A 57,671-nucleotide genomic window follows, 5' to 3' on the forward strand; every position below is an offset into this window, starting at 1 on the left:
GAGCTTCCGATCGACGGCCTCCTCTTCGAAGAACCGGCGGTAGCTCCGGCAGGACCTCACGGTATCGCGCAGCATGGCTTCCTCCTCGCGTCGGTCGTGCGCGGCGCGGCCCCGTTGCCGGAGACGGACGGCGCGCTCCTTCTTCTAGCATTATAATGGTGCGGCCGGACCGAGGGCGACCCGAGCCGCCGAACGCCGCAGACGGCAAGGCCGCCGGTGCTGCGCCCCAGGTCCCAGAACCGAAACCGCGATGAGAAGGAAGCCATTCATGAACCCCACCCGCTTGCTCGACCTGTTCTGCGATATCGTCCGCATCGAAAGCCCCTCGCGCCACGAGGCCGCCATGGCCGCGCGCTGCGCCGACGAGCTGCGGGCTTTGGGCTTCTCCGTGCGTTTTGACGATTCGGCCGCGCAGACGGAGTCGGACACGGGCAACCTCGTCGCGCACCTGCCGGGCACGGCACCGGGGCATATCGTGCTGTCGGCGCACATGGACACGGTCCGGCCGTGCGCGGGCATCGAGCCCGTGGTGAAAGACGGCGTGGTTCGCTCGGCCGGCGACACCATCCTGTCCGCCGACGACAAGGCGGGCGTGGCGGCCATCCTCGAGGGCGTGCGCTCGGTGGTGGAGGAAGGGGCCGCGCGCCCCGACGTCACGGTGCTGTTCACCACCTGCGAGGAGCTGCACCTGCTGGGCTCCGGCGCGCTCGCCGAGGGCGAGCTGCCCGCCGGCGCCCCATGCTACGTGCTGGACGCCGACGGCGCCCCCGGTACCGTGGTCACGGGCGCGCCGTGCCACTGGGGCCTCGAGGCGTCGTTCGTCGGCCGCGCGTCGCACGCCGGCGTGGTGCCGGAAGAGGGCATCTCGGCCATCTGCATGGCGGCCGCGGCCATCGAGGCCATGCCGCTCGGTCGCATCGACGAGGCCACCACGGGCAACATCGGCGTGATTTCCGGCGGCCGGGAGACGAACGTCGTGCCCGACTCCTGCACGCTGGCGGGGGAGTGCCGCTCGCTGTACACCGATCGGGTCGAGGCGCAGAAGGCCGCCATGACGGCCGCGCTCGAGCAGGCCGCAGCGCGCTTCGGCGGCTCGGTGGACGTGACGTGGACGAAGAGCTACGACGCCGTGCTGTACGACGAGGACGACCCGGTGGTGCAGGCCGCCGCCCGCGCCGCGCGCGCCGCCGGCCTCGAGCCCCGTTTCCGCCACGACGGCGGCGGGGCGGACGCCAACATCCTGGCCGCGCGGGGCGTGCGCGCCGTCACGCTGGGCGTGGGCATGACGGCCTTCCACTCCCCGGACGAGCACATCTCCGTGGCCGACCTCGAGGGCACCGCCCGCTTGGTGGAGTCCCTAGTGAAAGAAGGCGTCGAAGCTTAGGCGCAGAAAGGCTCCGGCCAGCGGATTCATCCGCCGGGGCGGCCTGCAGGCCGCCCCGGCGCGCTCGGTTCGGCATGTATCGCACCATGCGGCGAGCGCATCGAGGGCTTCCCGTTTCGACCGGCGCGAGCCTTCGCTTTTCGCGCCGGGCGGGTTGCTGCTCGCCCTTATGAGGCTTCGCCCTTATGAGGCTTCGCCCTTATGAGGCTTCGCCCTTATGAGGCTTCGCCCTTATGAGGCTTCGCCCTTGTTGCCCTCATATGCTATACTATATAGCATCAATAGTTCGACCGAACAGGAGGCGCTATGGCGGCCGTGCAGATGAACGTGCGCATCGACGAGGAAACGAAGGCGCGCGGCGACGAGGTGTTCGCCCGCTGGGGGCTCACGCCCTCGCAGGTGGTGCGCGCGGTATGGGAGTATGCCGAGGAGAAGGGCGAGCCCCCCGCGTTCATGCGCCCCGCGCGCGACGCCGCGGACGACGCCGAGGTGCAGCGTCGCCTGGCCCTGGTGGAGGAGGGCGCCAGCATCTGGAGGAACTTCTTCATCGACAACGGCCTGCCCGTACCGGCGCCGCGCAAGATCGATTGGCACGACCTGCAAGAGGAATTCTACGATGGCAAGCGCCGAGAGGACCTCGACGAAGACGAGCTGCTTGCGGCCTACTACGACGATCTGCGCTACGAAGCGTACTGCGAGAAGGCTGCCGAAAGGGGACTGCTGTGAGTTTGCCGCAGAAGCTGCTCGTCGACACGAATGTTTGGATCGACTACTTCCTTGAGCGCAATCCGGAAAATCATGAAAAGGCGATGCGCTTCGTGGCGGCGGCGACGGCTGCCGGCGCTGCGCTGTACACGTCGTCGGCGACGATGCCCGACCTGTTCTTCCTCCTTTGCCAAGAGACGAAAAGGTGCCTGCGCGCGCGAGGCAAGGTCGTCGACGAGGGCATGGCCGCCGCCGTGCGCGAATCGGCTTGGTCGAGCATGCGCAGCATCATGGAGCTGTCGATGGTCGTGCCGGTGGGTCGGAACGAGGCCCTGCGCGCCCTGACGTACCGCGACCTCCACGACGACTTCGGGGACGACCTGATCCTTGCCGCGGCCGCGCGCGTCGACGCCGACTACCTCGTCACGTCGGACAAGGCCCTCATGCGCCACGCGCCCGTCGCCTGCCTCTGCCCGGCGGACATGATCGTGCTCCTGCGCGCCCGCGCCCAGGCGTCCGAAGAGGCGGAATAAATTCGAGATTCCGTGGAGGCGCGGCGCCCCTCGGCCCCGCCTCCCATCCTTCATCAGGTAAAATGTGATGAAAGGGTATAGATACTCCCGGGTGCGTGGCGTTTGACAAGCTGCGGGGCCGATGATAGAGTTCTCGTTCGCGTCCCCGAAGGACGTATGTTTTCGTGTGCGAATCAGCTGAGCGCACAGGAAAGCGATGCTGATATCTTTCGTTTCTTTCAGCAAAGGTAAGGACAGGGTTTCCCTGGCGAGTCGGATAGCCGTGAAAAGCCCGACCGCCTGAGCGAGCGGCCTTCGCGCCGTGAGCGAGAGGCGAGCGGGCTTTGAGCGGCTAGACGGCCGCCAGGGAAAGCCGTCAGGTAGCAAAAGGAGAATTGATTTGCCTACTATCAACCAGCTGGTCCGCAAGGGCCGCAAGAAGACGGTCGAGAAGAAGAAGACCCCGGCCCTGAAGGGCAACCCGCAGAAGCGCGGCGTGTGCACCCGCGTGTTCACCACCACGCCGAAAAAGCCGAACTCGGCCCTGCGCAAGGTCTGCCGTGTGCGCCTCGTCAACGGCATGGAGGTCACGGCCTACATCCCGGGCATCGGCCACAACTTGCAGGAGCACTCCATGGTGCTGCTGCGCGGCGGCCGTGTGAAGGACCTCCCCGGCGTGCGCTACAAGGTCATCCGCGCCGCGCTCGACTGCGCCGCCGTGGACAACCGCAAGCAGGCTCGCAGCCGTTACGGCGCCAAGCGCCCCAAGTAAGCAACCGCTAAGTCGCGCGGGCCGAAAAGTCGCATCTGCCCAAAGGGGGCGGAGGGCGGCGGCCTAATGGGCGGGGAGAAAGCCGCCTCGAAGCGCGCAGGACCAAGAAGGAGAAAACATGCCGCGTCGTGCAGCAGCAGTCCGTCGTGAAGTTCAGCCGGACGCACAGTACAACAACCGTTTGGTCACGCAGCTGATCAACAAGGTTCTTTTGGATGGCAAGAAGGCCACCGCCGAGGGCATCGTCTACGGTGCGTTCGAGATCATCGAGCAGAAGACCGGCGGCGACCCGCTGGCCGTGTTCAAGAAGGCCATGGACAACGTGCGCCCCACGCTCGAAGTGAAGCCCAAGCGCGTGGGCGGCGCCACCTACCAGGTGCCCATGGAGGTCAACTCCCGTCGTTCCACCACGCTCGCCATCCGCTGGATCGTGGACTTCTCGCGCAAGCGCAAGGAGCACACGATGAAAGAGCGCCTGGCCGCCGAGATCATGGACGCCTCCGAGAACACGGGCGCGTCGGTGAAGAAGCGCGAGGACCTGTACAAGATGGCCGAGTCCAACCGCGCGTTCTCGCACTACCGCTTCTAAGGAGGACTCAGTCTATGGCTAAAAACAACCTACAAGACACGCGCAACATCGGCATCATGGCCCACATCGACGCGGGCAAGACGACGACGACCGAGCGCATCCTCTACTACACCGGCAAGACCCACAAGATCGGCGAGGTGCACGACGGCGCCGCGACGATGGACTGGATGGTGCAGGAGCAGGAGCGCGGCGTGACCATCACGGCCGCCGCCACCACGTGCTTCTGGAAGTACCCCGGCGGTGCCGAGGACGGCAAGGAGTACCGTTTCCAGATTATCGACACGCCCGGCCACGTTGACTTCACGGCCGAGGTCGAGCGCTCGCTTCGCGTGCTCGACGGCGCGGTCGCGGTGTTCGACGCCGTCGCCGGCGTGCAGCCGCAGTCCGAGACGGTGTGGCGCCAGGCCAGCCGCTACGGCGTGCCCCGCATCGCCTACATCAACAAGTACGACCGCGTGGGCGCCGACTTCTTCCACGCCATCGACACCATGAAGGACCGCCTGGGCGCGCCGGCCATCGCCGCGCAGATGCCCATGGGCGCCGAGGACAACTTCTGGGGCGTCATCGACCTCGTGACCATGACCGCATGGGACTTCAAGGCTGACGACAAGGGCATGACCTGGCCCGAGCCCATGGACGCCATCCCGGCCGAGTTCGCCGAGGAGGCCGAGCTGCGTCACCAGGAGCTGGTGGAAGCCGCCGCCGACTGCGACGACGACCTCATGGAGAAGGTCCTCATGGAAGAGGACTTCACGGTCGACGAGCTGAAGGCCGCCATCCGCAAGGGCACCATCGCCTGCCAGATCCACCCGGTGTTCGTGGGTTCGTCCTACAAGAACAAGGGCGTGCAGGAGCTGCTCGACGCCGTGGTCGACTACATGCCGTCGCCGGTCGACGTGCCCGCCATCAAGGGCACGAACCCCGACACGGGCGAGGAAGACGAGCGTCCCTCCGACGTGAAGGCGCCGTTCTCGGCCCTGGCGTTCAAGATCATGACCGACCCGTTCGTGGGCAAGCTCACCTACCTGCGCGTGTACTCGGGCCAGCTCGACTCCGGCTCGTACGTCATGAACGCGTCCAAGGACAAGAAGGAGCGCATCGGCCGTCTGCTGCAGATGCACTCCAACCAGCGCGTCGACATCGACGGCTGCGCCGCCGGCGACATCGTGGCGGTCGTGGGCCTGAAGGACACGTCCACGGGCGACACGCTCTGCGACGAGAAGCACCCCATCATCCTGGAGTCCATGGAGTTCGCCGAGCCGGTTATCGACATCGCCGTCGAGCCGAAGACGAAGGCCGAGCAGGACAAGATGGGCGTGGCGCTGCAGAAGCTGGCCGAGGAGGACCCGACGTTCCGCGTGTCCACCAACCAGGAGACCGGCCAGACCATCATCGCCGGCATGGGCGAGCTGCACCTCGAAATCATTGTCGACCGCTTGCTGCGCGAGTTCAAGGTCGAGGCGAACGTCGGCAAGCCGCAGGTCGCCTACCGCGAGACGGCCACGAAGGAGGCCCTGAACGTCGAGGGCAAGTTCGTGCGCCAGTCCGGCGGTCGCGGCCAGTACGGCCACGCGGTCATCAACATGTTCCCGCAGGAAGCCGGCAAGGGCTACGAGTTCGAGAACAAGATCGTGGGCGGCGTCGTGCCGAAGGAGTACATCACGCCTATCGACAAGGGCATCCAGGAGGCGCTGAACTCCGGTGTGCTCGCGGGCTATCCCGTCGTGGACGTGCGCGTCGAGCTGGTGGACGGCTCCTACCACGAGGTCGACTCGTCCGAGGCGGCGTTCAAGGTGGCCGGTTCCATGGCCATCAAGGCGGCGCTGAAGAAGGGCGCCTCCGTCATCCTCGAGCCGATGATGGCCGTGGAGGTCGAGACCCCCGAGGAGTACATGGGCGACGTCATGGGCAACCTGTCCAGCCGTCGCGGCCAGATCCAGGGCATGGGCGACCGCGGCAACGCCAAGACCGTCAAGGCGAAGGTTCCGCTGTCCGAGATGTTCGGCTACGCCACCGACCTGCGTTCGACGACGCAGGGCCGCGCTTCGTACACGATGCAGTTCGATTCGTACGAGGCAGTGCCGAAGAACGTGGCGGAGGAAATTATCAGCAAGGCCGGCGGGAACGCGTAAGCGCGCGCGACCTGAAGCATAACGGAGGTAAGGTAAGTGGCTAATCAGAAGATTCGCATCCGCTTGAAGGGGTACGACCATGAGATCGTGGACCAGTCCACGAAGCTCATCGTCGACACCGCGCAGAAGACGGGTGCCAAAGTGTCCGGTCCCATCCCGCTGCCGACGGAGCGCAACCTGTACTGCGTCGTCCGCGGTCCGCACGTCGACAAGGATTCCCGCGAGCAGTTCGAGATGCGCACGCACAAGCGCCTCATCGACATCCTCGAGCCCACCCCGAACACGGTGGACTCCCTGATGCGTCTCGATCTCCCCGCCGGCGTCGACATCGAAATCAAGCTGTAAAGGGGGTCAGGCGATAATGATCAACGCAATCTACGGTAAGAAGATCGGCATGACCCAGATCTTCGGCGAGGACGACCGCGTCATCCCGGTGACGGTCATCCAGGCCGAGCCCAACAAGGTCTGCCAGGTGAAGACGAAGGCCACCGACGGCTACGAGGCCGTGCAGATGGGCTTCGGCGAGGTGCGCAAGTACAAGAAGAGCGGCGAGTACCGCGTGAACAAGCCCATGAAGGGCCACTTCGAGAAGCAGGGCACGGATCCCGTGCGCTACCTGCGCGAGGTTCGCGTGGAGAACGCCAGCGAGTACAGCGTGGGCGACGAGCAGACGGTGGCCGCCTTCGCCGAGACGAAGAAGGTCGACGTGACCGGAACGTCGAAGGGCAAGGGCTTCGCCGGCGTCATGAAGCGCTACGGCTTCCGCGGCGGCCCGGGCGGCCACGGCGCGCACTTCCATCGCGCTCCCGGCTCGGTGGGCCAGTGCGCCACCCCGTCCCGCGTGTTCAAGGGGCTCAAGCTCCCCGGCCACATGGGCGTGGACACGGTGACGGTGAAGAACCTGGAGGTCGTGCGCATCGACGAGGATCAGAACCTCATCCTGGTGAAGGGCGCCGTCCCCGGCGGCAAGAATGGCATCGTTCGCGTCCGCATGGCGTAAACGTGGGATTTGATACAAAAGGAGTTATACACCTATGACCACGATTGAGATCAAAGACGCGAGCGGGAAGAAGGCCGGTTCCGCCGACCTCGCCGCTTCCGTTTTCGGCATCGAGCCGAACGTGCCGGTCATGCACACGGTCGTGCGCTCCCAGCGCGCGGCGTGGCGTCAGGGCACGCATGACACGAAGACGCGCGGCCAGGTCCGCGGCGGCGGCAAGAAGCCGTGGCGCCAGAAGGGCACCGGCCGTGCCCGTCAGGGCACCATCCGCGCCCCTCAGTGGGCCGGCGGCGGCACCGTGTTCGGTCCGCATCCGCGTTCCTACGCGTTCCGTGTGAACAACAAGGAGGTCAAGCTGGCCATGCGTTCCGCGCTGTCCGCCAAGCTGGCCGACGACGAGCTGGTGATCGTCGAGGGCTTCAAGTTCGAGAAGCCGTCCACGAAGTCCGCCGTCGCCGCATGCAAGGCGCTCGGCCTGGAAGGCCGCGTGACGCTGGTCATCGCCGACGACGACGTGAACACCTACCTGTCGTTCCGCAACATCCCGAAGGTGAACATCATCCCGGTGTCCGAGATCAACACCTACGAGCTCATCGACAACAAGAAGCTCGTGGTGACGGCCGACGCCCTCAAGCACATCGAGGAGGTGCTCGCATAATGAAGGATCCCCGCGAGGTTATCATCCGCCCCATCATCACGGAGCATAGCTACGACATGATGGAGCACAACACGTACACGTTCGAGGTGGCGAAGGACTCCAACAAGGTGGAGATCGCCCAGGCCGTCGAGGCCATCTTCGACGTGAAGGTCGTCAAGGTGAACACGCTGAACGTGAAGCCGAAGCCCAAGCGCGTCCGCTACCAACTGGGCAAGACCCGCACCTGGAAGAAGGCCATGGTCACGCTCAAGGAAGGCGACACGATCGAGCTGTTCGCCAGCTAGGCCGTTTCGGCTTGCATCATCGCGCAACCGAAAGCGCCCCGCAGATTCCTGCGGGGCGCTTCTCTTTTTTGTTGGTGGACGTGCGCGAGAGAAGGCGTTGGTGTATGGTGGTTCGAGCGTAACCGAAGGGAAGAGAGAGGTCGACCGGTGGCATTCGTCGAGTTCCGCGATGTGCGCAAAGTGTATACGATGGGCGAGGTCGAGGTGGCGGCCGTCGACGGCATGACGTTCGACATCGAACGCGGGGAACTCGTGGTGGTGGTGGGCCCCTCGGGCGCCGGCAAGACCACGCTTTTGAACATGCTGGGCGGCATGGACGGGTGCTCGTCGGGCACCATCATGCTGGACGGACGCGACATCAGCGCGTTCGGGCAGAAGGAGCTCACGTACTACCGCCGCTACGACATAGGGTTCGTGTTCCAGTTCTACAACCTCGTGCAGAACCTCACGGCGCTGGAGAACGTGGAGCTGGCCAGCCAGATATGCAAGGATCCCCTCGATGCGGCCGACGTGTTGACCCAAGTGGGGCTGGGGCATCGGCTGGACAACTTCCCGGCCCAACTCTCAGGCGGCGAGCAGCAGCGCGTGGCCATCGCCCGTGCGCTGGCGAAGAACCCGAAGCTTCTGCTGTGCGACGAGCCCACCGGCGCGCTGGACTACCAAACGGGCAAGGCCATCTTGAAGCTGCTGCAGGACACCTGCTACGAGACCGGCAAGACCGTCGTGCTCATCACGCACAACTCCGCGTTCACGGCTATCGCCGACCGCGTCATCCATATCCGCGAGGGACGCGTGGCCGGCGTCGAGGTCAACGACGCGCCGTTGTCGGCCGAAACGCTGGAATGGTAGGAAGCCGCCTGCCGTGAGAAGCGCGTTCAACAAAGAGGTCGCCCGTTCCATCACCCATTCGCTCGGGCGCTTCCTGGCCATCGCCGCCATCGTGGCGCTGGGCACCGGTTTCTACGCCGGGTTGCGCATGACGGCACCCGACATGAAGCTGGCGGCCGACGCGTTCTACGACGGAACGCACCTCATGGACGTGCGCGTGCTCTCGACGCTCGGGCTCACGGACGACGATCTGCAGGCGCTGCGCGGCGTGGAGGGCGTGCAGGCGGTCATGGGCGCCTACGAGACCGACGTCATGGCCGACGTGGGCGGCGAGCAGTACGCGGTGCGCGTGCATTCGCTGCCCGCCGCAGCGCTCTCGTCGAACACCTCCGACGGGGTGAACGCCCGCTCGGACGACGCGGACTACCTCAACCGGCCCATCCTGACGCAGGGGGCGTGGCCGACGAAGAAGGGCGAATGCGTGCTGTCGTCCGACCTCGTGGTGGCCGAGAACGCGCGCATCGGCGACACGGTGCGCATCACCGAGACGACCGAGGGCATGGAAGACGCGCTGGCCGCCGACGCGTACATGGTCGTCGGGTTCGTGAGCTCGTCCTACTACGCGACCTCTTCGAACCTGGGATCCACGTCGCTCGGCAGCGGGTCCATCCAGCAATACCTGTACGTGCTCGAGAGCGACTTCTCCGACGACCTGCCCTACACCGAGGCGTTCCTCACGGTTGCGGGCGCGGCCGACGAGCGCTCCTCGAGCGCCGCGTACGACGACCGCGTGGCGGAGGTGACGGAGCGCATCGAGGCGCTGGCGCCCGCGCGCGAGCGGCTGCGCCTCGAGGGCCTGCGCGCCGACGCTCAGGAAGAGCTCGACGAGAAGCGCGCCGACTACGAGCGGCAGAAGGCCGACGCCGAGACGCAGCTTGCCGATGCGAAAGGGCAGCTTGACGACGCCGCGGCCGCCATTGCCGACAACGAGCAGAAGCTGGCCGACGGGCAGGCGAGCTACGACAATGGCGTCGCGGAGCTGGCGAACCAGCGCGCGAGCGCGCAGCAGCAGCTTGGCGAGAACGAGGCGCGTCTCGATTCGGTGCAAGCCGGACTCGACGAGGCGTTGCCGCAGCTCCAAGCGGCGGCAACTCAGCTCGAATCCGCCTGGGCCCAGGCTGGCTTGACGTACGATCAGGCGAAAGCGCTTTCAGGACAGTTGTCCCAGCAGATCGGCGTCGACCAAGGATCGCTTGCGGCTCTGCAAGAGCAGCTGAAAGGACTCGATCCGGAAAGCGACGAATACAAAGAGGTAAGCAAGCAGATTGCGCTTATGCAGGGTAAGATCGACGCGGAGCGCGGTCAGCTGGCGCAGCTACAAGCTCTCATTCAAAACCAGGACGCATATCAAGAGCAGAAGGGCCAGTATGACGCAGGTGTGGCCCAAGTGGCCCAAGGCTGTGTCGACCTTGCCGCAGCCCGCCAGCAGGCCGACTCGCAGCTGGCGGCGGCCCAGCAGCAGCTCGACGCGGCCGCTGCGCAGCTGGCGAGCGGGCGCGACCAGCTCGCGCAGGGCAAGGCCGACTACGAGAGCGGCCTGGCGGAGTACGAGAGCAAGAAGGCCGAGGCCGATTCCCAGCTGGCCGATGCCGAGCGCCAGCTGAACGACGCTCAAAAGCAGATCGACGACTTGGAGAATCCGACCTGGTACGTCATGGACCGCACGGCAAACTACGGCGTGGCCAGCTTCAACGCCGACGCCGACCGGGTGGACAGCATAGCGCAGGTGTTCCCGTTCATCTTCTTCCTCGTGGCGGCGCTCGTGGCGCTCACCACCATGACGCGCATGGTGGAAGAGGAGCGCATGCTCATCGGCACCTACAAGGCGCTCGGGTACAGCCGCGCCCGCATCACGGCGAAGTACCTGGTGTACGCTTCCATCGCCAGCGTGGCGGGCAGCGCCGTGGGCATCGCCGTTCTGTCGCAGGTGCTGCCCGCGGTCATCATGCAGGCGTACGGCATCATCTACTTCGTGCCGTCGCAGCCGCTTCCCCTGGCCATCGACGCGGGCTTGGCGGCGTTGGCGGCCGGCCTCGGGGTGGGCGTCACCCTTGCTGCCACGTGGGCGGCGGCGACGGCCACGCTGCGCGAGCGTCCGGCGACGCTTATGCTGCCGCGTGCTCCCAAGTCGGGCAAGCGCATCTTGCTGGAGCGGGCGGCGCCCCTGTGGCGGCACCTCTCGTTCTCGTGGAAGGTGACGTTCCGCAACCTGTTCCGCTACAAGAAGCGCTTCGTCATGACGGTCATCGGCATCGCGGGCTGCACGGCGCTGCTGCTCACGGGGCTGGGACTGTCCGACGCCATCAACGACATCATCGACAACCAGTTCGGCAAGATCACCAAGTACAACGCCATGGTGTCCCTTGAAGACGACCTGACGGGCCAGGAGCAGGGGGAGCTCGACGGGGTGCTGGGCGACTCGCAGCTGGTGAGCGACCATGCGCGCGTGCAGCGCGAGAACATGCTAGCCACCGGGCCGGACGATGCCGACCAGCACGTGCAGGTGATCGTGCCGCAGGACGCGGCCGACATCGACCGCTTCGTGATGATGCGCACGCGCCTGGGGCACGACCCGATCGAGCTCGGCGACGAGGGCGTCGTGCTGAGCGAGAAGCTCGCCACGCAGCTTGGCGTGGGCGTGGGGGACGCGGTCTCCTTGACCGAGCAGGACGCCATCGGCAACGCCACGGGATCGCCGCACGAGGCCACGGTCACGGGCGTCATGGAGAACTACATCTACAACTACGTGTTCATCGGGCCCGAGCGCTACGAGCGGTTGATGGGGGAGGAGCCGCCGTACTCCACCGTGCTGGCCATCGCGACCTCCGACGCGGATCGGCGCGCCGAGCTCAGCCGGGAGTTGGGGGGCATGGACGGCGTGAAGACCGTTGCGTACAACGACGAGACCATCGACGCCTACCGCGACATGCTCTCGAGCGTGAACATGATCGTGGTGGTGCTGGTGGTCGCCGCTGCGGCGCTCGCGTTCATCGTGCTGTACAACCTCACGAACATCAACATCACCGAACGCGTGCGCGAGATAGCCACGCTCAAGGTGCTCGGCTTCACGCCGCGCGAGGTGGACGCCTACATCTACCGCGAGACCGCGCTGCTGTCGATCATCGGCAGCTTGGTGGGGTTGGTGCTGGGCGTGTGGATGGAGAGCTTCGTCGTGGTGACGGCCGAGGTCGACCAAGTGATGTTCGGCCGCGTTATCCATCCCGCCAGCTTCTTGATAGCCTTCGCGCTCACCATGCTGTTCACGGTGTTCGTCATGGTGGCTATGCGTCGCAAGCTGGCAGGCGTCGACATGGTTGAGAGCCTGAAGTCCAACGAGTGACGCCCTTCGCCTCCCGCCTCCGGCGGGGGCTCGCTGCTCGGGCAGTCCTGGGCTCGCACGAAGCGTCCGCTGGACGCTTCGGCTCGTGCGGAACTCGCATCGAGCCCCCGCCGGAGGCGGGAGGCGAAGGGCTGGCCCTTGCTTGACGTTCGGCGGGGTGGGGAAATTCGACCTGCGGGGTCTTCGGCTCGTGCGGAATCTTCCGCCGGCCCCCTTCCCTCGGTGGTGGAGGCGGATTGCCGCTTGATGGTCGACGGACGGGGAATTCTTTCTGATCGATTTATTCTTGTCTGCAAAACACCAGGTCGAGTATGTAAATCAGACCATAGGTATTACGCTTTTTCAACCATTTAAGCGCTTATAGGGGATGCAGAAGGGCGGAGCTGATTGTTAGAGTACCCTGCGAGAGGTCGAATTCGTTTCGTGTGATCGGCTCGGTTCTGTCGGGCTGGATGAAGGTGCGCAAGCCCCCCGCGCGCCGAACGCGATCCTCGCGGGCCCGCGAGACCAAGCACCTGGCGGGCCCGGCAGCACTCGGTCTTATCGTAAAAGAGAAAGGATCTCCTCATGTGCTTCAGACCAGCAGCTATTGATGCGGGCGGCCCCGTGAAGTGCCCCAAGTGCGGCGCGGAAGTTGCCGCAAACCTTGACGCATGCCCGAACTGCGGTGCCAAGGCTACCCCTGCTCCCGGCTTCCCCGGAGCCCCCGGCGCCCCTGGCGTGCCCGGCGCTCCCGGCGCTCCGAAGCCTCCCGGCGCCCCGGGAGCCCCCAGCGCTCCGAAGGCTCCCGGTGCCCCCGGCACCCCCGGAAAGTAGCAACCCCTTTCGTCGACCTCCTCTTTCAACGGCGAACGCAAGACCCTCGGTTTTCTCTCTGGCCGAGGGTCTTGCCGTTTTCGGGGTGGCGTGCGGGGCTCGCCGGCGGTTCCCTCCCTTCGTCGCGGCGCGGGCATGGTCGGCGGATCCGAGGACTTCGTCATTCGGCTTTCTGCGGCTTCGGCGCGCGCCGTCAACCCCCTGTTTCGGCGTTTGCCCGGTCGATGACGGGAAAGTGGTACGTGCGGTATGAGGCCTTCGCGTCAAAATAAGCCCCTTGGTGTAATGCGTGAAGCGCGCTGATTCCGTATAGTACGTCCTGTGCTGCACGGTACGCACCGCGCGGGTGCCAAGGTCGAACCCCCTGAATAGGCCTTCCGCACCTTGTTCGCCTTTCAAGGCTTCGCGGAACGCTTGCCGTGCAGCCTCTTTTTTGCCGGGACGCGGCCTTGGTCATCGTCCTATATTTGCCCGCATCTCGTCGCGACGAGCGTCGATGTGCGTTACAATTGCTAGCTAGCAAGGATCGGAGGGGGAACGCTCGTGTGCTATCCCTGCACGCATTGCGGTCGCTGCCGCGAGGCGGTGAAGCCCGGAACGTGCGCCGCATGCGGATACGTCAACGGCACGGGGGCTGAACGATGCGCGAAATGCGGCACGCCGTTTCCGCCTCCGCCCGGCGTCAAGCGCCGCAATGCTCGTATGAAGGAGACGGAACCAAGATGAAAGTCACGCAGAAGAAACTCGACGACGGCACGCTGTTTATCGACGCCGTCGCCTCGACGGCCGAAGTGAGCAACGCGCTCAACAACGCGCATCTCGCGTTCGCCCAGCAGATGGGCATGCGCCCGGAGAAAGACAAGACGGTGGCCCAGGCCGCCGAGGAGCGCATGGGCATCAAGGACCTCGATTCGGTCGTTATGAACCAGGCGGTGGAGGCCCTCGTGCCGTTCGCCATCGACAAGACCGGCGTCATCCCCGCGTTCCCGCCGCAACCCGAGCCCAAGACGGCTCTCAAGCGCGGCCAGACGTTCCAATTCGCCCTGCACCTCACGCCGAAGCCGGACTACGAGCTCACGTCCTACGAGCCGGTGTCCATCACCGTCCAGGAGGTGTCCGTCGACGAGAGCCAGGTCGACGCGCAGATCAGCCAAGTGGCCGAGCGCTACGCCGAGTTCGTGGCCGACGACCCGCACCCGGTGCGCAAGGGCGACAGCTGCCTTCTGGCCATGGAGTCCTACGAGAACGGCGAAAAGCTCCCCGGTCTCACCACCGACGCGCGCACCTACACCACCGGCGCGGGCCTCATGCCCGACGGCTTCGACGAGAACATCGTCGGCATGAACGTGGGCGAGACCAAGACGTTCACGTTCGAGGGCCCCGGCATCGACGACGAAGGCAACGAGATCGTCGAGACCATCGAGTGCACGGCCACCGTCAAGGAGATCCAGAAGAAGGTCGCCCCCGTCATCGACGACGCGTGGGTGGCCAAGTACATGCCCATGTACAAGGATCTGGCCGCCATGCGCGACGACATCCGCAACGGCCTGAACCGCCAGCTGTCGGGCGAGTACGAGAACTACAAGCGCAACCTCGCTGCCGGCGAGCTGGCAAAGCGCTTCAAGGGCAGCATTGCGGACGAGGTGTACGAGTCCATGTCGCGCAACCTCATGAACAACCTGCGCGCCGAGGTGGAGCAGCAGAACATGACGTGGGACCAGTTCGTCGAGCAGCAGGGCGGCGAGCAGCAGTTCAACATGATGATGATGATGCAGACGCGCCAGATGCTCGTGCAGGGCTACGCCCTGGACGCGGTGTTCCGCCACGAGGGCCTCGTCGTGAGCGACGAGGACGTGCAGGAGGCGTGCGCGTCCATGAACCCGCAGAACCCGCAGGGCGTCCGTCGCCAGATGGAGGAGTCGGGCCGCGGTTTCGCGCTGCGCGAGGCCGCCGAGCGCATCAAAGCGAACAAGTGGCTCCTCGACCACGCGGAGATCACCGTGAAGGACCCGAACGAGGCTCCGGCTGCAGAATAGCGGAAGCTTTCGAAGGCTAAAGAGAACCGGCTACGGCCGGTTCTCTTGCATTCCGGGGCCTTTACGTGGTGGTCAGGTCGCCTTCCCTGTCGTCTTCGATGTCCGAGAAGAGGTCCTTCGGCGAGATGCCGAGCGCATCGGCTATGTGGAAGAGCTTGTTGACGCTGATGTTGCTGATGCCGTTCTCGATCTCGGAGAGATACCCCTTGTTGATGTCGGACATGAGGGCAAGCTGCTTCTGCGAGATGTTTTGGGCCCTGCGCACCTTGGCGATGCGTTGCCCTAATTGCCTTCTTTTGTTGAAATAATCCATACCGTGAAGGCTAACGAAGCTTATTGGTCATTAATCGGATATATCCGAATATTGAAAAAAAGAAGTTACCAAAATCGGTTGTTTCCCCAACTTGCCGCTCATAGCGGGCGAAAGTTCGGATTCTCGGCTACGGCATCACCGTAGCGCCTCTTCGCCGTTCCGCATTGGCGTTCAGAGGTGGGAGCGCTCTTTCTTGCCTTGCATCGCTTCGATGCGAAAAGGACCGTAGCATCGAGAACCTTTCAACTCAAGATTGTGGCGACGCGGCAGCTCGACAGAGCGGTGGTTGCCGGCACTGAGAAAAGAGGGACGAGGGGGGTAGCTAGGAATCGGTTTGATCGTTTGACCCGCTCTCGTATTCGGATATAATCGAAGCTCTCTCGCAGCGCGATGGCGCGAGAGATGTCAAAGTCTAGACGAGAAAGCGTAAGCACTAAGACCTTACGCTCGTTTACAAGCCTAATGCGCCATGCCTGAAACTTGAGAGATCGCTGTCATCTCAGAATAAAGTCCCTGCTGCACGTACTATTATTCAGGGTATGGCGGTGGCGAAGGCATCGTCAAGCGAGTGGATGAAACCGTCAACGGGGGTGACTGTTTCCATGGTTCGTACAAACTCATCAGAGGCCTTACCGAAAAGCAAGAGACTCGAAAAAAAGAACGAATGGCTTTTCGTCAATCCCTATCTCATTGCCGGGGTTCTGGGGGCGTCGTTTTGCTTCACCTGGTTTTTCGCGATCCTGACGACGAGTGATTTTGTAACAGGGGAGGGGCATTCGCCGTCGGCCGTCGGCATGCTGCATTTTGTATTCGTCGCCGCACTTTTGCTGACGTACTTTGTCGAATGGCTGTTGTCCAATTGGCTCCAAACCCATCGTATCGTACTTGCGGTGACGGCTCTTGTTTGCGGGGTGACCCATTCTTTAGGCGCGTTTTCCGGTTTTCAGCCAGTTTGGGGTTATGCGGTCGCGGCTTTGGCCGGTGTTGGCGTCGCTGCCTTAACGACACTGTGGATCGAGTTCGTGTGCGTGCTTATGAAAGCCCAGATACGGGCGGCGGTTGCCGCGATGCTGGCACTCTCGTTTCTGTGGTACGTGGGGACGGTTTTTTTGGACAATCGCCTGGTCCCTTACATCATCGCGCTCTACGCTCTGCTATCGGGGCTGACGTACTTGTTCTTGCATATGCGTTTCTCGCTCATGGACGACCTTCCCGCTATACCGGCTAAAGAGTCCGACCAAAGGCTGCAGATCACCTGGAAACCCTCCCTTCTTACCGTTATGGGCTCGGCGGCTCAGGGATTCGCTTTGTACTGGTTGCTGGCGCCGGAGGTGCACACCTTCGGCGTGTCCGCGATCATCCAGGGCGGTTCTCTGATCGTTTTCGCTTTGCTCCTCGTTGATTCCCGGAAGGCATTCTTCCTCAAAGAGTCCTTTATTCGGAAGATGTTTCTCCCCGTGCTTGCTGCATGCATCCTCCCCTTGTTCTTCTTGCCGCAGGAACTCTGGGTGTGGCCTTGCGTTTTCGCGTTTCTGTTCTCGTTGCTGCCCTATGCCAGCGCCATTTTTGCGACGTGCGAGCATATCGCACGATGCGATTTATCATCGATAAGGACGTTCGGATGGGGCAGGCTGTTTTCGTCGTCGGGATTGCTGCTCGGGTTGGCGGCGGGCTGGGTTGCGTTCTCCACTCAGGCGTTCGGCTCCGTTACGCTTCCGGTGATGGTGACGATCGTTGTTATGTTCTTCATTCTGGTTTCGACGACGATGAGCAAGCAAAGCTATTATCCCGGTGAGGAGCAAAAGCGGGAACCGCGTGTCGCATTAGGTCCGCACGGGGAAGTAGTGGTTGATTCAGGATACGGAAACGCGGATTCGGGCGTGAGGTTCTTCCACCTGAGATGCGATGCGGTTGCCGAAAAGTACGGTTTGTCCAAGCGTCAAACCGAAGTGCTCCATTTGCTTGCCAAAGGGCGCAATGCCGAGTACATCCAGAAACAGCTTGTTATCTCGCCCCACACCGCCAAGGCCCATATCTACAACATTTATCAAAAAACGGGGTCGCATTCGCGTCAAGATTTGATGGATCTGGTCGAAAACGAGAGCATCGACGAAAGCTCTCTTGGGGAATCCTTGTAGCTTGTCGGACTGAGTTCCAGAATGAAGGTTGGGGATATGGCGCACGAATCCAAGGGGATGTCGCGTATGGGGTCGATGAAGCTCGATCTCGATACGTTGATAGGGTTTGTAGGCTTCGCATCGCTTGTCTCAACGGTCTTAGCCCTGTTTCTCATCGTTCCCGAATTCGCTTCGGTGGAAAGGCATGCGGCCGCCATGCGCATTGGCTGCGCACTCGCCTTGGCCTTGGCCTTTTCTTTGGTTCATTTCGCTTCGCATGCGTTGGCTACTGGCCGCTGTGGGATTCTCGTCATCGGCGCGTTCGTGGGCTTGGTTTCTTTGGTTCTCGTCTTGTTGGCTCCATCCGGTCCATCGCAAGTTCTGATCGTTGCGGGCGTTGCGGCGGCTTTTGGCTTGGGCGCTCTCTGCTCTCTCTGGTTCTGCTTCGTATGCGCTCGGCCTCACAAGATCATTCCCTTGTTCGCTTCGGCGGCGGTCGGCGCGGGGATCCTCGTTTGCATGGTGGAAAGCTGCTTGGTGGACGAGGCGTCCCGTATCGCCATCGTGTTCACCTGGGCAGCCTCTTTGGCGTGTTTGCTCGTGCTGATCAAGTCGAGGGTTGAGAGCGTCTTTCCCGAATCGATTGAGAATCGAGAGTCGGATAAGCGGTCGAAGATACTGTGGACATCGGCTCTCATGCTTTCGATCAGCAATTTCGAGTTCGGCTACGTGCTCGGCTCGGCGGCGGAGGGGTCGGAGCGCATGCTTTGCCTGGCCACCGCTGCGGTTGTCGCCCTTCTTTTGGCGGTGAACTTTGCTCGAAAAGGCATGGTGAACGAGCGAAGCCTGTCTCCGCTCACGCCTCCTCTGACCATGTTCGCATTCCTGTCATCGTATTTGTTCGGTGATGTTTTTCGCCTGCTTGCGCTTTGCATCCTATCGGCCCTATTCACGGTTTACACCTTGTTCGGAACGGTTGCCGTGGCAGAACACGTGCGCATTTCCCATCTTTCGGCTCTACGCGTTTATGGGAAGGCCCGTGCGCTCGATTATGTGGGTGTGGCCGTTGGGCTCGTGAGCGGATACGGCATTGCCTGGATGGCTTCTGCGAATATGCTGTTCGCCATACAGGCGTCTGCGGCGATAGCCGTCGCTTACGGTTTTATCGCATCGTATTGCCACAAAGCGCGCTTTCCTGAAGCCAGCATGGAAGAGGGAAGCGCGATGCCGGAAACGAAAGGCCTCTGGAAGAAACGGTGCCGAGTGGTGGGCGAGCAATGCGATCTTTCCGAGCGACAGTTCGAGGTTCTGGTTCTTGTGGCTCAGGGAAGGAATGCCAAGTACATCGAAGAAGCCTTGTCGATCTCTTTAAGCACAGCGCAAACCCATATACGCAATATCTACCGCAAGACGGGCGTGCACTCCCGCCAAGAGCTGCTCAACCTAATTGAAGACACGAAGCTGTACGGAGAAGAATAAAGACTTTTCGGTTTGCAGAATGCCGCTTCGTGTCCCAGATACTAGATAAAACGGGTCTCATGTCTCTCTACCTATAAGCGCTGCCTCCAAGGCTAATTTTCCTGCATTTCCCCAGATGGGCTATCGTCAAGTATGGGGTATCGAGGCAAACACCAAGAACGCCACGATGACAGTCCCCTTCGCGCCACGTATTCTCCCTCGCAACGGTGCCCTGAGGCACGGTAGACGAGAAGGAGAAAGGACGTGACCATGAGCGAAGACGAATTCTATAAAAGAGCCGAAGTAGTCAAGCTCGATACGCTTTCGGACGTCAACGACATTGGCAAGCCGTGGCGCTACGAGGAGAACGGCCTCACCGTTACCCGCACGAGTCCGTGGTCTCCTCCGGGGTGCCACCCCGTAGGATGCGGTCTCAAGCTGTACGTGGACGGCGAGGGCAAACTCGTGCGAGTCGAGGGGGACGAGAACAACCCGGTGACCCAGGGGCGCCTGTGCCCCCGGTGCATCGCGCTCAAGGATTACATTTACAATCCGGCACGTCTTCTGCATCCTATGAAGCGCGATCCCAAGGATCGTGGCAACGCCGATGCGTGGGAGCAGATCACCTGGGACGAGGCGTTCGATATCATCAAAGGAGAGTACGACCGCATCACTGCCGCTTATGGCCGAGAATCCATCGTGGTGTTTGCGGGCACCGGTCGCGAGGGGGGCACGTTCGCCCCGTACGGCACCATGTGCTTCGGCACGCCGAACTTCTGCTACACGCAGTCGGGCTACGCCTGTTACACGCCGCGCTTGGCGGCTATCGCCTATATCGCGGGCACGACGTATCCCGAATGGGATTACGCAGGCGCCTTGCCGAACCGATGGGACGACGAGCGCTACGAGCTTACCGAGTGCCTGGTGGTTTGGGGCAAGGCTCCGCTCGAGTCGAATCCCGACGGCTTTTTCGGACATGCGGTCATCGACACGCTGCGCCGCGGTACGCGCCTTATCGTCATCGATCCGCGTGTGAACTGGCTCGCCACCCGCGCCGACATCCATTTGCAGCTGCGCGCCGGCACCGACACGGCCATGGGCATGGCCTGGCTCAACATCATCATCAACGAGGACCTTTACGATCACGACTTCGTGGAGTACTGGTGCTACGGCTTCGAGCAGTTGGCCGAGCGCGTGCAGGAGATGCCGCCGGAGAAGGCTGCCGAGATATGCGACGTGCCGGTCGAGGACATCTACGCCGCCGCGCGCATGTACGCGCAAGCCAAGCCGGCCGCCATCCAATGGGGGCTCGCCGCCGACCAGAAAACCGACGGCATGCAGAACGGGCAGGTGACCGTCGACCTCATGGCCATCACGGGCAACCTGGACGTTCCGGGCGGGCAGATCCTGCCGGGTACGGGCGCGGGTCACAACGAATCCGGTTTCGGCTTCGAGAAAGGCGTGGGCGAGGAGCTGCAGAAGAAGATGATCGGCCTCGAGCAGTATCCCGCCTACTGCATGATTATTTTGAACGCGCATGCCGACTTGATGCTGCACGCGCTGGAGACGGGCGACCCTTACCCCATAAAGATGGGATTCTATGCGGGGAACAACCTCATGAGCTGCACGTCCATGGAGCCTCAGCGCTGGCACGATGCCATCGTGAAGTCGCTTGAGTTCTGCATCGGCTTCGACACGTTCATGAACCCGTCCATCGAGGCGTCCTGCGATATCTTCCTGCCGCTGTCCACGGTGGCCGAACGTGAGGGCACGGTGTTCACGCACTACGCGCCCTGCACGGTCACGGCCGGATTCATGCACAAGGCCATCGAAGTGGGGGAGACCATGACCGACTTCGAGCTGTGCTACGAGCTGGGGCGTCGCCTTCGCCCGGAAGTGTGGGAGGATTTCGCAAGCGCAAAGGAGTTCATGGAGGCCTTGCGCCTGGGCAAGAAGGAAGGCGGCAAGTATTTCGACGAGGTCTCTCAGAACGTGGTGTGCCAGATTCCCGTGGACTACTACAAGTACGAGCGCGGGGAGATGCGCCAAGACGGCCAGCCCGGCTTCGCGACGCCCACCGGCCGCGTTGAGCTATGGTCGACGGCGTTCAACCAGTTCGGCGACGATCCGCTGCCGTACTTCTTGGAGCCGGAGTTCGGCCCTGCCAATCCCGAGCTCATGAAGGAGTACCCGTTCATCCTCACCACCGGTGCGCGCACGACCGCGTTCTTCCATTCGGAGCATCGCCAGATAGCCTACCTGCGCGAGTTGAACCCCGACCCCATCGTGGAGGTCAACCCGAAGGTCGCCAAGGACCTGGGCATCACCGACGGTCAGTGGGTGCGCCTGTGGAGCCCCTTCGGCGAATGCGTGGAAAAGGCGCGCATCACGGAAACCGTCGATGCGAAAACGATCCACGCGCAGCATGCGTGGTGGTTTCCGGAGGAGGATGGCAACGAGCCGAACCTCTACGGCAACTTCCGTTCGAATATCAACAACCTCCTTCCCAACGACCACTTCGGCAAGCTCGGGTTCGGGGCTCCGAACAAGTGCCTCGTGTGCAACATCGAGCCCATTGCCGAGAACTACGACACCGACATGAATCTGATCTGGGAAAAATTCGGAAAGCTGGTGTAACCATGGCGACGTACGGACTTCTGATCGACTACGAATACTGCACGAACTGCGGATCTTGCCAGGTTACGTGCAAGGAAGAGCATGGCTACCCGGTTGGCAAGACGGGCATCAAGGTGCTCTCCGACGGACCTTGGAAGATCGATGAGACGCATTGGAACTGGAACTACTTTCCGGTGCTCACCGACCTATGCGACCTGTGCGCCGAGCGCACGGAGAAGGGGCGCGAGCCCATGTGCGTGCATCACTGCCTGTCCAACATCATCGCCTACGGTACGGTCGAGGAGCTTTCCAAACAGCTTGAAGACAAGCCGAAGCAGTTCCTGATGGTGCCCCAGTACAACCCCATCGAAGCCAAGGGAGCGTTCGTGCCCAGCAGCAAGAGCACGCACCGTGCGGCCCATATCGAGGTTCAGGGAACCGGCAAAGCGTCCTACGCCGTACACCGCCACGACACCAAGGTCGGCGAAATCGACGAGACCGAGGGGCTCGAGGGAGCATAGGCGGCCATTGCGGCCGATCGCACGAGGGAAATGCTGGAGGAGACTATGGGACAGGCAAACAGGGTTGGAAAAACCGCTTTCATCCGGTATCGGGGCGGCGTGTTGGGCGAGGAGCCGATCGACGATCGCTCGACGGGCGAGCCGCTTGCCGTCACGATCGGGACCTTGCAGCTTCCGCGGGGCGTGGAGGATGCGATCGTCGACATGGAGGTGGGGGAGAACCGAACCATCGAAATACCCTGCGCGCTCGGATACGGCGAGTATCAGGAGAAGCTCGCATCGTGGCATCTCAAGACCATGGTGGAGAACGGATACGGCTTGAAAGTCGGCGATGTGATCTTTTGGACCAACCCCGACGATGGAAGAAAGATGCCCGTCTGGGTGACGGAGGCGACTGCCGACATGGTGAAGCTTGATTTCAACCATCCGTTCGCCGGCAAAACGCTCGAGTACTGGGTCGAGCTGGTCGACCTGAAATAGAAGGAGGGGCTGTGTGCTATCCGTGCACGCAATGCGGCAGGTGCGGCAAGTACTGCGAGGACAGCCCGTATTACACCCCTCCCGCCCAGATACCGTGTTTCGCCTGCGGCGGCGTGGTGGACCCTGCGACAGGGCGGTGCCCGTCGTGCGGCGCCGTTGCGTTCGCCCCGGGTGGAACGCGGATGGTTGCGGGGAGTAAACAGCCCGACCCTAGGCGACGCGAGGCTTAGCAGAGCCTACCTATTGCGTTTTCGAAAAGGCTTATTTTTTTGCGTTTCCCAAGGTGGGGCATCGTCAAGTATGAGGTACGGCGCGGAACACCAAGAACGGTACGATGACAGCCGTTTTTCAGCTCCGTATCCTCCGGTCTTATGACGACGTCCCGCGTCAGAACGATTAAGGAGGCAAGTCCATGGCTGACTACAAAGGATTCTTGGACGGCATTGATCGCAAAGCGTATCACGAAGGGGAAGTGGTTTGGGAAGAGGACGGCTATACCGTCACGCGTACCTACAATTACAGCGCTCCCGGCTGCCACGATTCCTGCGGCGTTTTGCTGTACACCAAAGATGGCAAGCTGGAAAAGGTGGAGGGCGATCCTCTCGACCCCTATGCGAACGGCAAACTGTGCATGCGCTGTTTGGACTTGGAAGAGATGGTCAATCACCCCCAGCGCTTGAAGTACCCTATGAAACGCGCCGGCGAGCGGGGCGAGAACAAATGGGAGCGCATCTCATGGGAAGAGGCGCTCGACACGATCGAGACCTACATCAAGGAAGAGATCGACGACAAGGGCCTCGGCCGCGAGGCGATTCTCGTGGGGCACGGCACGGGCCGCAACATCAACTGGCAAGTCCCCTTCATCGCCGGAGCGTGTTTCCGCACCGCCAACGTGGGCGGCATCTACTTCTCCGGATGGTGGTGCTACATGCCACGTGTGTGCGGCGCGGCAGGTCCGCTGGGCGATTACCCCATCGTGGACGCGTCCGAGACGCTTCCCGACCGCTATGCGAACGACGAGTGGGCCCGTCCCGACGTGTTGGTGGTATGGGGCAACGAGCCGTTGAAGTCGAACGGCGACGGCTACCTGGGCCACTGGTTGAACGTATGCGTGCAGATGGGCACGAAGATCGTTTCGATCGACCCCGTGCTCACCTGGTGGGGCGCCCGGGCCGAGTATTGGCTGCAACCCCATCCCGGCACTGATTGCTGCATCGCGCTCGCGTGGCTCAACGTCATCATGAACGAGGATCTGATCGATCACGAGTTCGTCGAGAACTGGTGCGCCTATTACGACGAGCTTAAAGAGCACGTGCAGCAGTTCTCTCCCGAATGGGCCGCGTCCATAACCGGCGTTCCGGCCGACCTCATCGTATCCTCCGCCCGCCTTTACGCCCAAGCGGACCGAGGGGCCATTCAGTGGGGCCTCGTTTTCGATGCCGGAACCAGTTCGTCCATGCATTGGGTCGAAGCGGTATGCGATCTTATGGCCATCTGCGGCAATATCGAAAAACCCGGTACGCATGTGCTCGTGCACAACTCCTTCGACATCAACGCCGGCTACTCGTCGGTAGACCTTTACGCCGACCCGGGCGCGCTGGAGCGGAAGTTCCGCAAGTGGATGGTGGGCGACGAGGGCCTCGATTTCGTGGGCATGTCCAACTGCGACTCCATGGCTTCGGTTCTCGAAGCAGGGAAGATACCCGTGACGGGTGAGGATTATCCGATCAAGATGCTGTGGGCCCAGAGCTGCAACGCGTTCGCCGGACACGAAGGCCAGGTTCCCCGCGCTTACAAGTACATGTCGAAGATACCCTTTATCGTGTACGCCGATCCCTTCATCACGCCGACGATGGTCGCCTTGGCGGATATCATCTTGCCGGTATCAATGTCGGTGGAACGCGATTCCGCCCGTACCTGGTGGACGCCGTTGCGCGCCATGAAAAAAGTGACGAGCTTCTACGAGGCGAAGTCCGACGAGGAGATCGCGCTTTGGCTGGGCAAGCGTTTGAATCCCGAGCTGTTCGTGCGTTGGGATACCGCCGAAGACTTCATCAACGATTACCTGTTGACCGATCTTGCCGTTGTCGGTCCCGACGGCAAGGTGAAGAAGGCCAATTTCTCTGCGGCGACCGACGACGAGTGGGGACACACGTCGGTTACCGACGACAGCGGTCCTTCCATCACCACGAAATGTCCCTACACGTTCGATCAGTTGGTTGCGGCGGGCGGCCACGCCTACGATGAGTGGAACGCCACGTACAACAAGCACGAGAAGGGCATGCTGCGCCCCGACGGCCAGGTCGGCTTCAACACGCCGTCCGGCCGCATCGAGCTGGTGCCGACCATTTTCCAGTCGTGGGGCATTCCGCCGTATCCGGTGTACACGCCCGCTCCCGAAACGTGGGAGACCACGCCGGAGGTCATGGAAGAGCTGCCGTTCTACATGATCAACGGCGCCCGTTCTTACGAGTTCTTCCATACCGAGCATCGCCAGGCTCCCACCATGCGCGAGTTCCATCCCGAGCCGCGCGTGAAAGTGTCGCCGAAGACGGCCGCCGATTACGACTTGCAGGACGGCGATTGGATTTGGATGGAGAACAACGAGGGGCGCTGCAAGCAGATGGTCCAGGTGTTCGAGGGCATTCCCGATGATTGCATCTCGGCCGAGCACGGTTGGTGGAAGCCCGAGGAGGAAGCCGCCGCACCGCACCTGAACGGATGCTTCGACTACAACGTGAACAACCTCACACGCAACTTCCAATCGGGTCCGGGCGGCATCGGCTCCCCCATCAAGTGCACGCGCTGCCGCATCTACAAGGTGCGGGAAGGCGACGTCATGCCCGGCAAACAGATCACCCAGCTCGGTGGCTGGCGCGACGACTACCAGCCCATGCAGGCGTAAGGAGGAGTTTCATCATGACCAAGGCGATCCTTATCAACTACGAGTACTGCACGGGCTGCCACAGCTGCGAGGTGGCCTGCAAGAAGGAGCTCGGCCTGCCCAAGGGCGAGTTCGGCATCAAGCTCACCGAGACCGGCCCCTGGGAGCGCGAGGGCGAGGAGGGCCCCCAGCGCTGGGAGTGGACGTGGCTGCCGGTGCTCACCAAGGCGTGCGACCTGTGCGCGTCGCGCACGCAGGCCGGCAAGATGCCCATGTGCGTGCAGCACTGCCAGGCCTGGTGCATGTACTACGGCGAGGCCGAGGAGCTGGCCAAGAAGATGGACGGCGGCGGCCGCTGGGCGCTGTACGCGAAGTAGGGGCATAGCTCGAAGGCGGCTTTCGCATCGGATCGAAAGCCGCCGCGCGGGGCTTTCCGTCTGCGGCGTTGAGGCCGACGGCACGTTGAAAACCGCGTTCGTTTCATAAAAGTTGCGATCGGTACGGGCCTTTCGGGAGGTGCGCGGCGAAAGGGGGTGATTACGCGCTGTCGTGCCGAAGGGCAACCCAAAAGGGGAATATCAGATTTAAGGAGGATTACATTATGTCTACCGATATTGATGCGCGCAGCAAGAAAAGAGCCATGCTCGTGTTCGTGGGCTGTTGCGTCATGCAGGCGTTCGGCTTGGGAACTGTGCTGAACTCCTCGTCTGCGTTTTTCGCCATCGTTCCCGCCGCGGTTGGCGTGGACATGGGCGTGTTCGCCATGTGGATCACCTGCTACGGTATCGCCGCATTGTTCGGTACGTTCTTCGCGGGAATACTTATACCCAAGTTTGGCGCGAAGATCGTCATTTCTTTCGACGTTGTCGTCACCGCCCTTTGCGTCGTTGCGTTCACGTTCGCCGATGCAACCTGGACTTGGCAGTTCATGGTCATCGGGGCGATCATGGGCCTCACGGGCGGCATGTACTTTTTGTATGCCACGCCGCTGCTCATGGGCGCATGGTTCGGCAAGAAGGTGCTCGGACGCTACCTGGGCATCGCTCAGCTAATGTCCGGTGTTGGCGGAGCGCTCTTTCCGCTGGTGTTCACGTCGCTTTCCACGGTCATGGGGTGGCAGAGCGCCTATTATCTGAACGCGGTCCTGCTGCTGTGCATCCTCATTTTCTCGCTCACGGTGTTCTGCGAGGACCCGGCGAAAATCGGCTTGCATGCCTTCGGCGCGGAAGAGGACGAGATGGGCGAATCCAAGAGCCTCCCGGGCGTTCCGTTGAAGTTCGCGTTGCCAACGCTCGCCTTCGTTCTGCTGTTCTTGGGCTGCACGTTGTCGGCTTTTCCTGGCAGCTTCAACTCCTTCGTTCAGGCGAACGCCGTCGAGGTGCTGGGTCCCGAGGCCCTCATCTTCTCATCGACGCTCATGATCGCCCTGCAGGTTGGTTACATCATCGCTTCCCTGGTCGGAGGCATACTGGTCGACAAGATCGGCGTGCGCTGGCTCACGGTCATCCTGTACGCCATTTTGATCGTCTGCTATATCAGCTTCTCCATGGCCTCCACCGAAATGGCCCTTATGGTAACGGCGTTCTTCTTCGGTATGAACAACGCTATCGTCACCATTTCCGTACCGATGCTCGCTCGCGAGCACTTCGGCATGAAGGCTTACGATAAGATCCTGTCCTACTGCATGATGGGCGTTGGTTTGTGCGGCTCCATGGGCGCTCCGGTCATCGGCATCATCTTCGATATGACGAAAACGTACAGCGGCTCGTTTTTGGTCGGCGCCGTTATCGCGGCTGTTGCCATCGTTATTATCCTGCTGTCGTTCGTCCCCGCCAAGAAAGTCAAAGAAGCCCATTGGGAAGCTTGATAAACGCGAGCTTCGAGAGCAAAGAACGTTTTATGAGAGGCTTGATCGTATGAGTGCAAAAAGACCGATCGTCCTGGGTGGTCTTCCCTGGAACTCGGGGCTGCATATGCCGGGACGTATGTGGTTCATGCCTAACTAGCGACTGTTGATTGCTCGACCTCTCCCGCCCTTGGCCGGGCAGGGGGAGGTCGTTTCAAGGAGGTGTTTTCCGTGTCGGAGAAAACGCATAGCATCCACTACGCATGGTGGGTGATGATCGGATGCTTCTTTCTTCAGGCCGGGGCTCTGGGGGCTATCATGAACTCGGGTGGCATTTTCTTCGTGCCCGTTTGCAACGAGCTCGGCTTCGACCGCGGAGCGTTGGCGCTCTACCTTACGTTCTACTTCATCGCCACCACGTTCACGTATCCGCTGGTGGCGAAATATCTTCCAAAATGGAATTTCCGCGTGTTCCTGACCGTGTGCTTTCTCGTTCTTGCGGCGACTGAGGCCGCCATGGGCTTTATGAGCGAGCTTTGGCAGTGGTACGTGGCGGGCGTCGTCTTGGGGGTGGCGGGTGCGCTCGTGTTCGTGGTGGCGTCGACGGTGCTCATCGAGAATTGGTTCATCGCCAAGCGCGGAACGGCTTTGGGCATCGCCATGTGCGGGTCGGGCATCGGCGGGTTTTTCTTTCCGATGTTTGGCAATTACCTCATCGAGGTTATTGGCTGGCGCATGGCGTATCCGAGCATAGCCCTCGTCATGTGCGTCATCGTCCTTCCGTTCACGATGTTCGTTTTCCGCCTTCATCCTTCGGACCTGGGGCTCAAGCCTTATGGGGCGGAGCGCGCCGAGGAGATGGCGGCGACTGGGGCGGCGGCGAAGGGCGTGCCGGCCAAGAAGGCCATCGTCACGCTCGCTTTCGTGTGCATCTTCTTTTATGCGGGCATCGAGGCCCTGTTCAGTGGGTACAACAATCATTTGCCGGGGTTCGCTGAGTCGATCGGTTACTCGGCGGCGTTCGGCGCGGGCATTCTGTCGCTGGCCCAATTAGGTTACAGCGTGGCGACGCTCGTGATGGGATGGGTCACCGACAAGATAGGCGTGGCCGCGTCCACGTACATCACCCTCGGCGTGACGGCGGCCTCGCTGCTTGGTTTCTCGTTTTTGCAGGCGGAGGTGCCCCTCATGGTATGCGCTTTCGTGTTCGGCATGAACTCGGTCATCATCACCATCTCGGTTCCGACGCTCATATCGGAACTGTTCGGGAAAAAGTATTTCGCGCAGATCCTGTCGTATTCGCGCATGTCTGGCGTTATCGGATGTTTCGGTGCTGCCGCAGTGGGGGCTTGCTATGATTTCACGGGAAGCTACGTCGGGTCGTTCTTCGCCGGCATCGTCATCCTGGTCATATGCGCGGTGCTGGTAGGCGTCGCCCTTACGCAAAAGAAAAAGCTGCGAGCGCAGTGGGAGTGAGGAATGCGCGAGGACGACGGCCGGCTCCTTCCTGTTCGAAATGCTATACCCGCAAAAACGCCGGTCAGCCTCTAAGGTCTGGGGCCTTATCCCGGCTGGTGGTTCCTCGGGCGGGGGAGCCTGCCGGCACCGCACGAAAATAAGCATCCAAAACACCCCGTTTTAGCCTTGGCGAGCAATGCGCGCGAGCGCATAAGGCAGCTACTATGCGTCCGATCCGACGGGCACCGGTCGGCGTCGGATCGTTTCCGGGACTGTTGCCGGAAGACGGCAGTTCAACGCATTTGGACGGCGTGCGGTCGCACTTTGCCCGAATGCGCACGACGAGGAGAGAAAGGAGAGAGCATGGCTGACTATCAGGAATTCCTTGACGGCATCGATCGCGCGGCCTATCACGATAGGGAGTGGCAGTGGGAGGAGGACGGTTACACCGTCACGCGCACGTATCACTACTCGCCCCCGGGATGCCACACGTCCTGCGGCATTTTGCTGTACGAGAAAGACGGAAAGGTGGAGCGTGTCGAAGGCGACCCGCTCGACCCGTGCACGAACGGCAAGCTGTGCATCAAGTGCCTGACGCTCGACGAATCGCTCAACCACCCCGATCGCCTGAAGTATCCCATGAAACGCGCGGGGGAACGCGGCGAGAACAAATGGGAGCGCATCTCGTGGGACGAGGCGTACGACGAGATCGAAGCGAGAGTTAAGGACATTTGGGAAACGGACGGCGGGAACGCCATCATTTGCGTGCACGGCACGGGCCGCAACATCAACTGGCAGGTTCCGTTCTTCGGCCAAGCCGGCTTGAAGACGCCGAACATCTCCACGTTCGGGTTCACGGGGTTCTCGTGCTACATGCCGCGCATCTGCGGCAGCATCGCGCCCTTCGGCGATTTTCCCATCGTGGATGCGTCGGAGACGCATGCGGATCGCTACAACAACCCCGAATGGGTTCCGCCCGAGGTGCTCGTCGTGTGGGGCAACGAGCCGCTGGCGTCGAACGCGGACGGCTACGTGGGCCACTGGCTGGTGCAATGCGTGCAGATGGGAACGAAGATCATTTCCATCGACCCGCGTCTGACGTGGTGGGGCGTTCGTGCCGAGTACTGGTTGCAGATTCGCCCCGGCACCGATGCCGCCTTGGGCTGCGCATGGCTGAACGTCATTATCGAGGAGGGGCTCTTCGACCGGGAGTACGTGGATTGCTGGTGCTCCGGTTTCGACGAGCTGGCTGCGTCGGTAAAAGAAACCACGCCGGAGTGGGCTGCCGAGATATGCGACCTTGACGCCGAAGACATCCGCGCATCCGCGCGCCTGTACGCACAGGCCAAACCCGGCGCCATCCAGTGGGGCCTTGCGTTCGACCAGCAGCTTTCCGCCATGGCTTTGTGCCTTGCCGGGTGCGACCTCATGGCTATTTGCGGCAACGTGGACGTACCGGGTGGCAATATCCTGGTGCACAACGCGTTCGAAATCAACGCCGGTTACGCTTCGGGCGAGAACCTGACACCGGCCGAATGGCGGGCCAAGAAGCTCAACAACAACTTCGCCCTGTCCATCGAAGGCGGCGACTTCGTGGCGCATGCAAGCTCAGACGGTCTGCTCCAGGCCATCGAAGAGGGCTTCCCGTATCCGATTAAAATGATGTGGATACAATCCTCCAACACGTTGTCCTGTCCGAGCCAAGACTCTCCGCGCGTGTTGCAGGCTATGCGAAACATCCCGTTTATCGTCAACGCCGATCCCTACCTGACGCCCACGTCGGTGGCTCTGGCCGACATCGTCTTGCCGGTGGCCATGAGCGCCGAGCGCAACTCGGCGCGCACCTGGTGGTCTCCCTGCCGCGCTATGGTGAAGGTTGTCGACTTCTACGAGGCCAAGTCCGACGAGCAGATTATCCTCGATTTGGGCAAGCGTTTGAACCCGGAGGTGTTCGGCCAGTGGGAGACCGATATCGACTGGTTGAATTGGTATCTGCACGACGGCACCGGTTCGTTCTCTGCGACGACGGAGGCCACGGATCAAGGCGGTGCCAAGAACTCGGGCAAAACGCTTTTCACCGCTTCATGGGACGAGCTCGTGCGCGATCCCGATATGGTGGGGCATGCGTACGACGAGTTCAACGCCACGTATCGCAAGGCCGAGAAGGGCATGTTCCGCGCGGACGGTTCGGTGGGCTACGGCACGCCGTCGGGACGGTTGGAGCTCGCTCCCATGCTGTACCGTTACTGGGGGCTTAACACCACGCCGTTTCATACCGAGCCGCCGGAAAGCCCGCTGTCCACGCCGGAGCTCATGGAGGAGTATCCGCTTGTCCTCACCTGCGGAGGCCGTTCGTTCGAGTTCTTCCACAGCGAGCACCGGCAGCTGCCTACCATGCGCGAGCTGCATCCTCAGCCGCGGGTGCTCGTCAACCCTGCCACGGCCGAAAAGTACGGTATCCAAGACGGACAGTGGGTGTGGATCGAGAACGATCACGGTCGCTTCAAGCAGCAGGCGAAGGTGTCCCCGGTGGTTAACGAGAAAACCGTCCATGCCGAGCATGGATGGTGGTTCCCCGAAACCGAGGCGGCGGCGCCGTTCCTGTTCGGCACGTTCGAATCCAATCCGAACAACTGCACCAAGGCGTTCGTCACGGGCCAAGGCGGCGTGGGATCCCCCATCAAAGGGATGATTTGCAAGATATACCCGGTGCAGGAGGGCGATACGATGCCTTATGAGCAGATTGCCGCCACTGGGAATTTCCCCTGGTATCAAAAGGTCGAATCACCTCGTCAGGAAGAGATCGAACGCTTTCATGAGGCGCAGAAGGCGGGCAAGGGATACGACGTCATGGCCAATCAGCTGGTCGACCCCGCAACGGGCGAGCGCACCGATCTGAAGACCGGCGCCAAGGTCGAAGCGTAGCGGTTGTTGCGGAAAGGAGTTTCATCATGACCAAGGCGATCCTTATCAATTACGAGTACTGCACGGGCTGCCACAGCTGCGAGGTGGCCTGCAAGAAGGAGCTCGGCCTGCCCAAGGGCGAGTTCGGCATCAAGCTCACCGAGACCGGCCCCTGGGAGCGCGAGGGCGAGGACGGCCCCGAGCGCTGGGAGTGGACGTGGCTGCCGGTGCTCACCAAGGCGTGCGACCTGTGCGCGTCGCGCACGCAGGCCGGCAAGATGCCCATGTGCGTGCAGCATTGCCAGGCCTGGTGCATGTACTACGGCGAGGCCGAGGAGCTGGCCAAGAAGATGGACGGCGGCGGCCGCTGGGCGCTGTACGCGAAGTAGGGGGCTCTGCTATCGGATCGGCATTGCGGGGATGCATGGCGCATCCCCGCGAGCTGTCTTTTGGGCGAATTCGAAAAACGAGGTTGGGCCCATCGAAAACGAATGCTGCTTTTGGGAAAACCCCGGCCGCTCTCTCTCGCCCCCTCCCGTACAGGCGGGATGATAATCGGTTATAATCGAATCATGGGGACAGCGGGAACGGGTTGCGCTCTTTGCCGAAAACGACTCGTTTTCCGCGAGCGGTAGACAGCGTCGCGGGCTTCGAGAAGGCGCCGGCGCCGTCGACAACGAGCGGGGCAGGGGGGCCGGGTATGGAAATCCACCAACTTCGTCATCTGCTGGCTGCGGCAGAGAACTCCAGTTACGCCCAGGCGGCCAAACGGTGCTTCACCAGCAGGCAGAACGTCGCCCATTCCATCAAGGCCATCGAGACCGAGCTCGGCATCGCGCTCTTCGAGCGCCATGGCAACGAGATGGTGCTCACTCCCGCAGGGCAGCAGCTGGCCGGCGAGGCGCGCGAGATCGTCACGAAGGTGGACGGCTTGCACGTCATGTTCTCCGGCCCCGACGCAACCGACCAAACGCTCAACCTCGCAGTGAGCACCAACCTCTTCGCGGGGATATCGCTGGGTACCGACGAGTACATCGCGCAGCATTCCGACCGGCTGCGGGTGTCCGAGATGAGCTGCGAGGATTGCTACCGATCGGTTTGCACGGGGAAGGCCGACGTTGCCGTCATCATGTGCATGGAGCGGAAGTTCCCCGATTGCGACGTGCTCGAGATGGGGGAGGGCTCGGTTTCGTTCGCGCTGACGAGCGCCGCATCGCCGCTGGGCCGCAAGGAGAGCCTGTCGGTGATGGACTTGAAGGACCAGAAGCTGCTGCTGATGTCGGAGCCGGTCTTCCAGTACGCGCCGTTGTTCGCGCAGCTCGACTCGCTCGGCTTCGATCGGGCCAACGTCAGCGTCATACCCAGCACGAGCTCGATGATCCACGTGGTGAAGAGGAGCGGCGGCACGGGCATCGTCTCCGACAAGTTCTCCATGGCCCCTCCTGCGGGATTCTGCGCGATCCCCCTGTCGGATCCTCGTCTGAATTGGCACTTCTACATACTGTTCCAGAAAAACTCGGCGAGCTTCCGCTCGATAGCGAAGTTCGCCCAAGGCATCCAAGGCACCTTCTAGGCCCTCAAGAAAAGCCGAGCCCGCTTTCGCGGGGCTCGCGACGCGGCTGCGGCCTGCGGGTGCACAAGAAGGACGGCCCGTCGGGTTCGAACCCGACGGGCCGTCCTTCCTCTTCTCGACGCGCCTGCCGCCGTCGGCTAGAAGACCACGAGCAGGTACGCCGTTGCGATGGCAACCGTCAGCAGCATAATGGGAAAGCCTATCTTGGTGAAGCCCATGAAGCTGATGGGATAGCCCTCCTTGTTCGCGATGCCCGACAGCACGACGTTGGCCGACGCTCCCACGAGCGACCCGTTGCCGCCGAGGCAGGCGCCGAGCGAGATGGCCCACCACAAGGGAAACACGTCGATGCCCGTCTGCGCCATGACGGTGATGATGGGGATCATGGTGGCGACGAACGGGATGTTGTCGAGCACGGCCGAGAGCAGCGCCGAGCCCCACAGCAGCGCGAGCATGAGCAGCACCACGTCGCCTCCGGTGAGCGATACGAGCCCTTCCCCTATGAGCGCGATGACGCCCGTGTGCTCCATCGCTCCCACCACCACGAACAGGCCGAGGAAGAAGCCGATGGTGCCCCATTCGACGCCTTCGAGCGCCACCTCCAAGTCGCTTCTCGATATGAGGAGCATGATTCCGGCGGCGCCCAAGGCGATCACCGCCGACTCGAGGTGCAGCACGCCGTGGAGCATGAACGCGGCGGTGACGGCTGCGATCATCGCGATGCTCTTGACGAACAGGGGGCGGTCCTTGATGGCGTCCTGCTCCGAAAGGGCCATCACCTTGAGCATGTCGCCCTCGTCGACGAACAGCTTGCGTTCGTACAGCATCCTGAACACGAGCAGCAGCACGACGAGGATGACCACCACGACGGGGGCGTCGTAGCGGATGAAGTCGAAGAAGGTGAGGCCCGCAGCCGAGCCGATCATGATGTTCGGCGGGTCGCCGATGAGCGTGGCGGTCCCTCCGACGTTCGACGCGATGATCTCCGCGATGAGGAAGGGGGTCGCGTCGATCCTGAGCGTCCGGCACAGCATGATGGTCATGGGCCCGATGAGCAGGATGGTGGTCACGTTGTCGAGCAAGGCGGAGAAGACGGCCGTGATGACCACGAAGGCGACCATGATCCTCCAAGGATTCCCCTTGCACAGCTTGGCCGACCGTATGGCCACGTACTCGAAAAGCCCCGACTGCTTCACCACGGCCACGAACATCATCATGCCGCACAGCACGCCGAGCGTGTTGAAGTCTATCGACCCCATGCCCGCGTCGAAGTCGACGACGCCGATGCAGAACAGCACGACGGCGCCGAGCAGCGCTGCGAGCGCTCGGTGGATCTTCTCCGACACGACCAGCGCCATGACGGCCACGAACACCACGATCGAGATTATCTGCAGGGTAGTCACCGGTGAGCCCTCTCCTTGAAATCGAACGGTTCTGAACGCCGGTTACGCGCCGGGCGCGTCCGAGGAGCCGGGTTTGCCGGCGGAGCCGGGGCTGCCGGGTGCGGCGGGGGTTCCGGGAGCCCCGGGAGCTGCGGGGGCTCCGGGTGCACCGGGCGCCGCAGGGGCTCCGGGGGCGCCCGGTGCGGCGGGAGCGCCGGGGGCTCCGGCTCCGGGGGCGGGCGTGGAGGTGGTCGCTGGTCTGAAGCACATGGTGGTTCTCCTTCTCTTCGGGGCGGGGCGGCGTTCGCGGGTTAGCGGCGGAACTTCTCCATCTTCCGGTCGTATTCCTCGAAGCACTCGCTTATCCGCTGGTTTCTTGTCTTGCTCTTGTTCTTCCTTCTGCCGACGGCTGCCGCCAACAGAAGGAACGCGATGCCGACGACGATCGCGCCGACGAGGCCGGGGTCTCCCATAGCCACCTCCTTGGGTGCGCGGAGCGCAACGGCTCGGTCGTCGGGCGGCCGCGGCCGCCCGACGCGGTTGGAAACGGGGTTAGTAGCCCATGAGCCCGGTCATGGCCGGCAGGTACAGGGCGCTCAGCACGCACAGCACGGCGGTGGGGAACCATGCCTTCTTCAGCCATTCCGCCATGCTGATCCAGCCTTTCTCGTAGCAGATCATCATGATGGAGTCGATGGGAAGCCAGGTGGTCACGCCGCCGAGGATGCCGCCGATGCAGGCGATGACCGCGCCGTTCACGCCGGTGGTGGCGGCGAGAGCGATCATGAGCGGCACGGCGACCGACACCGTGGGCGGGCCGACGGGGATGCAGATGTGCAGGATCATGGTGATGAAGCACATGACGAGCACGACGAGCAGCAGGGGCCAGGCCGACGCGCCTGCCAGCACGGTGTTGACGAACCACGCGGCGACGCCGGTGCCCACCAGGCCGGTTGCCAGGGCCTGCACGCCGATGATCATCATGATGATCTCCCATGGGATGTTCTTGTAGTACTGCTCCTTGCTCAACAGGTTGATGCCGGGCACGAAGGCGATAACCGTGAACGCGAAGGCCACGAGCATGGAGTTGATCTGTGGGAACCACGTGCTCATGATCATCAGCCCGAAAGCGATGACGAACCAGACGATGAGCTTGATCTCGATGGTGGTCATCTTTCCGTAGTCGGCGAGCTTGGCGGACACGACCGACAGGGCCTCGGGTTTGATCTCCTCGATCTTGAACACCTTGGCGCACCACAGGCCGGAGATGACGGACACCACCAGCGCCAGCGGGATGTTGACGGCGCACCAGGCCAAAAACGTCACGCGCACGCCCATGTAGGTTTCGACCAAGGTCATGCACAGGATGTTCAGCGAGTTGCCGATGGGCGTGCCGATGCCGCCGATGGCGGCCGCCGCCGCGACGGAGACCGTGAGCGCCTTGGCGAGCCCGGACTTGCCCTTGATTCCGCCGTTCGCCTCGACGATGGACAGGCCGATGCCGATGAAGATGGCGGAGGCGGCGAGGTCGGAGACGAACATCGACAGGACCGACGTGGCCACCGAGAAGCCCACGATGAGCTTCGTGGTGCTGTTGCCCGCGAACTTCAGGGCTGCGCTGGCCACGCGGTACGGGATGGGCGTGGACATGACGGCGCCGGAAACCGTGAACACGAACAGGCAGTAGATGGGCACGAGCAGGCTCGACGAGTTGAACACGCTCGCTTGGGTCTCGGTGGACGCGTAGGGCAGGATGCCCGTTACCGGTATCAGCAAAAAGATCAGCACGACCGTGACGATGAACGGCAGCGCCTCGGTGACCCATAGGATGATGCAGGCGAGCAGGATGCCGACCGCCGACATGGCGGTCCTTTCCAAACCGGTTGGCACCGGGCAGACGAACTGGAAGAACAAAAAGACCAGCGCCGCCACCACGATGGCGACCAGCTTCTTCACCTGCTTGCCGTTTGCGGCCTGCTGAGGCAGCGCAGCTGCGTTTTCGCTCAAAACAATCCCCTCCTTTTTCATGTACGGGTAGAGCTTTCAGATTCCCCTTCGGTTTCGTTCGGCGCGCTTTCTTCGAGATCGCGGGCAACCGCCTTTCGCTTTGCGCTTCGAGCCGACACGCCGGGCGGCGCGACGTCGGAAGGCTTCGGTGCGGCGAACGATTTCTCGACGGTTTTCCCGCACCTTCCGCAAAACGAGCAGAACGCTCCGCAGCTGCCCACTCTCGCTCATCTCCCTTGCAAGGGGGAACGCGCGGCGTGCCCTCGCGCTCCCCCGATCTCGAATCGACCGCGCCGTATAGGCCCTAAGGAACGAGGATCGCGGCCTTCTTGCCCTTGGCCGCGAGCTTGGCGGCGCATTCCTCGATGGTGCCGATTTCCAGGCACTTGGCCTGGCAGGACTGCACGCACGCGGGAAGCTTGCCCGCCGCCGTGCGCGCCTCGCACATATCGCACAGCTCGCCGGGCAGGGCGATGTAGTCCCAGTGCCACGTGCCGTCGGCATGCTGGCGGGGCTTGTCCTCGAGCACCTTGATGCCCCAGTCGTCTATGCCGCACTCGATCTCGTTGCGGCAGGCCACTTCGCAGCTGTGGCAGCCGGAGCAGAACTCGTAATCGATGTACAGGGCTTTCTGCGTCATGATCGTTACCTCCTTCTTCGTGTCGCGGGCTTAAGCCTGCTGCGTCTCGTCGGTGGGGCGCCATACCTGCTGGTAGGTGAACTCGGCTTGGCGGCTGGGCTCCAGGAAGATGCCGGTGCTGTCGGGGTCGTTCGGGCCTCCCTCGCCCTCGACCTTCGCGAGCGAGCAGATCATCTGCTTGAACGTGTTGCCGAAGCCCATCACGCCGTTCACGCTGTTGGGCATGAGCACGTTGATGTTCGACTTCCAGTTGCCGAACAGGTTGGGCTCCTCGCCGTCCTGCTCGGGGTACCACCAGCCGTGCATGGCGTGGCACACGCCCTCCTTGATGGTGGGCACCACGTGGGCGCGCTGCCGCACGGCGCCGTAGGGCGAGGCGATCTCCACCCAGTCGTCCTCTTCGATGCCGAGGCGCGCGGCGTCGGCGGGGTTGAGGTCGATCTGCGGATACGGGGTGATCTGGCGCAGGCTGGGAACCTGCTTGTGCTCGGAATGGAAGAACTCCTGGCGACGGGCGCCCGTGGTGAGGATGAAGGGGTACTTCTCCATGAGCTCGGGCGTGCGCTCGGGGCCGTAGGCGGGGTCCTCGTAGTAGGGCAGGGGGTTCTCGCCGAACTGCTCGTACATGTAGGAGTACAGCTCCACGCGGCCCGTGCTGGTGGGGAAGCCCACCTGCCCGTCGGGGCGCAGCTTGCCGATCTCGTACTTGTAATACGGCTCGTTGGACATGACGGTGACCTTCTCGCGCAGCTCCTCGTAGGGCAGCCACGAGCGCATGACGTGGAAGTTGTCGTAGTCGGTCTGGGTCTCGAAGCGGTTCCAGAAGTCGGGGTACATCTTCTTGCCCACGGCCATCATGGCCTCGACGTCCGACTTGCATTCGCCCACCTGCACGCACTTGTTCTGCGCGCCGTAGAACGACGAGTTCAGGCCGTAGTGCGTGACCACCATGCCGTCGTGCTCGATGGTGGAGGCGATGGGCAGGAACACGTCGCAGCAGGCCATGGTGGTGGGGTTCATGAACAGGTCGGCCGCGCAGTTGAAGTCGAGCTTTTTGAGCGCCTCGTACCAGCGCTGCGGCTCGGCGGAGATGGCGGTGCCGATGGGGTTCGACGAGATGAAGTGCGCCATATGGATCTTGTAGGGCTTCTCGGTCTCAAGCGCCTTCAGGAACTCGTCGGGCATGACCGTCCACAGGATCGAGCCCATGGCCGGGTACTTGTCGATGCCCACGCGCCGGCCCCAAGTCTCCTCGGTCATGATGCCGTTCTTGAAAGCCAGCTCGAGCGTGGAATCGGTGGCGTCGTCCACCTTCTCGTCGGCGGAGATGGAGCCGCCGTCGCGCACGACGTTGCCCTGGTCGTCGCCCATGCCGAGCGTCGTGCCGCCGGGCGCGTCGATGAAGCCGGTGATGGCCATGAGCGCGATGAGGCACTGGCCGAGCTGGGTGCCGTTCGGGTTCTCGTCGACGGCGAGGCCCCAGGCCACGCTGCTGGGCTTGGCGTTGCCGTACAGCCGTGCCGCGCGCCAGATCTGCTCCTCGGGCACGCCGCAGATCTCGGCGGCCTTCGCGGGCGGCATGTCCTGCACGCGCTCGACGAGCTGCTCGTAGCCGTAGCACCACTTGTCGATGAAGTCGTGGTCGACGAGGTCGTCGTGCGCCATGACGTAGATGAAGGCCATGGCCAGCGCCGTGTCGGTGCCGGGGCGCAGCTGCAGCACTTCCTCGGAGCGCGTGCCGAGCCAGGTCACGCGTGGGTCGACGCAGATGAGCTTCGTGCCGAACTGGCGCACCATCTCGATGACGGCGTGGCCGTACAGGCCGTCGGGGTTGGAGCGCAGCGGCTCCTTGCCCCAGATGAGGATGCACTCGGGGGCGACCCAGCCCTCGTGCTCGTAGCGGTCCTCGAACTTCTGGGCGTAGTCGATCTCGGGGTAACCGCCGCCGATCATGAACGCGGTGTTCGTCATGCGCGGGCCGTAGCACGACCAGCCGGCCTGGGCGTACACGGAGTTCGGCGTGCCGAACACGAGGTTCGCCCACTGCGGGTACCAGTTGTTGCCCTCGCGGCCGGTGCCGCCGAACACGCAGATGGCCTCGGCGCCGTACTTCTCGGTGATCTCCCGGGCGTTCTGGGCGATGAGGTCGGTGGCCTCGTCCCAGGTGCAGCGCTCCCATTTGTCCTTGCCGCGATCCTCCTTGGCGCGTTTCAGGGGGTGCGTGATGCGGTCGGGATGGTAGATGTACTCCGGCAGCGCCAGGCAGCGCGTGCAGAGCGAGCCTTTGGTGATGGGATGCTCCGGGTCGCCCTCGACCTTCGTCACCTTGCCGTCCTTGACGTGCACCTGCAGGCCGCATCCCACCGGGTGGCACCCCGGAGGCGACCATGCGCAGGTCCTGAAGATGGTCTCCTCGCCCTCTTGCCTCTTCCACTCCGTCATGTTCCTCTCCTTTCGCTCGTTTTGGAAACGATGAACGCACGAAGTTTGGTTTCCCCTCGGTGCGCCTTCATTGTCCGGGCGAGAGGGCGTCGCGAGTAGCCGCCGAAAATGTTCGGCGTGACAAAAGGAATTTGTCAGCGGGGTCGCAGCGCCGGTCAACGGGCGCTTGTCGGGCGGCAACGTGCGAGGCGTTGAGAAGGCCCGGGCGGTTTTTCATACGCAGAGCCATACCCCTGCCGGTATGAGACTCGGCCTTCATACTCGCTTTGCCTCCGCCCCCTTGTTACCATGATTGGCAGTATTCATGCGGAACGCAGGGCCTCGGCGTCGCGTTCCATCGACCGCGTTTCAGGCACTAAGGCGAAAGGGGAGCCATATCATGAGAATGCCTTTGGACGAGCTCGTCAAAACCGACGGAAACCGCGAAGCGTTCGACCGCGTCATCGACATCACCGAGAAGCACGACAAGCCCGAGAAGCTGTTCCTTGTGGGCCCGAAGGAATCCGGCAAGACCACGCTTATGCGCGCCCGCCAGCTCGACAAGGACCTGCTCTCCACGAAGAGGGTGCTCTACCGCCCCTGCGCAGAGCTGCCCGAGGCCATGCGTGCCGAGGTCTACGACGGCTTCTTCGAGGATCTGGGCACCTACGAGGTGCTGTTCCTGGACGATTTCGAAGGGTTCTTCGAAGATGCGGAGCTGGGCCCCATGATGTGCAAGCTGCTGTTGGGCGAGCGTGCGCAGCACGGTTTGGACACCGTCATCTCGTCGAGCAAGCCCCTGTCCGAGTACGATCTGTCCGAGTTCGGCGGCATGCTCGACGATTTCGAGGAGATATCCATCGAAGCGCTCGACGCCGACGGGCTGGTGACGTACGTGCAGGGCCTCGTCGAGGACTACACCGAAGAGGGGAAGAGCCCGGTGCTCGCGCCGGAGGCCATCGAGTACATCGCCCGCGATCTGGGCCAGACGCCCACGATGATTCGCAAGGCCACGCACTTCCTCATGACGCAGTACGAGGGCGAGCCGGGCGCGGAGCTCTCCCGCGAGTTCGTGGAGCAAGCCTTGGCGTAAAACCGAGGCGGGAAATCGCGGGAACGAGAAGGCCCGTCGCTTCGGCGACGGGCCTTCGTTTTTCTGGGAAACCGTGCGGCTCGTTTCGAAAGAAATTGCTCTAGAAGATGGTCTGTGTCAGCCTCGCTTACCGGTTTGTGCGTATGAGCGCCCTGCGATCCTCTTCTTGCTCTTGAAGCCTTTCAGCAAAGTGTTAGACTATGTCATATATTAATAGGTTGCAAACAACTAAATGGCTACGAGAGAGGCGGAGACGATGGACTACCATGCTTACTACCGCAAGGCCGAGGCCGGAAGCTATCGGGCGTACTACGACGCGATCGCGGCGGCGCAGGGCATCGATCCCCAGGCTACGGCGCGCACGCGCAACGCCGAGGACGCTATGCCGGGGGAGGCGAAGGATAAGCTCTTCAACGTGGCCGCCGAGATCAAGAACACGTTCCACGAGTTCGGGTCTCCGCTGCCGCCGCTCTTGGAGGGGTGCACCGTGGTGGACCTCTGCTGCGGGTCGGGGCGCGACACCTACCTGGCGGCCCAGCTGGTGGGGTCGGCCGGCAAGGTGATCGGCGTCGAGCCCAACGCGGAGCGCCTCGCCATTGCGCAGAAGTACCGGGACCAAGAGATCAAGCAGTTCGGCTACGGCGCCTGCAACGTGGAGCTGGTGCACGGCGTGCCCGAGGACCTCTCCTTCATCGCCGACGGCACGGTCGACGTGGTCATCTCGAACTGCACGTTCAACCTCTCGCCCGACAAGGCTGCCTACGTCGCCGAGGTCAAGCGCGTGCTGAAGCCGCAAGGCGAGTGGTACTTCACCGATGTGTTCACCGACCGCCGCATCCCGCAGGAGGCGTCGGACAAGATCGAGAACGTCGCCCTGCGTCTGGGAGGCGCCCTGTTCGTGGAGGATTTCCGCCGCATCGTCCAGGGTCTGGGCTTCCATGACCCGCGCTACGTGGTGACGCGCAAGACGCCGGTGACCGACGCCGAGGTGGCCCTCTTCCCCGGCATCGCGTTCGCTACCGTCACCTGTCGTCTCCTGAACTCCGAGCTCACATCGGACCATTGCGAGGACTACGGGGAGGAGGTCGTCTACGACGGGACGCTTCCCGACTACCCCGACTTCTTCCTGTTCGACAAGGATATCAAGTTCCCTGCCGGCCAGTCGTGCCACGTATGCGACAACGTGTCGGTGCTGGGCCTTGGGGGCTGCCGCTACGCGAAGGTCATCACCGTGAAGGGCGACCGTTCGGCGCACTACGGCGACATCCACGGCGACCACATCATCAAGACCGCCGCGGACTGGGAGGGCGTCGTCGACGAGGACGACCAACCGCCCATGGTAAGCTGCTGCTAAGGATACGAGGGTGCCGAAGGCGGGCGGGCTCCTCGACGAGCCGCACGCCTTCGCGCGAAAGGTGCGGAACATGGACAAGATCAGATTCATGGTGGTGAGCGGGTTTCTGGGCGCCGGCAAGACCACGTCGATGATAGCCCTAGCCGAGCATATGAACAAAACGTATGGCGAGACGGCCATCATCGCCAACGACCTGGGGGCGAATCTGGTGGACACGAACCTCACCCAGACGTCGGGCTGCACGGTGGCCGAGATCGCCTCGGGCTGCATCTGCTACCAGATGGACAACACCATCGACCAGATACGCCGCCTGCGCGACAAGGACGGCGCCGTGTTCGTGATGTCCGACATCCCCGGCTGCGGCGTGGGCGCGCTCGACCACGTGTACCATCGCCTGGCCGAAGACTGCGCCGACGAGTTCACGCTCTCGCCGTTCACTGTGGTGGTGGACCCTGAGCGTTTGCGCATGATCATGCCGGAGCGGGCCGACATCAACCTGCCGGAAGAGCTGGTGTACCTGCTGAAGCTACAGCTGGAAGAGGCCGACCTCGTGGTGCTGAACAAAGCCGATCTGCTGGAGCAGGCGGACATCGACCGCTACGTCGACTTCCTGAAAACGGCCTGCCCGGACATCCCCGTCATCGTGATCTCGGCTTTGAAGAAAACGAACATCGCCGAGCTGGCCGACTTCATCACGTCGCACGAGACGGCGCTCAAGAACTTCTCGGTGCGCCACAACCAGGAGTTCGCCGACGCCGAGGCGAAGCTTACGTGGTACAACCGCCGCCTGTACCTTAAGACGAACGACGGTGGCAAGATCGACTGCAACGCGGTGGTGGACGACCTCATCGAGGGCATCCGCATGGGGCTCATCGAGCGCAAGCGCAACGTGCCGCACCTGAAAACGTTCGCCACCTCGGGCAACGGCGACTTCAACAAGGCGTCGCTCATCGGCGTGGACTACGACGTGGAGTACGCGCAGAAGCTTTTGCGGCCGCACAAGAACCTGCGCATGATCATCAACGCGCGCGCCGTGTGCGAGGCGCGGCCGCTCGCGCGCCTGATGGACGACGCGCTGGACGAGGTGTGCGACAAGTACGATCTGGACTGCCAGGTGTTCTTCACGGAATGCTTCGGCATGGCGGACGAAGGTCGCTAGCGGCCCCCGAGCCCTGTTCGCGGGTCCAAGCACCAAAAATGAGAGGGTTCGGGTTGCGGCTTTTTGTCATCCTGAGCATTCGACAGTCCGGCGGACTGTCGAACTCCCGAGCACGCGAAGCGAGCGCAGGGAGGCGCCGCGAAGAGGCGAGCCGAAGGCCGAAGTCAAACGATCTTCAGCGTTGGCGCATGTTGCGGTAAAGGAAGAGGGAGTTCAACATGGAGTTCGATGAGGGGCGGGATGTTCGCGAGCTGGTGCGCGAGTATTACGGGAAGACGTTGCAGGGCAGCGACGATTTGAAGACCGACGCTTGCTGCTGCACGTCGCATACGCCGCCGAAGTACGTGATCGACGTCATGGGCGAGATCGACGACGAGATCATGGCGCACTTCTACGGGTGCGGCTCGCCCATTCCGCCGGCGCTCGAGGGCGCGACCGTGCTCGACTTAGGGTGCGGCACCGGGCGGGACGTGTACATCTGCTCGAAGCTCGTGGGGCCAGCCGGGCGCGTCATCGGCGTGGACATGACCGAGCAGCAGCTCGCCTTCGCGCGGAGCCACGAGGCGGCCCAGATGGAGCGGTTCGGCTTTACGCGCTCAAACGTGGAGTTCCACTGCGGCTTCATCGAGGACCTGGCCGCGCTCGGCATCGAGGACGAGTCGGTGGACGTGGTCGTGTCCAACTGCGTCATCAACCTCTCGCCCTTCAAAGACCAGGTGTTCAAGGAGATTTGCCGCGTGCTGAAGCCGGGCGGCGAGCTGTACTTCTCGGACATCTTCTCCGATCGCCGCGTGCCGCCCAAGTTCTACGACGATCCCGTGCTGCGCGGCGAGTGCCTGTCGGGCGCGCTCTATATCGAGGACTTCCGGCGCATCCTGGACGCGCACGGCATCGCGACGTTCTACGACGTGGAGACCGAGCCCTTGCATGTGGGCGACTTCCAGATTGAAACGAAGCTCGGCTGCATCGGGTTCGCCTCGCACACGGTGCGCGCCGTGAAGTGCGCCGACTTGGAGGACCGCGAGGAGAACTACGGGCAGACGGCCACCTACCTGGGCACCATGCCCGAGAACAAGCGCTACTTCGACCTCACCGAGGACCTGCGCTTCATCAAGGGGAGGCCGGTCGCCGTGAGCGGCAACATGGCGTCGATGCTGTGCGCCTCGCGCTACGCCGAGCATTTCGAAGTTACGGGCAACCGCGACCGCCACGTGGGCCCCTACGATCGCGAGGCGGCGCAGGAGGGGCTCGAGCTCAAGCTCGGCAAGCGGCAGATGGGACTGGCCGACTTAGAGGAGGCGTGCCGCGAGCTGGGCATCGAGCCGTTCGAACAGCGCGTGCACGACAAGGAGCTGCTCAGAAGCGCGCCCGAGCTCGCCACCATGCAGGTGAACGTGGGCTACCGCTGCAATCTGGCGTGCAGCCACTGCTTTTTGGAAAGCGGCCCGCGCCGCACCGAGGTTATGAGCCGCGACACCATGGAGGCCGTGCTGGCGGCGTTCGCCACGGGCGGGTTCCGCACGCTCGACATCACGGGCGGCTCCCCCGAGATGAACCCCGATCTGGAATGGTTCGTCCGCGCGGCGAGCGAGGTGGCCGACGAGGTCATCGTGCGCAGCAACCTGACCATCCTCGACATGCCCGAGTACCGCCACTTCAAACGGGTGTACGCCGACTGCAAGGTGCACCTGGTGACGTCGCTGCCGTACTTCAACGAGCAGGGCTGCGACCTGCAGCGCGGGCGCAACGTGTTCGACCGCGTGGTGAAGGTGCTGCGCGAGCTGAACGGGCTGGGCTACGGGACGGACCCCTCCCTCAAGATCGACGTGGCCTACAACGTGTCCGGCCCCTTCCTGCCGCCCGACCAACGCGAGCTGGAGGAGTTCTACGCCTTCGACCTGCAGCGCGAGCAGCACGTGAAGTTCGACAACCTGTTCGCGTTCAACAACTACGCGCTGGGCCGTTTCGCGAACGAGCTGAAGTTCGAGGGGAAGTTCGACTACTATATGAACCTGCTCGCCGAGAACTACAACGCGGCGGTGGTGGCGCGCATGATGTGCCGCTCGCAGGTGAACGTGGACTTCGACGGCCGCCTGTACGACTGCGAGGTCAACCACGTGCTGGGGCTGCCGCTGGACGGACCGCGAAACGTGCGCGACCTCGTGGACGAGCCCTTGGGCGTGCGCACCGTGGCCACGAGCCCGATCTGCTACAGCTGCGCCGCCGGCTGCGGCAGCTCGTGCGGCGGCAGCCTCATGGACAAGTACGGTGAGTGACGGCTGTCGGTCGGCAGCAAAGAGAAGGAGGGGCGTCATGTCCATCGGGAAGGCATCGTGTCTGGTTTGCGGCGAGCCGCTGCAGTATTTCGAGGAGGCTCGGGAGGTGGCATGCGCCGTCTGCGGCAAGCACGAGGCAGCGCGCGCGGTTTGCCGGGAGGGCCACTACGTATGCGACGCCTGCCATCGCAAAGAGGGCGTCGACCTGGTCATGGCCCGCTGCGCATCCACGGACTCCCGCAACCCTATCGAAATCGCACAAGACCTCATGGCCGAAAAAGCCATCTACCCCAACGGTCCCGAGCACCACACGCTCGTGGGCGCGGCGCTGCTCGCCGCGTACCGCAACGCCGGCGGCGAGATCGACCTTGACCGCGCGCTCGCCGAGCTGCGCGAGCGCAGCCTGAACGTGCCCGGCGGCGCCTGCGGCTTCTGGGGTACGTGCGGCGCGGCCGTGAGCGCCGGCATGTACCTGAGCATCGTTACGGGCTCGACGCCCCTGATCGCAGAACCGTGGGCGCAGGTGCAGGGGCTCACGGCCCGCATCTTGGGACGCTTGGCCGAGATCGGCGGCCCGCGCTGCTGCAAGCGCACCTCGTTCACGGCCATCCAGACGAGCGCGAACTACACCGCCGAGGTGCTGGGCGTGCGCATGGAGCTGCCCGAGCGCATCGTCTGCACGTTCGCCGCCCGCAACGCCGAATGCATTGGCGCGCGCTGCCCCTACTCGCGCGGCGCCGCCTGAGACTAGGGGCAGCGCGCAATCCTTCTCCCTGGTGGTTCGAAGGAGTCGACGGATGCCGCGCCGGTTCGCGCGCCGGCATGAAGGCGCCCTAGCGCGCCTCCTCCTCGCTCGCCGCGATGACGGCGGCGGCCTCGTCGGGCGGCAGCGGGCGCGAGAACAGGTAGCCTTGCATGAGGCTGCAGCCGCACTCGTTCAGGAACGCGCGCTGCTCCTGCGTCTCCACGCCTTCGGACAGTATCTGCGATCCCATGGCGCCGAACCCTGCTGTCAGCAGCCCGAAGAACTCGGTGAGGTGCTCGTCCTCCGTCGCGGACCACAGAATGCTCTTGTCCAGCTTCACCACGTCGAACGGCAGCTCCAGCATCATGGATATGTTCGAGTACCCGGTGCCGAAATCGTCCAGGTAGAAGCGCACTCCATGGGCATGCATGTCCTCCATGAAGGCGCGCACGGCGTCGGGGTTCGCGATGATGGCGCTCTCCGTCACCTCGACGCGTAGGCACGATGCGGGTATGCCGTGCCGTTCCACGACGGCCAGCACCGATTCTGCCAGGTCGTCCTGTATGAACTCCACCGCCGAGAAGTTCACTGACACTCCGCGGAACGTCGAGTCGGGGTGCGCGTCGCGATAGGCCCTGATGAACGCGCAGGCGCGGTTCAGCATGAAGCGCGTGACGTCCGAAATGACGCCGATCTGCTCGGCGACGGGGATGAACTCGTCGGGCGGTATGGAGCCCAGCTCGTCATCGTCCAAGCGGCACAGCGCCTCGGCCGCCACGAACCGTCGCTCGCTCTCCGACCACACGGGCTGCAGCTTCACGGTGAATCCGCCGCATTCCGCCGCCCGGCGCACCACGTCGGCGATGGCGCTGCGTCGGTGGATGGCCTCCATCATATCCGGCGTGCAGACGCACGGCACGTTCGGCCCCCGGCCCTTCGACTCCACCGTGGCGTATTCCAGCGCCGCCACCACGTCGCCGGGGTTGTGCGCGATGGCGGGGTAGCTCACCGCGCCGATGGCCGCGCCCACGGTGTAGGAGCGTCCGCCGATGCGCCACGGCTCGCTCAGGCGCTGCCGCAGCGGTGCGAGCAGAGCGGCCGTTTTCCCGTCTTCTCCCCGGGTGCCGAGCACGCCGTCGCTCATGATGAAGGCGAACTGGTCGCCGCTGTAACGGAAAAGCCGCGCGTCGTCGATAGTCCCCAGGTACGAAGCGAACTCCCGCAAAAACCGGTCGCCGCTCTCGTGGCCGAACTTGTCGTTGATGAACTTGAAGTTCGACAGCGACACCAGCACGGCGGTGAACGGCTGGGCCTTCTCGTCCAGCAGCGAGACCATGGACAGGAACTCCTGGCGGTTGGAGGCGCCGGTGAGCTGGTCAACCGACAGGCGCTTGTTCTGCAGGTACAGGTAGATGATGAGCAGCGAGCACGCCGCCGCCGATCCCGACAGCAGGTAGGCGGGGAACAGCTGCTGCACGGCTATCACGCCCACGGCGATGAGCGGGAACACGGCCAGGATGCGCTTGATGACGGGGTCGATGGGCGCGCGGGTGAACACCACCAACGCGAAGCATGCCACGCAGTAGAAGTAGAACACCAGGTACGTGGTGACGATGAGCGGCCCTTGCACGTAGCTGCCGGCCGCGTCGAAGAAGAACAGGCAGCCGGTGGGCACGTTCGCCACCACCAGCAGGAAGTACGCCGCGCACGGCACGCAGCTCGCCACGGCGAAGCGCCTTCCGACCGGCCGCGCCTCGCTCACCACGGCCACGGCGTAGTAAAAGTACACGGTGCCCAGCAACGGCGTGAGCGCGAAGTAGCATAGGGTTATGAGATAGGTGAGCGGCAGCAGCTCCGGCGGCGCGTAGGCGATCATGAGCGTGGAGGCCAGGTTCGTGCCGATGGCGCCCAGCGTGGTGGCGAGGCACAGTCGGAACACGCGGTTCTTCGGCGAGGGCACCGCATGGCTCTTGCGCGAGTACACGGAGATGATGAGCACGATGATGAAGGCGATAACTTCAGCCGATACGTTCCATTCCATGGTCGATAGCCGTCGAGCCTTCCGCTTGGTTTCCCCTCGTCACCCGTATTGTACCCTTCTCGGTGCCATTCGCCCTGCACAATTCCGTTATAGTTGAACGTCGGGGAGTGTCGGCGGCCTCGGGGGGAGGCTGTCGGATCGGTGGCATGCGGAGCGACGGCTCCGCCGTGCAGGTGCGGTTTGCATCGAGCCACTTCTGCTTGGAAGTCCGCCCGCCGGCGTTCGCCGGCGGGCGGTGCTCGCTAGCCGTTCACCACGGTGCCGCCGTTCACGTGGATGACCTGGCCCGAGATGTAGCTCGAGTCCTCGCAGGCCAAAAACACGTAGGCGGGCGCCAACTCGTAGGGCTGGCCGGGGCGTCCCATGGGCACGCTTTCTCCGAAGTGGCGCACCTTGTCGCTGTCCGGGCCGTAAGAGGCGGGGTTGAGCGGCGTCCAGATGGGGCCGGGCGCCACGGCGTTCACGCGGATGCCGCGGCCCGCCAGCTCCTCGTTCTCGGAAAGCGAGCGGGTGAACGCCGTGATGGCGCCTTTCGTGGACGAGTAATCCAGCAGGTCGGGCGAGCCCTGGTAAGCGGTCACCGACGTGGTGTTCACGATGGCCCCGCCGCGCGGCAGATGCGGCAACGCGGCCTTCACCAGGTAGAACATGCTGAAGATGTTCGTTTGGAACGTGCGCACGAGCTGCTCTTGCGAAAGGTCGAGGATGCTCTTGCACGGCGTTTGCTCGCCGGCGTTGTTCACGAGCACGTCGAGGCGGTCCCATTCGTCCACGATGCCGGATACCAGATCCCGGCAGAACCCTTCGTCGCCCACGTCCCCCTTGAACACGAGGGCGCGCCGCCCCAACGCGCGGATGCGTTCGGCCACGGCCTGCGCGTCGTCGTCCGACGAGTAGTACGCGATGGCCACGTCGGCGCCCTCCTTGGCGAACGCGATGGCCGCGGCGGCTCCGATGCCGCTGTCGCCTCCGGTGACGAGGGCGGCCTTGCCCTCGAGCTTGCCCGCTGCGCGGTACGAGTCGCTTTCAAGCTGCGGCTTGGGGTCGACGTTCGCGCGCACGTCGTCCATGGCGTAGCCCGCCTTCGGGGCTTGGGTTTCGAGCGTTGCGGTTTGCGTCATAGGGTGCTCCTTCCATTCGGGATACGCTCGCAGCTTACCGTCCGCCCGACACCGTCGCCCGCGTCGGCGTCGGGCGTTACGCGGCCCTTCGGCAGCGGTAACGTCCGCGAGAACTGCGGTTCTGGTCCTTCGCACTTCCCCTCGCAGCCCTCCGCGCGGCCCTAATGCGGGTCTTTCGCTATCATTTGCCCACGCGACCTTCGGACGTTCGCGCGCGTCGGTTATACTGGGCGAAAAACGAGAGAGGAGCGCACCATGCTGCATGCGGTCGAGGTGAAGCCCGACGTGTACTGGGTCGGGGGCGTCGATTGGAACGAGCGGAACTTCCACGGCTACACGACGGACCGGGGGTCCACGTACAACGCCTACCTTATCATGGACGAGCATCCCACGCTCATCGACACGTGCAAGCCCACGTTCGCCGACGAGCTCATCGAGCGCGTGCGCGAGGTGGTGGATCCGGCGCGCATCGAGTACGTCGTCGCGAACCACGTGGAGCAGGACCATTCCGGCGCCATCCCCGCCATCTGCGAACTCGCGCCGAACGCGCGCATCTACGCGAGCGCCCCGCACGGCGTGAACGGCCTTGCGGCCCATTACGGCGACCGCGGCTACGTGCCCGTCAAAACCGGCGACACGCTCGCCATCGGCAAGCGCACGCTCACGTTCACGCAGACCGTCATGGTGCACTGGCCCGACAACATGGTCACGTACTCCGACGCCGACCGCATCCTGTTCTCCAACGACGCCTTCGGCCAGCACTACGCCTCGTCGAAGCACTTCGACGACGAGGTGGGCCTGCCCGAGGTGCTCGCGCAGGCGAAGAAGTACTACGCGAACATCGTCATGCCCTACTCGCGCCACGTGCAGCGCGCGCTGGGGGCGCTCGGCGGCCTGGACATCGACATGATCGCGCCGAGCCACGGCGTGATCTGGCGCAGCCACGTGCCCGAGATCCTGGATACGTACGCGCGCTGGAGCTCGCTCGCGCCCGACGACTACGCCGTGGTCGTGTACGACTCCATGTGGCACGCCACCGAGGCCATGGCCCACGAGATCCTCGAGGCGTTCATCGAGTGCGGCGTGCCCGCCCGCCTGTTCGACCTCAAGGCCAACCACATATCCGACATCATGACCGAGGTGCTGTCGGCGAAGTACATGGTCGTGGGCTCGCCCACGCTCAACAACGGCATGATGCCCACCGTGGCGGCGTTCCTCTGCTACCTGAAGGGCCTCTCGCCCAAGACCGGCTGGGAGGGCCGCGTGGGCATCCCGTTCGGCTCGTACGGCTGGGGCGCGAACGGCCCCGACGAGGTGGCCGAGGTCCTGGAGAAGTGCGGCTTCGACCTGGCGCTCGGCACGCTCTCGCACCAGTGGACCGAGGATGCCGCCAGCCTCGAGGAGCTGCAGCAAGCCGTGGTGGGAGGCGTGGGGAAGCGGTAGCGCCCCAAGGCGTCGTCGGAGCTTCCCGCCGCCCGAGCCCGAGCGGCGCGGCGGCGGGCTGAGCTTGGGGCCGTGCCCTGGTCGCCGCTGCGCCCTGCCCGCTTTATAATGAACGACGACGGCTGCTGCGCGGAAGGCATCGGCCGGATCGACGGAACCTCGCTCGAAAGGGGCGCCCATGCCGACTTGCCTGGGAAAGACGCTGCTCATAGCCAACCCAACGGCGCAGAACGGCAACGGCGCCGCTGCGGCGCAGCGCGCGGCGACCCTGCTGCGGGCGGCCTTGGGCGACGGCGCCCTCGACGTGGCGCTCACCGAGGCGCCCGGACAGGCGGTCGACCTGGCGGCGGGCGCGGGCGCGCACGACACGGTGCTCGCCCTCGGCGGCGACGGCATCATCCACGAGGCGGCGAACGGGCTCATGCGCCTGCCGCGGGAGGATCGGCCGGCTTTCGGCATCGTCCCCGTGGGCTCCGGCAACGACTACGCCCGCACGCTGGGCATGTCCGCCCGCTCGGTGGACGAGGCCGCGGCCCAGTTGCTCGCGGCGTCGAGGCGACCGGCCGACGTGGGGCGGTGCAACGGGGAGTTCTTCGTGGAAACGCTCTCGTTCGGCGTCGACGCGGCCATCGCGCTCGACACGGTGGAGCGGCGCAAACGCACGGGCAAGACCGGCACGGCGCTCTACCTGGCCAGCGGCATGGACCAGCTGCTGCACCACCTGGATCGCCGCCGCTACACGGCCTCGTTCGACGGCGGCGCGCCCGTCGGCGGCGAATCGTTCACGTTCGCCGTGCAGGTGGGCCCCACCTACGGCGGCGGCTTCCGCATCTGCCCGGACGCGCGCATCGACGACGGCCTGCTCGACGTGTGCATCGCGCACCCGCCTTTCGGCCTCGCGCGGGCCGTGCTCGTGTTCCTGCTGGCGAAAGGCGGCCGGCACACGGGCTTCAAGCAGATAGAGCTGCGCCGCGTCCGCACGCTCAGCGTGCGGTTCGACGAGCGTCCTCCCGTGCAGATCGACGGCGAGCCGCTCGTGGCCGACGAGTACGCCGTCGACATCGTGCCGCACGCGCTCGACGTGCTCATGCCCCGCTGACCGGCGCGCTCCCGCTACGGCACCAGCAGCGGCCTGGTGAACCAGTCGAAGCGCTCCCAACGCTGGCGCGCGGCGACGTTCACGAACGCCTCGCGGCAGAACCGCACGACGGCGGCGTGCGGGTCGTCGGCGCGCAGGGCGTCCTCCAGCTTCAGGAAGTACTCGGCGCTCGAAGGGTCGTAGTACGCGCCGGGAACGGCCACGTCGGGCATGGGCCCTTCGAGGAAGGGGTAGGCCAGCACGAAGAACGCGGGGTCGTCGGCCTGCTCGTCGCCCGGCCAGAAGCCGAACTCGACGAACTGCTCGTCGAACGCCACGCGCTCCACGATGCCGCCGTCGGCGGGGAAGGGGCAGGGCCTGCCCGAGAACAGCACGCAGGTCATGTCGAACGTGCCCCAGAACAGCGACGGCGGCGTCTTCTTCCCGCGAAAGCCCGACGAGAAGTCCGTCAGGGCGCCTCGCGCGAACAGGCATTGCTCGAAGTAGCGTCGCGCGGCCTGCGCGTCGAAGGCGAGCGGTTCGGTGAGCGCGTAGAAGGGCTCGTGCGTGAACATCTCCTGCGGCACCGGGTAGATGGGCACCGTGTGCCCTGCGGCCTCGAGCATGAGCGTGAACCGCTCGTAGTAGTCGGCGACGGAGGCCCCGTCTTCAAGGGGGAAGCACGCTTCCTGGCCGGACGTCGACACGGCCCTCATTCCCGGTTCGTCCAAGCGCAGCTGGATCTCGAACCCGCCCGCGCCGTGCGGCACGAACCCGGTGGTGAACCCGTCGGGCGTCGCGTCGAGCAGCACGTGGCCCCATTCGGGCTGCGGCTCCATGAGCTCCAGCTTCACCTTTCCCATCATCTGGGTCATCATATGCAGCGCGATGCACGTTTCGCGCCACTGGCTGTACGTTTGCAGGTGCATGGCCTTCTCCTTGCGGTCGGGGGCGGGCGTTGCGGGATTTCAACCGATACAGTCTAGCGGCGGTCCCGCCAGCTCGCCGCCTGCGCCCCGAAGGCGTCAACAGTGCGTGGGGAAGGGGTTACGCGGGTGGCGGATACCGCGCGTTTCCGCTAGGATGGGCGGGTAATCGAATCGATCCCGCGCCCCGCGCGCGGCGGCAAGGAGCCCCATGAGCACGCAATTCCTCCCGGTCAACCGCCAAGACATGGCCGAACGCGGTTGGGAGCAGGTCGACTTCGCGTTCGTGTCGGGCGACGCGTACGTCGATCACCCCTCGTTCGGCATGGCCATCATCACGCGCCTGCTCGAGGCGCACGGCTACCGGGTGGGCGTCATCGCCCAGCCCGACTGGAACGACCCGGCGTCGGTGGCCGCGCTCGGCGAGCCGCGGCTCGCCTTCCTCGTGTCGGCCGGCAACATGGACTCCATGGTGAACCACTACACCGTGGCCCGCAAGCACCGCCGCGAGGACGCGTACTCGCCGGGCGGGCAGGCGAACCTGCGGCCGAACCACGCGGCGGTCGTGTACTCCAACCTCATACGCCGCACGTTCAAGAAGACGCCCATCGTGCTGGGCGGCATCGAGGCCAGCCTGCGGCGTCTCGCGCACTACGACTACTGGTCGGACAAGCTCAAGCGCTCCATCCTGCTGGACTCCGGCGCCGACCTCGTGTCCTACGGCATGGGGGAGCACTCCATCGTGGAGATCGCCGACGCGCTGGCCGCCGGGCTCTCCGTCGACGACCTCACGTTCATCGACGGCACGGTCTACCGGGCAAGCTCCCTCGAGCACGTCTACGATGCGGAGACGCTGCCGTCGTACGCCGATATGCAGGCCGACAAGCTGGCCTACGCGCGCTCGTTCGCCGTGCAGTACGCGAACAGCGACCCCTTCACCGGCAAGCGCTTGGTGGAGCCGTACTCCGACCACGAGTTCGTCGTGCAGAACCCGCCGGCCGCCCCGCTCACGCAGGCCGAGATGGACGCCGTCTACCGTCTTCCCTTCGCGCGCACGTACCACCCGATGTACGAGGCGGCCGGCGGCGTGCCCGCCATCAAGGAGGTGAAGTTCAGCCTGACCAGCAACCGCGGCTGCTTCGGCGAATGCTCGTTCTGCGCGCTCACGTTCCACCAGGGGCGCATCGTGCAGACGCGCAGCCACGACTCGCTCGTGGCCGAGGCCGAGCTCATCGCGGCCGACCCCGATTTCAAGGGGTACATCCACGACGTGGGCGGCCCCACGGCCAACTTCCGCGCCCCCGCCTGCGCCAAGCAGCTCAAGGCGGGTGCCTGCCCGCACCAGCGCTGCCTGTTCCCCGACCCGTGCAAGCGCCTCGAGGCCGACCACGCGGATTACCTGAAGCTCCTGCGCCGCCTGCGCAAGCTGCCCGGGGTGAAGAAGGTGTTCGTGCGCTCGGGCATCCGCTTCGACTACGTGCTGGCCGACAAGAAACACGGCGACGAGTTCGTCCGCGAGCTCTGCGAGCACCACGTGAGCGGTCAGCTGAAGGTGGCGCCCGAGCACGTGTCCGACGCCGTGCTCGCCCACATGGGCAAGCCGCGCAACCTGGTGTACCAGCGCTTCGCGAAACGCTACGAGCAGGTGAACGAGGAGCTGGGCAAGAAGCAGTACCTCGTGCCCTACCTCATGTCGTCGCACCCCGGCTCCACGCTCGACGAGGCCATCGAGCTGGCCGAGTACTGCCGCGATCTGGGTTACAACCCCGAGCAGGTGCAGGACTTCTACCCCACGCCCGGCAGCATGTCCACGGCCATGTACTACACCGGCGTGGACCCGCGCACCATGCAGCCCGTCTACGTGCCGAAGTCTCCGCACGAGAAGGCGCTCCAACGCGCCCTCATCCAGTACCGCGACCCGAAGAACCGCCCCCTCGTGCTCGAGGCGCTGCGCAAGGCGGGCCGCATGGACCTGGTGGGCTACGGCCCGAAATGCCTCGTGCGCCCCGAGGGGGCTTCCGCCGGCAAGGGCGTGCGCGGCAAGGCGTCGAGCTCCTCCACGCTGCGCAAGGCCGATGGCAAGACGTCGCGCGGAGCCTCGTCGAGCTCCGTCCCGAAGAAGGGGAGCGGCAAGGCGGTCGCTCCGAAACCCGCGGGCAAGGGCGGCAGGAAGGGAGCGGACGCGCGGACGGGGGCGAAAGGCTCGAAGGGACCGGCTGGACGTCCGAACGTGAAAAGCTCGGCCCCGCGCAATGGCTCTAGCGGCACTCATCGCCAAGCAGACAAGCCGCGCAAGGGCCGGCGATAGCCGCGGGGACGCACCCGTAGGGGCGGGCTGCTGCCCGCCCCTACGGGTGCCGTCGGAAAGCACCATGCCGTGCGGTGGCCGTCCTCGGCAGCGCAGGGCGAACATGCGCCGCGCACGGCGGGCGCACCTTGCGCATCATTCACGTCAAGCAAACGCCTCGCCTCACCCGTCTTTTTCGATCTCACCCCGTCTTCTCACCCCCATAACCCCGCCCGAGGGGGCATGACCCGCCCCGGCGCTCTTCCTAGAATCTTCTCCAGAAGCTTGCGGTTCTCGTCGGCTGCGGCTTCCCCACAGACGAGATGTTTCGCTGAAACGAGAAGAAAGGTAGGGGTCAATGGATGAGATGAAAGCCGCGCCTGCGGTGAAGCTCGATACGTTGTCCGACGTGAACGACCTCGGCAAGCCGTGGCGATACGAGGAGGATGGGCTCACCGTCACCCGCCTGTCCCCGTGGTCCGCTCCGGGTTGCCACCCCACGGGGTGCGGCCTGAAGGTGTACACCGACGAAAACCAGAAGGTCGTGCGCGTCGAAGGCGACGAGAACCATCCCGTTACGCAGGGCCGCCTGTGCGTGCGCTGCATCACGCTCATGGACTACCTGTACAATCCCTCGCGCATCATCCATCCGATGAAGCGCGATCCGAAAGACCGCGGCAACGCCGAGAAGTGGGAACGTTGCACCTGGGAAGAGGCGCTGGACATCATCCAGGAGAACTACGACCGCATCACCAAGGAGTTCGGCCGCGAAAGCTGCGTGTGCTTCACGGGAACCGGGCGCGAGGGCGGCACGTTCAACCCGTACGGCAGCGTCATGCTGGGCACCCCGAACTACTGCTACACGCAGTCGGGCTACGCCTGCTACATCCCGCGCCTGGCTGCCTCCAGCTACATCATCGGCGCCGCGTATCCGGAGATCGACTACGCCTGCGCATTGCCGGAGCGCTTCGACGACCCGGCGTACGAGCTGCCCGAGTGCCTGATCATGTGGGGCAAGATGCCGCTTTCCTCGAACGGCGACGGTCTGTTCGGACACGCCGTCGTGGACATGATGCGCCGCGGCACCCGCTTGATCATGGTCGATCCGCGCATGAACTGGCTCGCCAGCCGCGCCGACATCCACCTGCGCCTGCGCGCCGGCACCGACGCGGCGCTGGCCATGGCCATGCTCAACGTCATCATCAACGAGGGCCTGTACGACCAGCAGTACGTCGATTGCTGGTGCTACGGCTTCGACGAGCTGAAGGCGCGCGTCAACGATCCGGAGAAGGGCATGACGCCCGCCAAGGCGGCCGAGGTGTGCGGCATCCCCGAGGAGAAGATCGTCGCCGCGGCGCGCATGTACGCCCAGGCCAAACCCGCCAGCATCTCCTGGGGCCTGGCCATCGACCAGAAGGCCAACGGCATGCAGGCCGGCCAGTGCATCCTGGACCTCATGGCCATCACGGGCAACATCGACGTGCCGGGCGGCAACCTCCTGGGCGATGCGACCACGGGCCTGAACGAAGTGGGATTCGGCTTCGAGAAGGGCGTCGGCGACCTGGCGAGCAAGATGGTGGGCCTCACCGAGTACCCGGCCTACTGCAACCTCATCATGAACGCGCATGCCGACATGATGCTGAAGGCGATGGAGACGGGCGAGCCGTACCCCATCAAGTTTGGAATGTACTGCGGAAACAACCTCATGTCGTGCACGTCGGCGGAACCGAAGCGCTGGCATGACGCCATCCTCAAGTCGCTCGAGTTCTGCTTCACCATCGACACGTTCATGACCCCCTCCGCGCAGGCGTCGTGCGACGTGTTCCTTCCGCTGGCCGCCTCCGCCGAGCGCGACGGCACCACGTTCACGCATTACGGCGCGTCCATGGGCATCAAGGGCTTCTCGCAGGCGGCAACCCGCACGGGCGAGGCGCTCACCGACGCCGAGGCGTGCTTCAAGATCGGCAAGCGCCTGAACCCCCATTGGTGGGAGGACTACGAGACGGTGGACGACTTCATCAACCACCTGCGCCTGAGCAAGAAGTTCGACTTCCGCGACGTGGCGAAGAACGTGTACGTGCAGGACGAGGTGCTCTACCGCAAGAACGAATGCGGGCGTTTGCGCGGCGACGGCAAGGTAGGCTTCAACACCCCGACGGGCCGCATCGAGCTGTACTCGACCATCTTCCAGCAGTTCGATGACGATCCGCTGCCGTATTACGAGGAGCCCCAGTACAGCCCGGCCGCCACGCCCGAGCTTTTGGACGAGTACCCGTTCGTGCTGACGACCGGCGCCCGGCCCTACGCGTTCTTCCATTCCGAGAACCGCCAGATCCCGTTCTGCCGCGAGCTGAACCCCGACCCCATCGTGGAGATCAATCCGAAAACGGCCAAGAAGCTGGGCATCGCCAA

Annotated in this window: 46 protein-coding genes (2 of these 46 cut by a window edge); 35 read left to right on the top strand and 11 right to left on the bottom strand. The window is 63.8% G+C overall.

From position 1 onward, the window contains the following. Positions 1–75, bottom strand: the beginning of a protein-coding gene (locus tag HCH03_RS10605) for a nitroreductase family protein (RefSeq protein WP_185905315.1). It extends 501 nt beyond the left edge of the window; only the first 75 of its 576 coding nucleotides appear in the window; it begins with the start codon at positions 73–75; its stop codon lies beyond the left edge, outside the window. Between the two features lie 193 nt (positions 76–268). Here HCH03_RS10605 and HCH03_RS10610 point away from each other — a divergent pair, with 193 nt between their 5' ends. From HCH03_RS10610 to tig, 14 genes are all read left to right on the top strand, one after another. Continuing rightward, positions 269–1,384: a M20/M25/M40 family metallo-hydrolase gene (locus HCH03_RS10610; protein WP_221689480.1), complete on the top strand. Its 1,116-nt coding sequence runs from the start codon at positions 269–271 to the stop codon at positions 1,382–1,384. 306 nt (positions 1,385–1,690) lie between these two features. Further along, positions 1,691–2,110, top strand: coding sequence for a type II toxin-antitoxin system RelB/DinJ family antitoxin (locus tag HCH03_RS10615; RefSeq protein WP_221689481.1), 420 nt, complete (start codon positions 1,691–1,693; stop codon positions 2,108–2,110). Beyond that, positions 2,107–2,622 (top strand): type II toxin-antitoxin system VapC family toxin, encoded by a 516-nt coding sequence (locus HCH03_RS10620; protein WP_221689482.1) that lies wholly within the window; start codon positions 2,107–2,109, stop codon positions 2,620–2,622. The genes HCH03_RS10615 and HCH03_RS10620 overlap by 4 nt, the downstream gene beginning before the upstream one ends. Before the next feature lie 379 nt (positions 2,623–3,001). Then, positions 3,002–3,373: a 30S ribosomal protein S12 gene (gene rpsL / locus HCH03_RS10625; protein WP_080142313.1), complete on the top strand. Its 372-nt coding sequence runs from the start codon at positions 3,002–3,004 to the stop codon at positions 3,371–3,373. A gap of 118 nt (positions 3,374–3,491) precedes the next feature. Then, the gene (gene rpsG / locus HCH03_RS10630; RefSeq protein WP_080142315.1) at positions 3,492–3,962 is read left to right on the top strand and encodes a 30S ribosomal protein S7; all 471 of its coding nucleotides are present in this window, start codon (positions 3,492–3,494) and stop codon (positions 3,960–3,962) included. Between the two features lie 14 nt (positions 3,963–3,976). Further along, positions 3,977–6,094 (top strand): elongation factor G, encoded by a 2,118-nt coding sequence (gene fusA, locus HCH03_RS10635; RefSeq protein WP_221689483.1) that lies wholly within the window; start codon positions 3,977–3,979, stop codon positions 6,092–6,094. A gap of 36 nt (positions 6,095–6,130) precedes the next feature. Further along, on the top strand, positions 6,131–6,439 hold the full coding sequence (gene rpsJ / locus HCH03_RS10640; RefSeq protein WP_080142318.1) for a 30S ribosomal protein S10: 309 nt from the start codon (positions 6,131–6,133) through the stop codon (positions 6,437–6,439). A 16-nt stretch (positions 6,440–6,455) separates the two neighbouring features. Next, the gene (gene rplC / locus HCH03_RS10645) at positions 6,456–7,094 is read left to right on the top strand and encodes a 50S ribosomal protein L3 (RefSeq protein ID WP_080142319.1); all 639 of its coding nucleotides are present in this window, start codon (positions 6,456–6,458) and stop codon (positions 7,092–7,094) included. Positions 7,095–7,128: 34 nt separating this feature from the next. Then, entirely contained in the window at positions 7,129–7,752 is a 624-nt protein-coding gene (rplD, locus tag HCH03_RS10650; RefSeq protein WP_185905310.1) for a 50S ribosomal protein L4, read from the top strand. Then, on the top strand, positions 7,752–8,036 hold the full coding sequence (rplW, locus tag HCH03_RS10655) for a 50S ribosomal protein L23 (RefSeq protein ID WP_080142321.1): 285 nt from the start codon (positions 7,752–7,754) through the stop codon (positions 8,034–8,036). The genes rplD and rplW overlap by 1 nt, the downstream gene beginning before the upstream one ends. A gap of 147 nt (positions 8,037–8,183) precedes the next feature. Beyond that, positions 8,184–8,885, top strand: a complete 702-nt coding sequence (locus HCH03_RS10660; RefSeq protein ID WP_080142326.1) for an ABC transporter ATP-binding protein — start codon at positions 8,184–8,186, stop codon at positions 8,883–8,885. A gap of 13 nt (positions 8,886–8,898) precedes the next feature. Further along, complete coding sequence (locus HCH03_RS10665; protein WP_221689484.1) at positions 8,899–12,264, top strand: FtsX-like permease family protein; 3,366 nt, start codon at positions 8,899–8,901, stop codon at positions 12,262–12,264. Positions 12,265–12,831: 567 nt separating this feature from the next. Next, a complete protein-coding gene (locus tag HCH03_RS10670) occupies positions 12,832–13,080 on the top strand; it encodes a hypothetical protein (RefSeq protein ID WP_185905307.1) in 249 nt (82 codons plus the stop codon). Between the two features lie 722 nt (positions 13,081–13,802). Further along, the gene (gene tig / locus HCH03_RS10675; RefSeq protein WP_185905306.1) at positions 13,803–15,116 is read left to right on the top strand and encodes a trigger factor; all 1,314 of its coding nucleotides are present in this window, start codon (positions 13,803–13,805) and stop codon (positions 15,114–15,116) included. Positions 15,117–15,177: 61 nt separating this feature from the next. Here the strand turns inward: tig and HCH03_RS10680 are convergent, their stop codons facing one another. Then, positions 15,178–15,429, bottom strand: coding sequence for a helix-turn-helix domain-containing protein (locus HCH03_RS10680; RefSeq protein WP_080142330.1), 252 nt, complete (start codon positions 15,427–15,429; stop codon positions 15,178–15,180). 572 nt (positions 15,430–16,001) lie between these two features. Between HCH03_RS10680 and HCH03_RS10685 the strand changes: the two genes are divergently transcribed. From HCH03_RS10685 to HCH03_RS10740, 12 genes are all read left to right on the top strand, one after another. Further along, positions 16,002–17,567, top strand: a complete 1,566-nt coding sequence (locus tag HCH03_RS10685) for a helix-turn-helix transcriptional regulator (protein WP_221689485.1) — start codon at positions 16,002–16,004, stop codon at positions 17,565–17,567. 36 nt (positions 17,568–17,603) lie between these two features. Continuing rightward, positions 17,604–19,025: a response regulator transcription factor gene (locus tag HCH03_RS10690; RefSeq protein WP_221689486.1), complete on the top strand. Its 1,422-nt coding sequence runs from the start codon at positions 17,604–17,606 to the stop codon at positions 19,023–19,025. Between the two features lie 249 nt (positions 19,026–19,274). Beyond that, entirely contained in the window at positions 19,275–21,641 is a 2,367-nt protein-coding gene (locus HCH03_RS10695; RefSeq protein WP_221689487.1) for a molybdopterin-containing oxidoreductase family protein, read from the top strand. 2 nt (positions 21,642–21,643) lie between these two features. Beyond that, positions 21,644–22,141, top strand: a complete 498-nt coding sequence (locus HCH03_RS10700) for an oxidoreductase (protein ID WP_221689488.1) — start codon at positions 21,644–21,646, stop codon at positions 22,139–22,141. Between the two features lie 30 nt (positions 22,142–22,171). Next, complete coding sequence (locus HCH03_RS10705) at positions 22,172–22,621, top strand: FKBP-type peptidyl-prolyl cis-trans isomerase (RefSeq protein ID WP_221689489.1); 450 nt, start codon at positions 22,172–22,174, stop codon at positions 22,619–22,621. 412 nt (positions 22,622–23,033) lie between these two features. Continuing rightward, positions 23,034–25,526: a molybdopterin-dependent oxidoreductase gene (locus HCH03_RS10710; RefSeq protein ID WP_221689490.1), complete on the top strand. Its 2,493-nt coding sequence runs from the start codon at positions 23,034–23,036 to the stop codon at positions 25,524–25,526. Between the two features lie 14 nt (positions 25,527–25,540). Continuing rightward, on the top strand, positions 25,541–25,882 hold the full coding sequence (locus HCH03_RS10715) for a 4Fe-4S dicluster domain-containing protein (protein ID WP_221689491.1): 342 nt from the start codon (positions 25,541–25,543) through the stop codon (positions 25,880–25,882). Positions 25,883–26,106: 224 nt separating this feature from the next. After that, entirely contained in the window at positions 26,107–27,372 is a 1,266-nt protein-coding gene (locus tag HCH03_RS10720; protein WP_080142342.1) for an MFS transporter, read from the top strand. A 210-nt stretch (positions 27,373–27,582) separates the two neighbouring features. Beyond that, entirely contained in the window at positions 27,583–28,827 is a 1,245-nt protein-coding gene (locus tag HCH03_RS10725) for an MFS transporter (protein ID WP_221689492.1), read from the top strand. A gap of 345 nt (positions 28,828–29,172) precedes the next feature. Next, entirely contained in the window at positions 29,173–31,734 is a 2,562-nt protein-coding gene (locus tag HCH03_RS10730; RefSeq protein WP_221689493.1) for a molybdopterin-dependent oxidoreductase, read from the top strand. Between the two features lie 26 nt (positions 31,735–31,760). Continuing rightward, positions 31,761–32,102, top strand: coding sequence for a 4Fe-4S dicluster domain-containing protein (locus tag HCH03_RS10735; RefSeq protein ID WP_221689494.1), 342 nt, complete (start codon positions 31,761–31,763; stop codon positions 32,100–32,102). Between the two features lie 311 nt (positions 32,103–32,413). Next, on the top strand, positions 32,414–33,286 hold the full coding sequence (locus tag HCH03_RS10740) for a LysR family transcriptional regulator (RefSeq protein ID WP_221689495.1): 873 nt from the start codon (positions 32,414–32,416) through the stop codon (positions 33,284–33,286). A 137-nt stretch (positions 33,287–33,423) separates the two neighbouring features. Here HCH03_RS10740 and HCH03_RS10745 read toward each other — a convergent pair whose 3' ends face one another. From HCH03_RS10745 to HCH03_RS10770, 6 genes are all read right to left on the bottom strand, one after another. Continuing rightward, on the bottom strand, positions 33,424–34,689 hold the full coding sequence (locus HCH03_RS10745; RefSeq protein WP_221689496.1) for an ArsB/NhaD family transporter: 1,266 nt from the start codon (positions 34,687–34,689) through the stop codon (positions 33,424–33,426). Positions 34,690–34,731: 42 nt separating this feature from the next. Then, positions 34,732–34,938, bottom strand: a complete 207-nt coding sequence (locus tag HCH03_RS10750) for a hypothetical protein (RefSeq protein WP_221689497.1) — start codon at positions 34,936–34,938, stop codon at positions 34,732–34,734. Positions 34,939–34,979: 41 nt separating this feature from the next. Further along, the gene (locus tag HCH03_RS10755; protein ID WP_185905294.1) at positions 34,980–35,141 is read right to left on the bottom strand and encodes a hypothetical protein; all 162 of its coding nucleotides are present in this window, start codon (positions 35,139–35,141) and stop codon (positions 34,980–34,982) included. 79 nt (positions 35,142–35,220) lie between these two features. Further along, positions 35,221–36,675 (bottom strand): SLC13 family permease, encoded by a 1,455-nt coding sequence (locus HCH03_RS10760; protein WP_221689498.1) that lies wholly within the window; start codon positions 36,673–36,675, stop codon positions 35,221–35,223. A gap of 304 nt (positions 36,676–36,979) precedes the next feature. Continuing rightward, positions 36,980–37,315 (bottom strand): 4Fe-4S dicluster domain-containing protein, encoded by a 336-nt coding sequence (locus tag HCH03_RS10765; protein ID WP_080142349.1) that lies wholly within the window; start codon positions 37,313–37,315, stop codon positions 36,980–36,982. A 30-nt stretch (positions 37,316–37,345) separates the two neighbouring features. Beyond that, positions 37,346–39,757: a molybdopterin-containing oxidoreductase family protein gene (locus tag HCH03_RS10770; RefSeq protein ID WP_221689499.1), complete on the bottom strand. Its 2,412-nt coding sequence runs from the start codon at positions 39,755–39,757 to the stop codon at positions 37,346–37,348. A 379-nt stretch (positions 39,758–40,136) separates the two neighbouring features. Here HCH03_RS10770 and HCH03_RS10775 point away from each other — a divergent pair, with 379 nt between their 5' ends. The 5 genes from HCH03_RS10775 to HCH03_RS10795 all read left to right on the top strand — a co-directional run bounded on the left by HCH03_RS10775 (position 40,137) and on the right by HCH03_RS10795 (position 46,363). Then, positions 40,137–40,829 (top strand): hypothetical protein, encoded by a 693-nt coding sequence (locus HCH03_RS10775; RefSeq protein ID WP_221689500.1) that lies wholly within the window; start codon positions 40,137–40,139, stop codon positions 40,827–40,829. A gap of 256 nt (positions 40,830–41,085) precedes the next feature. Continuing rightward, positions 41,086–42,183, top strand: a complete 1,098-nt coding sequence (locus tag HCH03_RS10780) for a methyltransferase domain-containing protein (protein ID WP_221689501.1) — start codon at positions 41,086–41,088, stop codon at positions 42,181–42,183. A 70-nt stretch (positions 42,184–42,253) separates the two neighbouring features. After that, the gene (locus HCH03_RS10785; protein ID WP_221689502.1) at positions 42,254–43,342 is read left to right on the top strand and encodes a GTP-binding protein; all 1,089 of its coding nucleotides are present in this window, start codon (positions 42,254–42,256) and stop codon (positions 43,340–43,342) included. 218 nt (positions 43,343–43,560) lie between these two features. Beyond that, entirely contained in the window at positions 43,561–45,618 is a 2,058-nt protein-coding gene (arsS, locus tag HCH03_RS10790; RefSeq protein WP_221689503.1) for an arsenosugar biosynthesis radical SAM (seleno)protein ArsS, read from the top strand. A gap of 37 nt (positions 45,619–45,655) precedes the next feature. Continuing rightward, positions 45,656–46,363 carry a DUF5714 domain-containing protein gene (locus HCH03_RS10795; protein WP_221689504.1) on the top strand — a complete coding sequence of 236 codons (708 nt, stop codon included), beginning with the start codon at positions 45,656–45,658 and terminating at the stop codon, positions 46,361–46,363. A gap of 88 nt (positions 46,364–46,451) precedes the next feature. Here the strand turns inward: HCH03_RS10795 and HCH03_RS10800 are convergent, their stop codons facing one another. Both HCH03_RS10800 and HCH03_RS10805 read right to left on the bottom strand, forming a co-directional pair. Further along, complete coding sequence (locus tag HCH03_RS10800; protein ID WP_221689505.1) at positions 46,452–48,404, bottom strand: putative bifunctional diguanylate cyclase/phosphodiesterase; 1,953 nt, start codon at positions 48,402–48,404, stop codon at positions 46,452–46,454. 242 nt (positions 48,405–48,646) lie between these two features. Continuing rightward, positions 48,647–49,525, bottom strand: a complete 879-nt coding sequence (locus HCH03_RS10805) for an SDR family oxidoreductase (protein WP_221689506.1) — start codon at positions 49,523–49,525, stop codon at positions 48,647–48,649. Between the two features lie 255 nt (positions 49,526–49,780). Between HCH03_RS10805 and HCH03_RS10810 the strand changes: the two genes are divergently transcribed. Together HCH03_RS10810 and HCH03_RS10815 are read left to right on the top strand one after the other, a co-directional pair. Continuing rightward, entirely contained in the window at positions 49,781–50,968 is a 1,188-nt protein-coding gene (locus HCH03_RS10810; protein WP_221689507.1) for an FprA family A-type flavoprotein, read from the top strand. Positions 50,969–51,146: 178 nt separating this feature from the next. Further along, positions 51,147–52,067, top strand: coding sequence for a diacylglycerol/lipid kinase family protein (locus HCH03_RS10815; RefSeq protein ID WP_221689508.1), 921 nt, complete (start codon positions 51,147–51,149; stop codon positions 52,065–52,067). Positions 52,068–52,081: 14 nt separating this feature from the next. Here HCH03_RS10815 and HCH03_RS10820 read toward each other — a convergent pair whose 3' ends face one another. Further along, positions 52,082–52,975 (bottom strand): DUF5996 family protein, encoded by an 894-nt coding sequence (locus HCH03_RS10820; protein ID WP_221689509.1) that lies wholly within the window; start codon positions 52,973–52,975, stop codon positions 52,082–52,084. A gap of 208 nt (positions 52,976–53,183) precedes the next feature. Here HCH03_RS10820 and HCH03_RS10825 point away from each other — a divergent pair, with 208 nt between their 5' ends. Together HCH03_RS10825 and HCH03_RS10830 are read left to right on the top strand one after the other, a co-directional pair. Next, positions 53,184–55,280: a YgiQ family radical SAM protein gene (locus HCH03_RS10825; protein WP_221689510.1), complete on the top strand. Its 2,097-nt coding sequence runs from the start codon at positions 53,184–53,186 to the stop codon at positions 55,278–55,280. 337 nt (positions 55,281–55,617) lie between these two features. Then, on the top strand, positions 55,618–57,671 hold the 5' portion of the coding sequence (locus HCH03_RS10830) for a molybdopterin-dependent oxidoreductase (RefSeq protein ID WP_221689511.1). 310 nt of this gene lie beyond the right edge of the window; the window shows 2,054 of its 2,364 coding nt (coding positions 1–2,054); the start codon lies at positions 55,618–55,620; its stop codon lies beyond the right edge, outside the window.

Source organism: Gordonibacter massiliensis (ex Traore et al. 2017) (assembly GCF_019731765.1).
GTDB classification, from domain to species: Bacteria; Actinomycetota; Coriobacteriia; order Coriobacteriales; family Eggerthellaceae; genus Gordonibacter; species Gordonibacter massiliensis.

Coding starts and splice junctions, on each gene's coding strand:
- HCH03_RS10610 (WP_221689480.1), top strand. CDS start 269: ATGAACCCCACCCGCTTGCTCGACCTGTTCTGCGATATCGTCCGCATC.
- HCH03_RS10615 (WP_221689481.1), top strand. CDS start 1,691: ATGGCGGCCGTGCAGATGAACGTGCGCATCGACGAGGAAACGAAGGCG.
- rpsG (WP_080142315.1), top strand. CDS start 3,492: ATGCCGCGTCGTGCAGCAGCAGTCCGTCGTGAAGTTCAGCCGGACGCA.
- fusA (WP_221689483.1), top strand. CDS start 3,977: ATGGCTAAAAACAACCTACAAGACACGCGCAACATCGGCATCATGGCC.
- rplC (WP_080142319.1), top strand. CDS start 6,456: ATGATCAACGCAATCTACGGTAAGAAGATCGGCATGACCCAGATCTTC.
- rplD (WP_185905310.1), top strand. CDS start 7,129: ATGACCACGATTGAGATCAAAGACGCGAGCGGGAAGAAGGCCGGTTCC.
- rplW (WP_080142321.1), top strand. CDS start 7,752: ATGAAGGATCCCCGCGAGGTTATCATCCGCCCCATCATCACGGAGCAT.
- HCH03_RS10670 (WP_185905307.1), top strand. CDS start 12,832: ATGTGCTTCAGACCAGCAGCTATTGATGCGGGCGGCCCCGTGAAGTGC.
- tig (WP_185905306.1), top strand. CDS start 13,803: ATGAAAGTCACGCAGAAGAAACTCGACGACGGCACGCTGTTTATCGAC.
- HCH03_RS10680 (WP_080142330.1), bottom strand. CDS start 15,429: ATGGATTATTTCAACAAAAGAAGGCAATTAGGGCAACGCATCGCCAAG.
- HCH03_RS10685 (WP_221689485.1), top strand. CDS start 16,002: ATGAAACCGTCAACGGGGGTGACTGTTTCCATGGTTCGTACAAACTCA.
- HCH03_RS10690 (WP_221689486.1), top strand. CDS start 17,604: ATGGCGCACGAATCCAAGGGGATGTCGCGTATGGGGTCGATGAAGCTC.
- HCH03_RS10695 (WP_221689487.1), top strand. CDS start 19,275: ATGAGCGAAGACGAATTCTATAAAAGAGCCGAAGTAGTCAAGCTCGAT.
- HCH03_RS10700 (WP_221689488.1), top strand. CDS start 21,644: ATGGCGACGTACGGACTTCTGATCGACTACGAATACTGCACGAACTGC.
- HCH03_RS10705 (WP_221689489.1), top strand. CDS start 22,172: ATGCTGGAGGAGACTATGGGACAGGCAAACAGGGTTGGAAAAACCGCT.
- HCH03_RS10710 (WP_221689490.1), top strand. CDS start 23,034: ATGGCTGACTACAAAGGATTCTTGGACGGCATTGATCGCAAAGCGTAT.
- HCH03_RS10715 (WP_221689491.1), top strand. CDS start 25,541: ATGACCAAGGCGATCCTTATCAACTACGAGTACTGCACGGGCTGCCAC.
- HCH03_RS10720 (WP_080142342.1), top strand. CDS start 26,107: ATGTCTACCGATATTGATGCGCGCAGCAAGAAAAGAGCCATGCTCGTG.
- HCH03_RS10730 (WP_221689493.1), top strand. CDS start 29,173: ATGGCTGACTATCAGGAATTCCTTGACGGCATCGATCGCGCGGCCTAT.
- HCH03_RS10735 (WP_221689494.1), top strand. CDS start 31,761: ATGACCAAGGCGATCCTTATCAATTACGAGTACTGCACGGGCTGCCAC.
- HCH03_RS10740 (WP_221689495.1), top strand. CDS start 32,414: ATGGAAATCCACCAACTTCGTCATCTGCTGGCTGCGGCAGAGAACTCC.
- HCH03_RS10750 (WP_221689497.1), bottom strand. CDS start 34,938: ATGTGCTTCAGACCAGCGACCACCTCCACGCCCGCCCCCGGAGCCGGA.
- HCH03_RS10755 (WP_185905294.1), bottom strand. CDS start 35,141: ATGGGAGACCCCGGCCTCGTCGGCGCGATCGTCGTCGGCATCGCGTTC.
- HCH03_RS10765 (WP_080142349.1), bottom strand. CDS start 37,315: ATGACGCAGAAAGCCCTGTACATCGATTACGAGTTCTGCTCCGGCTGC.
- HCH03_RS10770 (WP_221689499.1), bottom strand. CDS start 39,757: ATGACGGAGTGGAAGAGGCAAGAGGGCGAGGAGACCATCTTCAGGACC.
- HCH03_RS10775 (WP_221689500.1), top strand. CDS start 40,137: ATGAGAATGCCTTTGGACGAGCTCGTCAAAACCGACGGAAACCGCGAA.
- HCH03_RS10780 (WP_221689501.1), top strand. CDS start 41,086: ATGGACTACCATGCTTACTACCGCAAGGCCGAGGCCGGAAGCTATCGG.
- HCH03_RS10785 (WP_221689502.1), top strand. CDS start 42,254: ATGGACAAGATCAGATTCATGGTGGTGAGCGGGTTTCTGGGCGCCGGC.
- arsS (WP_221689503.1), top strand. CDS start 43,561: ATGGAGTTCGATGAGGGGCGGGATGTTCGCGAGCTGGTGCGCGAGTAT.
- HCH03_RS10795 (WP_221689504.1), top strand. CDS start 45,656: ATGTCCATCGGGAAGGCATCGTGTCTGGTTTGCGGCGAGCCGCTGCAG.
- HCH03_RS10800 (WP_221689505.1), bottom strand. CDS start 48,404: ATGGAATGGAACGTATCGGCTGAAGTTATCGCCTTCATCATCGTGCTC.
- HCH03_RS10805 (WP_221689506.1), bottom strand. CDS start 49,525: ATGACGCAAACCGCAACGCTCGAAACCCAAGCCCCGAAGGCGGGCTAC.
- HCH03_RS10810 (WP_221689507.1), top strand. CDS start 49,781: ATGCTGCATGCGGTCGAGGTGAAGCCCGACGTGTACTGGGTCGGGGGC.
- HCH03_RS10815 (WP_221689508.1), top strand. CDS start 51,147: ATGCCGACTTGCCTGGGAAAGACGCTGCTCATAGCCAACCCAACGGCG.
- HCH03_RS10820 (WP_221689509.1), bottom strand. CDS start 52,975: ATGCACCTGCAAACGTACAGCCAGTGGCGCGAAACGTGCATCGCGCTG.
- HCH03_RS10825 (WP_221689510.1), top strand. CDS start 53,184: ATGAGCACGCAATTCCTCCCGGTCAACCGCCAAGACATGGCCGAACGC.